Raw genomic sequence first — 56,730 nt, 5'->3', positions numbered from 1 at the left:
CTACCAGGAGTCGGCGAAGCGGGCGGGCATCCGGATCCGCGTCAAGACGGCGTCGGCGGACTCGTACTACACACAGATCTGGATGAAGCAGCCGCTGATGGCCACCTACTGGTACACCGGCCGGCCCGTCGACCAGCTCTTCAACCAGGTCTTCCGCAGCGGCTCCTCGTACAACGAGACCGCCTGGTCCGACAAGGGCTTCGACGCCCTGCTCGACCGGGCGCGTGCCGAGACCGACGACGCGAGGCGCCGTGACCTCTACGGCGAGGCGCAGACCTGGGTGATCGACAAGGGCGGTGCGATGACCCCGATGTTCGCCGACCGGCTCGTGGGCATCTCGCGCAAGGTGCGCGGCTACGCCGAGCACGGCTTCGAGTTCGACTACCTCGGCATCGGCCTGAAGGGGGCCTGACCATGCTCTCCTTCGTCGCCCGCCGGACCGCGGCAGCGCTCGGCACGCTGCTGCTCTCCTCGCTGCTGGTCTTCCTCGCCGTCCAGGCCCTGCCCGGGGACGTCGCCACCCAGGTCCTCGGCAAGGACGCGACCCCGCAGGCGGTGGCCGAGCTGCGCGGCAGCCTCGGCCTTGACCGGCCCGCCTTCGAACGCTACGGCGACTGGATGTGGGGCGCCCTGCACGGCGACTTCGGCACGTCCCTCGTCTCGGGGACGGGGGTCGGTGGTGAAGTCACCCAGTATCTGGGCAACTCCATGCTCATCGCGGTCCTCACGATCCTGTTCGCGGTGACCGGCTCGCTGCTGCTGGGCATCCTCGCCGGGCTCTACCGCGACCGCTGGCCCGACCACCTCATCTCGACGGTCAGTCTCGTCGGCATGAGCGTCCCCGAGTTCGTCGTGGCCACCGTCCTCGTGCTGTGCTTCTCGGTCGCGCTGCCGTGGTTCCCCGCGGTCGTCCTCTACGGCCCCGACGCCACGGTCGGCCAGCTGCTGCCCGCCGTGTGGCTCCCGGCGCTCGCCCTCGCGGTGGTGATGGCCGCCTACATCGTCCGCATGGCCCGCACCTCGGTGATCGACGTGATGGCGAGCGAGTACGTCACCACCGCCCGCCTCAAGGGCCTGTCCACCTGGCGGGTCGTCACCCGGCACGCCCTGCCCAGCGCCCTGCTGCCCGTCCTGCACGTGATCGCGCTCAACGTGGCCTGGCTGCTGGGCGGCGTCGCCGTCGTGGAGAACGTCTTCAACTACCCGGGCATCGGCAAGCTGATGCTCTCCTCGGTGCAGAACCGGGACCTGCCCGTCATCCAGGCCATCGCCCTGATCAGCGCCGTCGTCTACGTCGTGTGCAATCTCGCCGCCGACCTCGGCGCCATGGCCCTCAACCCCAGGCTCCGCACCCGAGGGAGGACCCGATGACCACGCTCGACATCGTCCGGGCCGACGCCCCGGCCTCGCGCGCCGCCCGTGCGTGGCGCACCCTGCGCTCCTCGCGCGCGGCCGTCGTGGGGCTCGCGATCGTCGCCGTCCACGTCGTGATCGCGCTGCTGGCCCCTCTGCTCACCTCCTACGACCCGATCGCGGGCAACGCCTCGCAGGCCCTGCTCGGTCCGGGCGGGGAGCACTGGGCGGGCACGGACCAGTACGGCCGCGACGTCCTCGCGCGCGTCCTGTACGGCGGCCGGTACGCGCTCGGGGTGTCCGTCGCCGCCACCGTCGTGAGCGTCGCCCTCGGCACGGTCATCGGCTGTGCGACCGCCCTGCGCGGCGGCTGGTTCGACGACGTGATCGGGCGGGTGCTGGACGCCGTGCTGGCCATTCCGGCGGTGCTGGCGCTGCTCGTGGTCGTGACCGCGCTCGGCACCGGACCGGCCGTCATCGTCCTCGCCGTCGCGGTCGTCTTCGTCCCGCAGGTGGTGCGGGTGGTGCGCGGGGCCGCCCTGGCGGTGGTGCCCGCCGACTACGTGACCGCCGCCCGGGCCCGCGGGGAGGGCACCTGGTCGATCCTGCGCCGGGAGGTCCTGCCGAACATCGTCGACGTGGTGTGCGTCGAGTTCGCGATGCGTGCCTCCTGGGTCGTGCTGCTGATCTCCTCGCTGTCGTTCCTGGGCTTCGGCGCCGACCCGCCGACGCCGGACTGGGGCCTGATGGTCGCCGAGAACCGCACCGCCATCACCGTCGTGCCGATGGCGAGCGTCGCGCCGATCATCGCCCTGGCCACGCTCGTGATCGGACTCAACCTCGCGGCCGACGGCCTCTCCAAGGCCTGGGGCGTCGACCGGATCAGGGAGGGCCTGTGATGACCCCGCTCGTCTCCGTCGACTCCCTGTCCGTGGCGTACCGCTCCGGCGGTCGCCGGATACCCGTGGTGCACGAGGTGTCCGTCGAGGCCGCCGCGGGCCGGACACTCGCGCTGGTCGGCGAGTCCGGCAGCGGCAAGTCGACCCTCGCCGCGGCCCTGCTCGGGCATCTGCGGCACGGCTCCCACGTCACCGGCGGCTCGGTGACGGTGGACGGCCTGGACGTCTTCGCCCTGTCCGCGCCCGAGCTGCGGCGGCTGCGCGGCCGTACGGTCGCCATGGTCGCCCAGAACGCGGGCCAGGCGCTGACCCCCTCCATGCGCGTCGGCCGGCAGATCGCGGAGGCGGGCGGCGACATCCCCGTCACCGACCTGCTCGACCAGGTCCGGCTGCCGCGCCCCGCCGAGCTGGCCCGCCGCTATCCGCACGAGCTGTCCGGCGGCCAGCAGCAGCGCGTCGCCCTCGCCATGGCCATCGCGGCCCGCCCCAAGGTGCTGGTCCTCGACGAGCCCACGACCGGCCTGGACGTCGTCACACAGCGGGGCGTGCTGGACCTGATCGCCGCCCTGCGTGACGAACTGGGCCTGGCGGCCGTGCTGGTGAGCCATGACCTGGGCGTCGTCGCGCACCTGACCGACGAGGTGTGTGTGCTGAAGTCGGGCCGGGTGGTGGAGTCGGCGCCCACCCGGCAGCTGTTCGCGACGCCCCGGGAGGCGTACACGAAGCGGCTGCTGGCGAGCGTGCCGCGGCTGGACGACGCCGGTCTGGCTCTCGTACGGGAGTCGGGCGAGCGCGAGATCCGCCCGAGGGCCACCGTGCCCGAGGACGCGCCGGTCGCCGTCTCGGCCCGTGACGTCACCGTCGACTACGGCAGCTCCCGTGCCGTGGACGGGGTCTCCTTCCAGGTCCGGCGCGGTGAGGTCCTGGCCCTGGTCGGCGAGTCGGGCAGCGGCAAGTCCACGCTGGCCTGGACCCTCGCGGGGCTGCGCACCCCGTCCGGCGGCGCCATGACCCACGAGTCGGGCGATCTGGCCCGGCCCGCGCAGCGGCGGCCGATGTCCCTGCGGCGGCGGGTGCAGCTGGTCTTCCAGAACGCGGACACCTCGCTCAACCCCCGGCGTTCGGTGGGCGACGCCATCCGGCGTCCGCTGCGGTTCTTCGGCACGGCCGGCGGCCGGGCGGAGTCGGCCGAGCGCGCCCGGCGGCTCATCGCCGACGTACGCCTGGACCCGGCTTTCGCGGACCGGCTGCCCGCCCAGCTCTCGGGCGGCCAGCGGCAGCGCATCGGCATCGCACGGGCGCTGGCGGGCGAGCCGGACGTCCTCATCGCCGACGAGATCACCACCGCGCTGGACGTCTCCGTCCAGGCAGACGTGCTGCGCCTGGTCGACGACCTGCGCCGGGAACGCGACCTGGCCTGTCTGTTCATCAGCCATGATCTGGCCGTCGTCCGGGGCATCGCGGACCGCGTCGTCGTCCTGCGCGGCGGTGTCGTGGTCGAGGAGGGCCCGACGGAGGCCGTCTTCTCGGACCCCCGGCACCCCTACACACGGCAGCTGATGGCGGCCGCCCTAGAACCCGACCCGGACGGACAACCACCGGTGGAGGCGGCCCCCGCCTGGACCGACGCGGCGCAGGAGGGCGAGGTGTGGACCGACCACGGCGACGGCCACCGCGTGCGCCGCTGGCGGCCCGCCGGCGCCCCCGACGACAACCCGACCTCTCCCGTCGCAGAAGGAGTTTCGTGAAGTACCGCGACCGGTTCGAACGCCAGGTCGTCCGCGAGGACGTGTGGATCCCCACCCGGGACGGCAGAACCCGCCTGCACGCCCGGATCTGGCGCCCGGCCGACGCCGAGTCGGACCCCGTCCCCGCACTGCTCGAGTACCTGCCGTACCGCAAGAGCGACTGGACCGCCCCGCGCGACGCCCAGCGCCACCCCTGGTACGCCGGTCACGGCTACGCCTCCGTCCGGGTCGACGTCCGAGGCCACGGCGACAGCGAGGGCACGCCCGGCGACGAGTACGACGCCCAGGAACTCGCGGACGGCGTGGACGTCGTCAACTGGCTCGCCGCACAGCCCTGGTGCACCGGCAAGGTCGGCATGTTCGGCATCTCCTGGGGCGGCTTCAACTCCCTCCAGATCGCCGCCCTCGCCCCCGAACCGCTCAAGGCGGTCGTGACGGTCTGCTCCACCGACGACCGCTACGACAACGACGTGCACTACACGGGCGGTGCCGTCCTCGGCATCGACATGCTCGCCTGGGCCGGCACCATGCTCGCCTTCACCGCACGCCCGCCGGACCCCGCGAACGTGGGCGCGGACCGCTGGCTGCCCCTGTGGCGCGAGCGCCTGGCCGCACTCGAACCCTTCCTGCACACCTGGCTGGAGCACCAGCAGCGGGACGACTACTGGCGGCACGGCAGCGTCTGCGAGGACTACACGGCGATCGACGCGGCCGTGCTCGCGGTCGGCGGCTGGAACGACCCGTACCGGGACACCGTGCTGCGGCTCGTGGAACACCTCCCCGGCGATCAGGTGCGGGGCATCGTCGGCCCCTGGTCGCACCAGTACCCCGACCGCGGACTGCCGCCCGGCCCGGCCATCGGGTTCCTCCAGGAGACCCTGCGCTGGTGGGACCAGCACCTCAAGGGCGTCGACACGGGCGTCATGGCCGAGCCGCTGCTGCGCGCCTGGCTGAACGACCCCGTGCCGCCCTCCCCGTCGCACGAGGAGATGCCCGGCCGCTGGGTGAGCGACGCCGACTGGCCGAGCCCCGACGTCACCTGGGACACCCGTCCGCTCGGCGAGAGCCGCGACCCGGTCCTCGTGCGCTCTCCGCTGCACACCGGCCTGGACGCGGGCCGCTTCTTCCCGTTCGGCAACGCCGCCGACCTGCCGCCCGACCAGCGGGAGGAGGACGGGCGGTCCGTCTGCTTCGACTCCGCGCCCCTGGACCGGCGCGTGGAGATCCTCGGCCGGCCGCGTGTCCGGCTCCGCCTCGACAGCGACACCCCGCGGGCCCATGTCATCGCCCGCGTGTGCGACGTCGCTCCCGACGGCTCGTCCACGCTCGTCACCCGGGGCGTGCTCAACCTGCTCAGCAGGAAGGGCCGTGAACACGCCGTCGAGTGGACTCCGGGGACGTACGAGGACGTCGAGTTCGAGCTCAACGGCATCGGCTACGCCTTCCCGCCCGGCCACCGCGTCCGTGTCGCCGTCTCCGACGCGTACTGGCCCTGGGTGTGGCCGCACGGCGAACGCGGGGCGCTGCACGTCGTCCCGGCCGGCAGCGCGGTCCTGCTACCGGTGCGCGAGGCCGCCGACGAGGTCGCCGTCCGCTTCGAGGAACCGGAGCAGGCGGTACCGATGGCGGTCACCTATGACACTCCCCCGGGCCCCCGCCCCGAGCGGCTGGTCACGCACGACGTGGCCAAGGGCGAGTGGACGCTGGAGGTCGACCCCGGATACGGGGGGTCGCGGACGTACCCGGACGGATTGCGTTACGAGGAGAGCGCCAGCGAGACGTACACCATCCGCACGGATGATCCGCTGTCGGCGCGAGCCGTCTCCGAGTGGCGCATCCGGCTGCGGCGCGGGGACGACTGGGACGCTGAGATCATGGCCCGGACGGAGCTGCGCGCCACGGCCGCGGAGTTCATCATGGACAGCCGTATCGAGGCGCGGGGGAACGGAGAGACAGTGGCCGAGCGCGCATGGCACCGCACCACCCCGAGGACGTCGGGATGACGGCCGCCGAGCAGCCGCGGCAGGGCGGGAAGGGCCCGCGCCGTGCCGTCGCCGCCCGGGACCGGACCCGGCAGCCCACCGAGGTGCGGCGGCGTCTCATCGTCGACGCGGCCGTACCGCTGATCGCGGAGCGCGGTTACAAGTCGGTCGGCGTGCGCGACGTGGCAGCCGCGGCCGGAGTGTCCGTCGGCACGGTCACCTACCACTTCGACAGTGTGCAGGAGGTCCTCTCCGAGGCCATGGTGCTGCACATCGAGCAGTACTACGCGGCGCTCAGCGAGGCCGCCGAGCACGCGACCAGCGGGGCCGAGGCGCTCAGGCTGCTCGTTGACGCGCTGTTCACGGAGGACACCGACCGGCACTGGCGGATGTGGTTCGACTTCTGGCACGCGGGCGAGCAGAGCACGGACGAGACCTTCGCACGGGGGCAGGCCGACCGGTACGCGGCCTGGCACCGGCAGATCCGCGCCCTGGCCGAACGGGGCGTCGCGGACGGCGAGTTCACCGGCGACGACCTCGACGGCTTCACAGCCCGTTTCGCCGCCCTCGCCGACGGCCTCGCCCTGCAACGCCTGCGCCAGGCACCTCCCCTGACCACTCAGCAGGCACGGCACCACCTCAACCGGTTGATCGAACGGGAACTCGTTCCGCGATCACCCGCGTGAGGGTGCTCCCAGCCGTGGCGCCACAGCCCGGTACCTCACCTCGTCGAAGTCCGCGGGGTGCCCGCCCCCGGTGAGATCCCAGGCCCACAGGCCGACGAACGCGCCGGTGAAGCCGAGGGCGCGGATCTGGCCGTCCTCGATGTGCTCGGCGTGCTCGTCGGACAGGACCGTGGCGTCCAGGGCGGGTCCGAAGGGCTCCCAGCCCCGGCCGGTGTCGTACCGGAAGCGCAGGTCGGCCCCGTCGAAGTCGAGGCCGAGCCGCAGTCGCGTGGTATCGCCGAGGCGTGCCTGACCGGTTTCGTCGACGCTCAGTACACCCCGGTCGCAGCTCGCGACGCGCAGGACCGGCTGACCCGCGTCGTCCACGGTGACGTACAGGTAGTACCAGTTGCGGGTGTTGTAGTACGCGGTGATCCCGGCCAGGTGCTGGAACGCCTCCGGCCGGTACTCCATCGTCGCCTCGAACGAGCAGCGCGCCGATGTGACGCGGCGGGCCACCAGGCTGGGTTCGACCAGGCTCTGCGGTGAACGGCCGCCCCGGAGCCGAAGGTGGGAGGGGCGTTCGATGAGCGAGACCCAGTCGGGGGCCGGGGGGCGGCGGAGTGTCGACCACTGGGGCCCCAGGGCCGGGCCGTCGAATCCGTCGGTGTCGTCCACGTCCGCGTGGTCCGTGCCCGCCCTGGAGGTGCCGACCGGCACTTCCAGGGCGGGCAGGCCGGTCTCGACGCGCGGCCAGCCGTCGGAGGTCCAGGTGACGGGCGCCAGTGCCGTCTCCCGGCCCAGGACGCACGGTCCTCGCCGCCCGAGGGGCCGGGCCACGAGGTAGGCCAGGTACCAGTCGCCGTCCCCGGTCTCCACCAGGCTGCCGTGCCCGGCCTTCTGCAGCGGCAGGTCGGGGTGGTCGCGGGCGGTGAGCAGCGGGCCGTTCGGGTCGCGTGCGTAGGGGCCCGTCAGGGTGCGCGAGCGGGAGACGGTGACCTGGTGGTCGTAGCCCGTGCCGCCGTCCGCGGTGAGCAGGTAGTACCAGTCGCCACGGCGGTAGAGGTTCGGGCCTTCGATCCAGCCGGCCTGCGGCGGCAGCTCGATCCGCACGGGGTCGCCGGTCAGGCGGCGCTCGGCACGGTCGTAGCGCCGGGCCTCCAGGCCCGCCGAACCGCCGTGGCCGGGTCGCCAGTCGTGGACCAGGTTCAGCAGCCGGCTGTCGGGGCCGTCGTGGAAGAGGGAGGCGTCGAAACCCCGGGAGTGCAGCGGTACCGGCTCGGACCAGGGGCCCTCGATGGAGGGGGCGGTGATCAGGTGGTTGGGGCAGTCGGTGAAGCCGCCGACGTACGTGGAGACGTTGCTGTAGACGAGGTGGAACAGGCCGTCGGTGTGGGTGAGGCTGGGCGCCCACACGCCGCCCGAGTCCGGGCAGCCGGTCAGGTCGAGCAGGCGGGTGCCGTCGAGGGCGCCGCCGACGGGGCGCCAGTGCACCAGGTCCGTGGAGTGGTGCAGGCGCACGCCCGGGTACCACTCGAACGTCGACGTGGCCAGGTAGAAGTCCGGCCCCACCCGCAGGATCGACGGGTCCGGGTGGGACCCGGGCAGCACCGGGTTGCGGATGACGCCTGCCGGCCGGTTTCGCATGCGATGTCCCCTCGTGACGCCCGCTCCGGCGTGCGCCGGGTGATCACCGCAGGACCGTAATGTCGAATACGTTCGCGAGCAACGCCGGCCTGAAAGGTTTTCCGGGGCCCCGACCGCGCCGTTTACTCACTCTCCGAACGCACCCCCTCGCCCGGCCGACCAACTCCGTTATCACGCACCTCTCTTGACACCTCATCAGCTCCCTCTTACGTTGCGAAAACCTTTTAGGTCGTTTCCGTGCTCTGCAGGTCCGGACAGGGAGCTCCGATGAGAAGACCGCAGATCCTCCTGGCCGCACTGGTACTCGCCGTCTGTTGCGTCGTCCCCACCACCCCGGCCGCGGCGGCGCAGACCATAGGTTTCCCCAGCTTCGGCGGCCCCGCGATCCCGGCCCCGCCCGTCGCCCACGCGTCGGGCGACATGATGCGGGCGATCTACGACGCGGAGAGTTCGGGGACCGACTTCTGGATGGACCGTCTGCTCGCCCGCTCGGGCAACGATCCGGCCGGTCCCTGGCTGATGAGCCGGGGACGTGCGCTGTTCATGAAAGAGCACGACCCGGCCCGGTTCGGCTTCGGCGGCAAGGCCGCCTACTGGGAGAACATCAACGGCGACAACGCCTACACCGTCGCGGTCACCCCGGGGACCTTCACCGAACAGGTCGCGCAACGCCGGCAGACGCCCAGCCACTGGAAGAGCGTGCACACCAGCGGCTCGGTCACGGTCGACCAGACGAAGTTCATCACGGACAACAACGTGGCCGTGACGAACCTGTCGATCAAGAACAACGGCTCGTCCGCCACCACACTCCAGTTGCGGGCGACATCGCCCTACGCCACGTCTGGCAGCGGCAGCGAGCTGACCGGACAGGTCAACGCCTACAACAACCTCACGACCCTCCGCCCCCGGCTGACCGGTGACGGGTTCGCCGTCGCCGGCGGCGGCCTCAACCGGTCCGTGACGGTCGCGGCCGGTGCCACGGTGACCGCGAAGGTAGTGATGGGTTTCGTCACCGACGAGATCCCCGAGTCGCGGAGCGAGTACGACGCCTACGCGGGCTACTCGGCCGCGACCGCCTTCGCCACCCACGTCAGGGCCTACAACCGGTGGTGGGCGCAGAACGTGCCGTACATCGACGTGCCCGAGCCCGCGATCAAGAAGAACATCTACTACCGCTGGTGGCTGATGCGCTTCAACCATCTGGACGCCGACATCCCCGGGCAGACCTTCCAGTTCCCGACCTCGACCGAGGGTGTCCTCGGCTACAACAACGCCATCGCGCTCACCCAGCCGATGCACATCGACGACCTGAAGTATCTGCGCGACCCGTCGTACGCCTACGGGGACTGGCTGAGCGTCGGCCAGACCTCCAAGGGCGGCCGCTTCCTTGACAACCCGGGGGACCCGGAGAACTGGTCCAACAGCTACACCCAGTACATCGCCGAGGCGGCGTGGAAGAGCTACCAGATCCACGGCGGCCAGCCGGGCATCGCCGCGAGCCTCGCCCGCTACGCGGAGGGCGATGTCAAGGGCCAGCTCGCGCACTACGACCGCGACAACAACAAGCTCATCGAGTACGACTGGGGCGCCCTGACGGGCAACGACGCCGACGCGGTCTCCTTCCACTGGAAGCCCGGAAACATGGACCGCGCCGAGTCCGCCTACCAGTACAGCGGCGCCCTCGCCGCCGCGCAGGCCTACGAGGCGACCGGCAACACGGCCAAGGCGAGCGAGATGCGCACGCTGGCGAACCAGATCAAGGACGCCATCGTCAACGTCCTGTGGAACCCCAACCGGCAGCTGTTCGAGCACCGGCTGAAGTCGACCAACGAGTGGGTGCCCTGGAAGGAGATCAACAACTACTACCCCTTCTCGGTCGGCGCCGTCCCCGACACGGCGACCTTCAAGCAGGCCCTGCGGCTGTTCGACGACCCGGCGCAGTACCCGATCTTCCCCTTCTACACGGCCAACCAGGTCGACAAGAAGGCGGCGGCCGAGGCCGGGGAGCCGGGCTCCAACAACTTCTCCACCATCAACTCCACCGTCCAGTTCCGGCTGTACTCCTCGGTGCTGCGCAACTACTCCAACTCCTGGATGAACGCCACCGACTACAAGAAGCTCCTCTACTGGAACACCTGGGCGCAGTACGTCGGCGGCAACACCCAGTGGCCGGACGCGAACGAGTTCTGGGCCGACTGGAACGGCAGCGCCGTCAACTACCGCTCCTGGATCCACCACAACATCCTGGGCAGCAGCAACTGGACGGTGATCGAGGACGTGGCGGGGCTGCGGCCGCGCAGCGACGCCAAGGTGGAGCTCTCCCCCATCGACATCGGCTGGTCCCACTTCACGGTCAACAACCTGCGCTACCGGGGCGCCGACCTGTCCGTCGTCTGGGACGACCCGGCCGACGGCGTGGTGCGCTACCCCGGCATCCCGGAGGGCTACTCGATCTACGTCAACGGCACCCGGGCCGCCACCGTGAGCTCCCTGGTGCCCTTCACCTGGGACCCGGCCACCGGTGAGGTCACCACGAAGGGCACGGTCACCCACCGCACCGCCGTCCCCGGGCTCAAGGCCCCCAACCAGGTCGTGCAGGACAGTCCCCGCATGGTCGACATGCTCGCCAAGGCCGGTGTCGACCTGACCGGCGACCCGGCCGACCTCGCCTCCGGGGCGACCGCGTCCGCCTCCCACACCGGGTCGGGCAGCAGCGTCTCGGGCGCGGTCGACGGGCTTCCCACCAACGAGCCGTTCTGGGGCGCGGGCGGCTCCTCGAACAGCCAGGACTGGTACGAGCTGAACTTCGGCACCACCCGGACGCTCAACGAGGTGCGCCTGCACTTCAAGGACAGCCGCCCCGCCAGTACGACCTACCGGGCGCCGTCCTCGTACACGATCCAGTACCACAACGGCACTTCCTGGGTGAACGCCGACGGCCAGACCAAGAGCCCGGCCGCGCCCCGCGCCAACTACAACCTGGTGCGGTTCCCGGCGATCAGCGCTCAGCGCATCAGGGTCCTGGCGACCAACGCCTCCGGGGCGAAGACGGGTCTCACCGAGATCAAGGTCCACCACCGGGGCGGCGCCCAGCCACCCGCCAATCTGGCGACGTCCGCGACGGCGTCCGCCTCGTACACCTCCTCCTGGGAGAGCGTCACCGCGATCAACGACGGGGTCGACCCGCCCTCGTCCAACGACACCGTCAATCCGCGCTGGGGCACCTGGCCGGAGACCGGACAGCAGTGGGCCGAGCTGACCTGGCCGTCGGCGAAGAGCGTCGACCGGGCCGAGGTGTACTTCTTCGACGACGACCAGGGCATCGACATGCCCGCCTCGTGGAAGCTCCAGTACTGGAACGGCAGCGCCTATGCCGACGTGCCCGGCGCGAGCGGCTACCCGGTGGCGAAGAACAAGTACAACGCGGTCACGTTCACCGCGACGAACACCACACGACTGCGTGTGCAGCTCACCAGCAACGGCAGCAGCTCCGTCGGCCTCCTCGAAGCGAAGGTGTACGGCCCGTGACTCGTTTCAGATGTCTGTCCGCGCTCATCGGCGTCCTCACCATGATGGTCGCCTTCCTGGCGGCACCGCAGCCCGCTGCCGCCGCCGTCGCGTTCACGTCGACGGGGGTGAACTCGCACGGTGGCAACTGCCTGGATCTGCCGGGTGGTTCGTCGACGAACGGGACGCAGTTGCGTGCCTTCTCCTGCGGTTCGGGCGCGAACCAGAGTTTCCGCTTCGCCCCGGTCTCCGGCTCGGGTGACACGTACACGATCGCCACCCAGTCCGGGCAGTGCGTCGATGTCTCCGGCGCGTCCACCGCGGACAACGCCACCGTCATCCAGTGGCCCTGCCACGGCGCCACCAATCAGCAGTGGCGGCTGGTGCCGGTGAGCGGCACCGACAAGGCCTTCAACCTGGTCTCCACGGCGTCGGGCAAGTGCGTGACGCCGAGCGGCGGTTCGTCGGCGTCGGACACCGGCCTGGTGCAGCTGCCGTGCTCCGCCGCGAACGGCAGGGTGTGGCGCCTGTCCGGCTTCACCGGCGGCGGCACCAGCCCGAACACCTTCACCAACCCGATCGCCCAGCGCGGCCCCGACCCCTGGCTGACCTACCACGACGGTTACTACTACCTCGCCACCACGACCTGGAACTCGACGGTCACCATGCGCAAGTCCCGCACCCTGGGCGGCCTCGCCACGGCCGCCGAACAGGTGATCTTCAATCTGACCAGGCCCAATGGCGCCGGCACGATGTGGGCCCCGGAGTTCCATCTGCTCGACGGCCCGAACGGCAAGCGGTGGTACTTCTACTACACGGCCGGGCGGGAGCCGTTCGACCTGGGCACCCAGCGGATCCACGTCCTGGAGAGCGCCGGCCAGGACCCGATGGGCCCCTACACCTTCAAGGCCGATCTGCTCGACCCGTCCCAGGACAACACCTGGGAGCTGGACCCGGGCATCCTCCAGCTGAACGGCAAGCTGTATCTGCTCGGCACCTTCTACAACGGCTCGCAGCCGATGTTCATCCGGCCGCTGTCCAACCCGTGGACCGCGAGCGGCACCCGCCGGATCCTCTCCACCCCCACCCACAGCTGGGAGACGGTGGGCGGCGCGGTCAACGAGGGCGCCGAGGTCCTGCAGCGGAACGGGAAGACCTTCATCGTCTACTCCGCCAGCCACTGCTCCACACCCGACTACAAGCTGGGCATGCTCACCTACAACGGCGGCGACCCGCTCAGCTCCTCCTCCTGGACCAAGTCACCGAACCCGGTGTTCCAGCGGTCCAACGCCAACGGGGTGTACGGCCCCGGCCACAACGGCTTCTTCAAGTCACCGGACGGCACGGAGGACTGGATGGTGTACCACGCCAACAGCTCCGCGGGCGGCGGCTGCGACATGAACCGCTCCACCAGAGCACAGAAGTTCACCTGGAACGCCGACGGGACGCCGAACTTCGGCACCCCGGTGGGCCTGGGCGTCCCGCTGACCGCACCCTCGGGAGAGTAGCCCGGAAGCGGACGAGGGCCGCGAAACGCCGCAGTGGTCCTTCTCGGCCCTCGTCCGAACGGCGAGCATGCCATGTCATGGACATCTTGCTTGTCGCCAGCGCGTTCAACAGCCTGTCCCAGCGTGTGTACGCGGAACTTTCGGACGAGGGGCACCGGGTGGACGTCGTCCTCGCCTCGCACGGCGCCGACGCGGTCCGGGCCGCCGTACAGGAGGTGCGCCCGGACCTGGTCGTCGCCCCGATGCTGAAGACGGCCCTGCCGGAGGACGTGTGGCAGCAGCACACCTGTCTGATCGTGCACCCCGGGCCACCCGGCGACCGGGGGCCGTCCTCCCTGGACTGGGCGATCGCCCAGGAGGCGCCGGAGTGGGGCGTGACGGTGCTTCAGGCCGAGGCGGCGATGGACGCGGGCGACGTGTGGGCGGACGAGTCCTTCCCGGTGCCGCCGGCGGGCAAGAGCAGCGTGTACCGCAACGAGGCCGCCGACGCCGCGACAGCCGCGGTCCTCCAGGCCGTGCGGCGCTACGCCGACGGCTCGTACAAACCGCGCCCGCAGAGCGAGCCCGGGATCCAGGTGGTGTGGCGGGACTTCTTCCGCCAGGAGCAGCGGCGGATCGACTGGGAACGGGACACCACCCGGACGGTGCTGCGCAAGCTCCGCGGGGCCGACTCACAGCCCGGCGTCCGGGACGAGATCTGCGGCCGGGAGGTGTTCCTGCACGGCGGACACCCCGAGGACCGGCTGCGGGGTGAGCCCGGGGAGCTGCTCGCGACCCGGTCCGGCGCGGTCTGCCGGGCCACCCGGGACGGCGCGGTGTGGATCCCGGAGCTGCGCCCCCGCAAGAGCTCCGGCGACCCGGCGCCGTTCCGCCGCCCGGCGGCCTCGGTCCTGGCCGGTTTCCCGGCCCCGCCCGGATCCCACGGCATGCCGACCTCGAGCGACCGCCCGCACTGGCTGCCCGAGATCGCCGCGCCGCTCGAACTGCCCCCGGACCGCGCCACCTGGACCGACATCCGCTACCGGCAGCACGGTCAGGTCGGCTTCGTGACCTTCTCGTTCCCCGGCGGGGCGATGAGCACCACCCACTGCCGCAGGCTGCTCGCCGCCTACCGGTACGCGCTCAGCCGCCCCACCTCGGTGCTGGTGCTCGGCGGCGCCCGCGACTTCTTCTCCAACGGCATCCATCTCAACGTGATCGAGGCGTCGAGCGACCCGGCGGGCGAGTCCTGGTCCAACCTCAACGCCATGAACGACGTGGTCGAGGCCGTGCTGCGCACCACCGACCGGCTGGTGGTCTCGGCGCTCGGCGGCAACGCGGCGGCCGGCGGCGTCATGCTCGCCCTGGCCGCGGACGAGGTCTGGTGCCGCACGGGCAGCGTCCTCAACCCGCACTACCGCACCATGGGCCTGTACGGCTCGGAGTACTGGACGTACTCGCTGCCGCGCCGTGTGGGAACCGAGACGGCCGAGCGGCTGACGAGCGAGGCGCTGCCGGTGAGCGCCGCGACGGCCGCACGGATCGGGCTGGTGGATCGTCTGGTGCCCGGCCCTGCGGGGGAGTTCACGACCGAGATCGAGCGACTGGCTGCCGCAGTCGCCGGCGACCCGGACCTCCCAGGCCGGATCACCGCCAAGACCACGGCACGTCACGCGGACGAGCTCCAGCGCCCCCTCGCCGAATACCGGCGGACCGAACTCGCCCGCATGCGCACGATCTTCTTCGACCGTCAGGCCCCGTACCACGCGCTGCGGTCCGCCTTCGTCCGCAAGCTCCCGACCGGCTCCCCGAGGCCCCTGGGAGGTGCGCGATGAGTACGCGGCTGCTCGTCGCCGGTGTCGGCAACATCTTCCTCGCGGACGACGCCTTCGGTCCCGAGGTGATCCGCGCCCTGGACCGGAACCCGCTGCCGCCCGAGGTGCGGGTGCGGGACTTCGGCATCCGCGGGATGGATCTGGCGTACGAACTGCTCGACGGCTACGACACGGCAGTCCTGGTCGACGCGGCGGTACGGGGACACGAGCCGGGCACCCTGTCGCTGGTCGAGCCGGACCTGCCCGACGGACCCTCGGGGGGCGCCCCGCCCGAGGCACACGGCATGGACCCGGCGAAGGTCCTCGCCCTGGCCGCCCACCTGGGCGACGAGCCGCTGCCGCGTGTCCTCGTCCTCGCCTGCGAGCCCGAGCTACGGGCACCCGCCGACGAGGACATCGCGCCGGGCATCAGCGCGACGGTGCGCGAGGCGGTCGGGCGGGCGGTCGCGGCGCTGCACACCATGGTCCCGGTGCTGCTCGCCGACCCGGCTGCCACGCCTCCGTTGAGCCGCCCGGACGAATCCGCCGCCCTGTCGTCGGCCGGGCTGCCGGGCACCGCGACCGGCGGCGCGGAGGATCGGTAGCGGACTGATTTCCCTACCGAACGCGAGGAGCGGCGCCCATGTGCGATTCCATGGAAGAGGTCACTCAGGCCGTCCTGGCGAAGAACGACTCTCTGGCCGCGGGGCTGCGCGACGAGCTGGCCCGGCGGGACGTCAGCGTGGTCAACCTGCTGTCCAGCCCGGGCAGCGGCAAGACGGAACTGCTCGGGCGGGTGCTGGCCAGGGCGGTGGAGCGGGGCCTTCCGGTGGCCGCGCTCACCGCCGATCTGGCCACCGAGAACGACGCCCACCGGCTCGCCCGCTCGGGAGCCCCGGTGAAGCAGTTGCTGACGGACGGTCTGTGCCACCTGGAGGCGCGGCAACTGCGCGGTCATGTGGAGAGCTGGCTGCCCGAGGGCACCTCGCTGCTGTTCGTCGAGAACGTCGGCAACCTCGTCTGCCCGGCCTCCTACGACCTGGGCGAGAGCCTGCGGATCGTGCTCATGGCGGTGACGGAGGGCGAGGACAAGCCGCTGAAGTACCCCACGGCCTTCGGGTCCGCCCATCTGGTGGTGCTCACCAAGGTGGATCTGGCCGGGCCCGCCGGGTTCGACCAGGCCGCCTTCGCCGCCCATGTCCAGCGGGTCAACCCCGGGGTGGAGCTCCTGTTCTCCTGCGCCCGGACCGACGACGGTGTCGACACCCTCCTGGAGCGGGTGCTCGCCGTACGGGACGGTGCCCCTGTCCACCGGCCTCCTCTGGCGCCCCGTCCGCACACCCACTCCCACTCCCACGAGGGCGCCGAAGCCGGCCTCGTCTCGTGACGGCGCCCGCCACCCAGGCGGTGCGCCGCCGCGTCACCGTGCGCGGCACGGTGCAGGGCGTGGGGTTCCGCCCCTTCGTGCACCGCCTGGCCACCGATCTCGCGCTCGCCGGGTTCGTGAGCAACACGGCGAGCGGGGTCCTCATCGAGGTGGAGGGACCGCCGGAGGGCATCGCCGACTTCTGCGACCGGCTGGCCCAGGAGCCGCCGCCGTTGGCCACGGTCACCGGCGTCGGGTTCGAGGAGCTGCCCGTCAGCGGCGCCGACGACACCTTCAGCATCCGTTCCACCGACCGCTCCCCCGGCCGCACCCTCCTCCCGCCCGACACGGCGACCTGCCCCGACTGCCTGCGGGAACTGGCCGATCCGGCCGACCGGCGTCACCGGCACCCGTTCGTCACGTGCACCCACTGCGGGCCCCGCTTCACCATCGCCGCGGGCATGCCGTACGACCGGGCGGTCACGACCATGGCCGGTTTCCCGATGTGTGCCGAATGCGGCCGGGAGTACGGCGATCCCGTCGACCGGCGCTTCCACGCCCAGCCCGTGGCCTGCCCCGGCTGCGGCCCCCGGCTGCGTCTGGTGCCCGCCTCCGGCAGCGATGTCCGCCCGGCGCGGGACGCCGACGCCCTGGCCAGGGCACGGGCGCTGCTGGCCGCCGGGCGGATCGTCGCCGTCAAGGGCCTCGGCGGCTACCACCTGGCGTGTGACGCCACCGACGCACGGGCCGTCGAGACGCTGCGCACCCGCAAGGCGCGCGGCGGCAAACCGTTCGCCGTGATGTGCGCGGACCTCGACGCCGTACGGCGGATCGCCGACCCCTCCACGGCTGAACAGGCCGCCCTCACCAGCGCCCGGCGCCCCATCGTCCTGCTGCGGCGGCGAGCGGAGCGGGCAGTCCTCGCGCCGGGTGTCTGTCCCGGCAGCCCGCACCTCGGCGTCCTGCTGCCCTACACGCCCGTACACACCCTGCTGTTCGGCCTGCCCGGCGATCCGCCGGGCCCGCGCATGCTGGTCATGACGAGCGGCAACCGCTCCGGCGAACCGATCGTCACGGAGGACGACGAGGCACTGACCCGGCTGGCCGGTCTGGCCGACGCCTGGCTCGCCCATGACCGGCCCATCTCCTCGCCCTGCGACGACTCGCTGCTGCGGGTACGCTCCGACGGCACCGAGCAGGTGCTGCGCCGGTCCCGGGGGTACGTGCCCCGCCCGCTGCGGCTGCCGGTCCCGGTGCGGCCGACGCTCGCCGTGGGCGGGGATCTGAAGAACGCCCTGTGCCTCGGCGAGGGCGACCACGCCTGGTTCGGCCCGCACATCGGCGACATGGGCGATCTGACCACCCTGGAGGCGGCCCGGCGGGCCGAGGCGCACATGCGGTCCCTGACCGGTGTCACCCCCGAACTCGTCGCCGCCGACCGGCATCCGGGATACCACTCCGCGCGGTGGGCACGTCGGCGAGCCCACGGGATCGCGCCCGTCTTCGTCCAGCACCACCACGCGCACATCGCCTCGGCGATGGCCCAGCACGGCCTCGACGGCACCGCACCCGTGATCGGCATCGCCTTCGACGGCACCGGCTACGGCGACGACGGGACCGTCTGGGGCGGCGAGATCCTGCTCGCCGGCTACACCGGCTACCGGCGCTTCGCCCATCTGGCCCCCGCCCCGCTGCCCGGAGGGGACGCGGGCGTGGCCAACCCGTGCCGCCTGGCCCTGGCCCGGCTGTGGGCGGCGGGCCTGGCGTGGGACGCGGATCTGCCCAGTGTGACCGCCTGCGCGGCCGATGAACTGGCCGTTGTGCAGCAGCAGGTGACGCGAGGGGTGGCCTGTGCGGCGACCTCCAGCATGGGCCGGCTCTTCGACGCCGTGTCCTCCCTGGTGGGCGTGTGCCATCGCGCGGGGTACGAGGCGCAGGCCGCCCTGGAGCTGGAGGCCGCCGCCGCTTCGGCCTGGGGCGAGGGCACCTCGGCCTACGACTTCGGCTTCACCGCCGGTACGTACGACCCGGCGCCCGTACTGAACGCGCTCGTCGCCGATCTGCGGCGCGGCACTCCGGCCCCCGTGCTCGCCGCCCGCTTCCACCGTGCGGTGGCGAGGGCCGTCGCGGAGATCTGCCGGCGTGCGCGTCAGGACACCGGCCTGGCCACCGTCGCTCTCAGCGGCGGGGTCTTCGCCAACGCGCTGCTGGAGGAGGAGTGCGCGCGACTGCTGTCCGAAGACGGCTTCGCGGTGCTCCGCCACGGCGAAGTCCCGCCGAACGACGGCGGGTTGGCCCTCGGCCAGCTGGTGGTCGCGGCGCACCTACGACAGGAGGAGTGACCCATGTGTTTGGCAGTGCCCGGCAAGGTCGTGGCCATCGACGACAGCGCGGATCCGCTCACCGGACTGATCGATTTCGGTGGAGTGCAGAAGCAGGCGTGCCTGGAGTACGTGTCCGATGTGCGGGTGGGCGAGTACGTCATCGTGCACGTCGGCTTCGCGCTCCAGCGTCTTGACGAGGAGTCGGCCCTGGCCTCGCTGAAGCTCTTCGAGGAACTGGGGCTGCTGGAGGAGGAGTTCGGAGACGCCTGGGAGCAGGCGGCGAAGGAGGCGGGAACAGCGTGAAGTACATCGACGAGTTCAACGACCCCGATCTGGCCCGGCGGCTGCTGGAGGAGATCCGCGCCACCGCCACCCGGCCGTGGGCCCTGATGGAGGTGTGCGGCGGACAGACCCACTCGATCATCCGGCACGGCATCGACCAACTGCTGCCCGAGCAGGTGGAGTTGATCCACGGGCCCGGCTGCCCCGTCTGTGTCACACCGCTGGAGGTCATCGACAAGGCGCTGGAGATCGCCTCGCGGCCCGGCGTGATCTTCTGCTCGTTCGGGGACATGCTCCGCGTGCCGGGCACCGACCGCGACCTGTTCCGGGTCAAGGGCGAGGGCGGCGACGTACGGGTGGTCTACTCGCCGCTCGACGCCCTGGAGCTGGCCCGCCGCCACCCGGACCGGGAGGTGGTGTTCTTCGCGATCGGCTTCGAGACCACGGCCCCCGCCAACGCGATGGCCGTGCACCAGGCGAGACGCCTCGGCCTGACCAACTTCAGCCTTCTGGTCTCGCATGTGCGGGTCCCCCCGGCCGTCGAGGCGATCATGACGGCGCCCGCCTGCCGGGTGCAGGGCTTTCTGGCCGCCGGGCACGTGTGCAGCGTGATGGGCATGGCGGAGTACCCGGAACTGGCCGAGCGGTTCCGCGTGCCGATGGTGGTGACCGGCTTCGAGCCGCTGGACATCCTGGAGGGCATCCGTCTGGCGGTCCGGCAGCTGGAGCGCGGTGAGCACCGGGTGGAGAACGCGTATCCGCGTGCCGTGCGCGAGGAGGGCAATCCGGCCGCGGTGCGCATGATCGAGGAGGTGTTCGAGGTCACCGACCGGAACTGGCGCGGCATCGGGCCGATCCCGTTGAGCGGCTGGCGGCTGACCGACGCCTTTCGCCCGTACGACGCCGAGCACCGCTTCGACGTCACCGGCATCCGCACCGAGGAGCCCGCCGAGTGCCGCAGCGGCGAGGTGCTCCAGGGGCTGATCAAGCCGACCGAGTGCGAGGCGTTCGGCACCACCTGCACCCCGCGCACCCCGCTCGGAGCCACCATGGTCTCCAGCGAGGGCGCCTGCGCGGCCTACTACCTGTACCGCCGGATGAACGCCGCGACACCGCAGGCCGAGCCGGCCGCGCGGGAGGAGATGAACCCAGTTGCCTGAACAACTCGCCGACACCGTCGACCCGGCGAACTGGACCTGTCCCGCTCCCCTGCGCGACCAGCCGGTCGTGGTGATGGGGCACGGCGGCGGAGGCGCGCTGTCGGCGGAGCTGATGGAGCAGGTCTTCGTCCCCGCCTACGGCAACGCCACCCTGGCCGGTCTCGCCGACTCCGCCGTCCTCGAACTGGGCGGCGCGCGGCTGGCCTTCTCCACCGACTCCTACGTGGTCAGGCCGCTGTTCTTCCCCGGCGGCAGCCTGGGTGACCTCGCGGTCAACGGCACGGTCAACGATCTCGCGATGAGCGGCGCCAGGCCGGCCTACCTCTCCGCCGCCTTCGTCCTGGAGGAGGGCGTGGAGCTGAGCGTCGTCGGGCGGATCGCGCGCGCCATGGGTGCGGCGGCGAAGGCGTCCGGGGTCACGATCGCCACGGGTGACACCAAGGTCGTCGAGTCCGGGCACGGCGACGGGGTGTACGTCACCACCGCCGGGGTGGGGCTCGTGCCCGATGGCGTGGACATCCGGCCTCAGCGTGCGCGGCCCGGTGACGCCGTGATCGTCAGCGGGCCGATCGGTCTGCACGGGGTGGCGATCATGAGTGTGCGGGAGGGGCTGGAGTTCGGGGTCGAGATCGCCAGTGACACCGCACCGCTGGCGGATCTGGTGGCGGCGATGCTGGCCGTCACCCCGGACATCCATGTGCTGCGCGACCCCACCCGGGGTGGCCTGGCGGCATCCCTCAACGAGATCGCCCGCGCTTCCGGGACCGGCGTCCGGCTTCAGGAGCGGGCCGTTCCGGTGCCGGACGCCGTGGCGAACGCCTGCGGCTTCCTCGGGCTCGACCCCCTGTACGTCGCCAACGAGGGCCGGCTCGTCGCCTTCGTGCCCCCGTCGGCGGCGGACGAGGTGCTCGCGGCGATGCGTGCCCATCCGCAGGGTGCCGGGGCCACGCTGATCGGCGAGTGCGTCGCCGAGCACCCCGGGATGGTGGTCGTCGCCACCGGTCTGGGCGGCACGCGGGTGGTGGATCTGCCGCTCGGCGAGCAGTTGCCGCGCATCTGCTGACCGGGCATGTGAGTGGGCCCCGCCGAAGGTGTCGGCGGGGCCCTCTCGCGCTATGCGGAGGCCGGTAGCGGCTCGATACCCGTGATCTCCAGCTCCCGGCCGCTGCGCAGATCGTTGGAGGGCTGGTCGCAGCGCGGGCACCAGAAGAACGGAGGCATGCCCACCGGGAACTCCTCGGCGCACGGGCCGCACCAGGCCTGCCCGGGGATCTGCTCGACCACGAGCCTGGCCCCGGCGAGGGCGGTGCCGTCGCGGGCCACCTCGAAGGCGAAACCGAGGGCGTCGGGGACGACGCCCGCCAGCTCGCCGACCCGGACGGTCACCGTCGAGACGGCGTCCGTGCCGTCCGCCCGGGCCAGCTCGTCGGCCCGCTCGATGATCGCGGTCGCGATCGACAGCTCGTGCACGGCCGGATCACGGATACCGGTTGCCCGCGCGGAAACCGCCGGACATCCGCCAGATCCGCATCTCCCGCCTCAGACTGGGCCACTCCCAGCACAGCGCGGCCAGGGCCACACCGCCCACCAGGACGGCCTCGGCCTTCAGCACCCGCTGTCCGCTCATCCCGCCGCGCCTGCGCGCGACGGGTCTGCGTGCTCGTTTGACCTTCATTGCGGCGACTCCCTGCTCTTTCTCCTGCCGGATCATGCCGGCGAGATGTTCGGCATGGTCTCCACAAGGGCGTCATGCCGCTTCCAGTGGATCCCCGTGGAGCGGCGCGCGTCGGCGGTGCCGTCCTCGTGGTGCCCCTTCTGCTGCGCGTACCGTCCCTTGTTGCCCTGGTGCAGGCCGGCGACGTGCCCGGGGGTGTCGGGCCTGGCCTGGGGCCGGCCCACTCTGATGCTGCCCATGGGGTGCTCTCCTTCCTCGCCTCCGACCAGCGGAGGGCGTGCTCATGACCGCTCGGTGAGGTCCTCGAAGAACCGTTCGACGGCGGGCCAGACCCGTCCGCCGCCGGACAGGCCACGCCACTCCCGGCGTACGACCGCGACCATCCGGTAGCAGTCGTCGACCGGCACGATCCAGTGGTGATCGAGACCGTGGACGGTGTTCACCAGCAGGGCCTCCACCTCGGGTTCCACGGTGGCGAGCTGCGGAACCGTACCGGCCAGTTCCTGCCAGGCCGCCGCCTCCACCTCCCACCGCATGGCCCCGGCCGGGCTCGGGCCCTGCGCGGTGACGGTGCCGTCCGCCCGGGGCACGAAGAAGACCAGACCGACCGGTACGCCCAGCACCGCCGTGTCGATGTGCGGCAGCCGGACCCGGCGCCGGGGCACGAGCCGGTACTGGCCGTCCCCCGCCCCGGCCTCGGCGAACAGCACCGAGCAGGGGCGGCAGGCGCAGCGCACCTCCTCCTGCCCGCTGTCGTGGAGATGGGCGTGCTCCTCGGCGAGCGGCGCGGCGCACAGGTCGCACACCTCCCTCTCGGCCGCCGCCGTACGGTCGGCCGAGGTCCGGATGAGGCGGGCCAGTGCCCCGTCGGTGGTCACCGTGCGTCCCTGTGCGTCAGGGTGGTCAGCGGTACGAACGCGGGGGCCGGCGTGCTCGGCAGTGGTTCCACCGCCGTCAGCTCGGGAGCCACGGCGAGGACCGCCGCACGGACCGCGTCGGTGACCTCGGATGTTCCGCCACCGCCACCGCCACCGCTCCCGCAACCGGAGCCGCACCCGCCGCCCGCCGTCAGGCGCACCCGGGCGACCTGCCCTTCCACCCCGGCCCACTCCACGTCGCCGCCGCGCTCCTGGACGGCGGGCCGCAGCCGCTCGACCGCGCGGGCCGCACGGCGCTCGGCGGGCTCGGGGTGGATGTCGTGCAGGACCAGCAGATGGCCCAGCAGCTCGTCGCCGGCCAGGTTCTCGGCCAGCGGCCCGTCCGCGTGGTCCATGACGCGGGCCAGTGCCTCGCCGTAGACCTCGGTCAGGAGCGCGACCGCCTCGGTGGCGGAGCGGGTGGTGGGGCCGGGCGCGGACTCCAGGCCTTCCAGCAGGCCGTCGAGCCGGGCGAGCCGGGCCTCGACGTCCGGGTCGGCCAGTCGTACGCCGGCGGCCTCAGCCATGGTTCGCCCCGTACGTCGGCGAGTGCAGGGTGGTGAGCGTCTTGCCCTTGCCGACGTACATGTGCACACCGCACGGCAGACAGGGGTCGAAGCTGCGGACGGTGCGCATGATGTCGACGCCCTTGAAGTCGTCCGGCCCGTTCTCCTCGAAGATGGGCTGGCCCTGGACGGCGTCCTCGTACGGACCGGGGGTGCCGTAGATGTCGCGGGGGCTGGCGTTCCACGGGGTGGGCGGGTACGGGTGGTAGTTGGCGATCTTCTTGTCCTTGATCACCAGGTGGTGGGAGAGGACGCCGCGCACCGCCTCGTGGAAGCCGCAGCCGATCGCCTCGTCGGGCACCTCGTAGTTCTCGAACACCTTGGTCTCGCCCGCGCGCACCATCCCCATGGCCTCTTCGATGAACTGCAGGGCCATGGCGGCCGCGTAGGCGACGAAGTACGGCCGGGCGCGGTCGCGTTCGATGGTGTTGCTCCACTGCGGGATGCGCCACTCCAGGGTGGTCTCCGGCAGGGACTCGCCCTTGGGCAGCGAGATGCGCACGCTGTGGCCGGTGGCCTTGACGTACGGGGTGTCGACGATGCCGCTCAGCGCGGTCGACCACAGCCGGGCGAGCGGGCCGCCGCCGGTGTCGAGGGCGAGGTGCGCGTCGGTCCGCTTGTCGTACCAGCGCGGGCTCATCACCCAGCTGTACTTGTCGTCGAAGTCGCGCTTCTGCGGTACCGGGACGGTGGTCTGGTTCCACGGGTGGCGCATGTCGACGGGGTTGCCGAGCGGGTCGTGCGTGACGAAGGGCGATTCGTTCACCCAGTCCTCGTAGTACGAGCTGCCCAGCATGATCCGCAGGCCGAGGTTGATGTCGACGAGGTTGTTGGTGACCAGCTCGCCGTCGACGATGATGCCGGGGGTGACATACATGTCCTTGCCCCAGGAGTTCATCGTCTCGTAGCGGTAGTCGACGGTCTGGGGGTTCTGGAAGGCGCCCCAGCAGCCCAGCAGGACACGGCGGCGGCCGACCTCCTCGTAGCCGGGCAGGGCCTCGTAGAAGAAGTCGAAGACGTCGTCGTTCATGGCGACGGCCTTCTTCACGAAGTCGATGACCCGCATGAGCCGGCTGAGGTAGTCGGTGAAGACGGTCGGCTGCGGCATCGTGCCGACACCGCCCGGGTACAGCGTGGAAGGGTGGACGTGCCGCCCCTCCATCAGGCAGAACATCTCGCGGGTGACCCGGCTGACCTTCAGGGCCTCCTTGTAGACCTCGCCCTCGAAGGGGTTGAAGGCCTTCATGATGTCGGCGATGGTGCGGTAGCCGTGGATCTCGCCGCGGGGCGCGTCGGTGCGTTCGGCGCGGGCCAGCAGGCCGGGGTTGGTGGCCTTGACCATCGCCTCGCAGAAGTCCACGAACACCAGGTTGTCCTGGAAGATCGTGTGGTCGAACATGTACTCGGCCGCTTCGCCGAGGTTGACGATGTGCTCGGCCAGCGGGGGCGGCTTGACGCCGTAGGCCATCTGCTGGGCGTAGTCGGAGCAGGTGGTGTGGTTGTCGCCGCAGATGCCGCAGATCCGGGACGTGATGAACCCGGCGTCGCGCGGGTCCTTGCCCTTCATGAACACCGAGTAGCCGCGGAACAGCGACGAGGTGCTGTGGCATTCGACGACTTCCCGGTTGGCGAAGTCGATCTTCGTGTAGATGCCCAGGTTCCCGATGATCCGGGTGATCGGATCCCAGGACATGTCCACGAGTTGTGGGGGCTTGCGCTCCGTGGGCCGGGCCTCGGTGGTGGTCATCTGCGGTACTGCCCCTCGCTGTAGGTGGTCCGGTGGGTGGTGGTGGCGTGCGCGCCCGAGCGCGCGGCGCGGGTCACGAGGGCCGCCAGCGCGGGTCGTAGCCGCTGGTCAGGTTGCGCTTGTTGTGGCGCCACCTGGGCTCGTGGTTGACCAGTTCGTTCGTCACGCCGCGCAGTCGGCGGATGACGGCCCCGTAGGGCTTGATGGCCAGGGACGACAGGGTTCCGCCCGGGGGCTCGTCCATGAACGGCATGAACGCGTCGGGGAAGCCGGGCATCGTGCACCCGATGCAGATGCCGCCGACGTTCGGGCAGCCGCCGATGCCGGCCATCCAGCCGCGCTTGGGCACGTTGCAGTTGACGACCGGACCCCAACAACCCGTTTTGACCAGGCACTTGGGCGAGTTGTAGTCCTTGGCGAAGCTGGCCTGCTCGTAGTACGAGCCGCGGTCGCAGCCCTCGTGGACCGTCTTCCCGAACAGCCACTGCGGGCGCAGCATGTGGTCCAGCGGCGGCGGGGGCGCGGAACCGGCCGCGTGGTAGAGGACCCAGATCAGGGTCTCCATGAAGTTCTCGGGCTGGATGGGGCAGCCGGGCACGTTGACGATGGGCAGCCCGCCCTGCGAGGTGTAGTCCCAGCCCAGGTAGTCGGCGAGGCCCATGCAGCCGGTGGGGTTGCCGGACATGGCGTGGATGCCGCCGAAGGTGGCGCAGGTGCCTGCGGCCACCACCGCCCAGGCTTTGGGGGCCAGTTGGTCGATCCACCAGTTCAGGGGTTGCGGCTCGCCGGTCTCCGGGTCGTTGCCGAAGGACGTCCAGTAGCCGTCGCCCTCGATGATGTTCTGGTTGGGGACCGAGCCCTCGATGACGAGGATGAACGGGGCCAGTTCGCCGCGTACGGCGGCCCGGTAGGGAGCGAGGAAGTCCTCGCCGCCCAGGCTCGGGGAGAGCACCTTGTTGACCAGGTTCACCTTCGGCAGGCCCGGGATCAGACCGAGCACCAGGTCCTCGATGGAGGGCTGGTCGGCGGCGGTCAGCGAGACGGTGTCGCCGTCGCAGCTCATGCCCTCGGAGATCCAGAGGATGGTGATCTCGTCGAAGCCCTGACGGTCCTCGGCGCGATCGGGTTCCTTGCTGACCTCGGCTGTACTGCTGTTCGTTGTCATGTCACTCGGCCTCCGCTGCGGGGGTCTCGGAGTCGGTCGTGTGCGGCCCCTTGGCCGCGACGGGAGCCGGTGCCGACGGCTCGTCCGGGGTTCCGGCGGGCTCGAGCGGTTCGAGCTCGTCGGGCCGGAAGTAGTGGAAGCGTCCGTACCAGGTGTGCAGTTCGGACGCGGGGTCGTCGTCGAGGGTGACGGCGAGGTGCACGCTGCCGTCCACGTCGTGGAAGACGGCGGCGACCTCGGCGGTCCGGCCGGCCAGGAACATGTCCTGGGCGTCGGCGCCTCGTCCGCGGGGACGGAGCCGGACGCGGCTGCCGCCGCCGAGGGGCACGCCGTCGACGAGCACGGTGTCGGTGGTCGGCGAGAGACCGCCGTCGGCGCCCTCCTGCCACCAGGCGGGGCGTTCGGCGGTTGCCGGAGCGGTCGCCGGGGCGACCGGTGCCAGGGAGCGGACGGCGCCGTGGAGCCGCTCGAAGACCTCCTGCGGCATGGTGTCGACCCGGTCGAGGATCGCGGCGGCCCTGGGGTCGGTGGCCCGCGCCTCGCGCTTCTCCTCGTCGGTCAGCAGCATCGTGCGCAGGGTGAGGATCTCGTCGATCTCGGCGGCGTCGTGCAGGTCGCCCGGGCTCTCGGGGGCGACCTGGGGGTGGTCGGGCAGGATGATCGGCGCGGACAGCAGGAGGTGCCCGGCGTCCTCGGCTTCGCCGCCGAGGACGGGGAAGGTGAACTCGTTGCGGCACGAGCGCGCGGGGGCTGCCAGGTCCGTCGGCGGATCGGTCAGCGAGACGAATTCCACCCCGTCCCCGCCGATGAGGGTGTGGGTGGCGATGAGGGCCCGGCGCAGGGCCTCGTCACGCGCGGTCCGTCCTTCCGGTGCGGGCCCGGTGTTGGCCGTCCGCACGCGAAGCCGGCAGAGGTCGTCGGTGAGGCGCTCGGCGGTGACGATGGTCTCGGCCCGTACCTCGTCGCGGTGCCGTACCACCCGCCCGGCGCCCCCGGGCAGCGGCTCGACGTCCACGCCGGCCGCCGCGCCCACGGGAACGGTGCGTCCCGTGGCGAGGAGTTCGTCGAGGGGGACCACGACCTCGCATGCGCGCGGTACCGCCTCGTCGAAGGTCAGATGCACCGTTCCGTCGTCGGTGCGCAGCGACGCGACGGGCTGGTGGCCGCTGTCCTCCACCTGTTTGCGCTGCGCCTGGAGGTAGCGGATCCGCACACGGACGGAGGCATTGCCGGGCCGCCGGATCCGCAGGAGGCACTCGGTCTGCTGGTACCAGGAGTCGGCGGAGCCCGACACGCCGGGGACAACGGGGCCGTCCGACTCCACCCAGTCCCGGGGGAACAGCACCCCGAACTGCCATCGGACGCGGTTCTTGGCCGAGGACCGGCGGTAGGGGTAGAGGAGGTAGCCCTCGTAGAGGACGGCGTCGGCGACGGCGCTCAGCTGCTCGAAGACGCCCAGGGACCGTTCCGGCGGCTGTTCCGCCAAGCCCGTCGTGGCAGCGCACTCCCTGCCGCCCTCGACCAGTCCCTCCGCCATCGCGCCTCCTCGTCCGTGTGTGCACGCATCCCTTCCACCACGGTCACACCGCTCATCCACCTCCGCCTCCTCCGGCTCATTCGGTTGGGCCGTTCGGGGTGGGGAAGTCGTCACCTCATGGACCAGCCCATGAATCACCACCCCCGCACGACCACGAGCCCCGCCGTCACGACCCTGGCCGACCCGCTGGTCAACAAGGGCACCGCCTTCAGCCGGCACGAGCGCGCGGAGCTAGGGCTCGACGGGCTGCTGCCGCCCGCCGTGGAGACCCTGGACGAGCAGGTCGCCCGCGCCTACGAGGCGTTCCACGGCTACGACAAGCCCCTCAACCGGCACATCTATCTCCGGCAGTTGCAGGACACCAACGAGGTGCTCTTCTACCGTCTGGTCACCGAGTACCTGGAGGAGCTGCTGCCCGTCGTCTACACGCCGACGGTGGGTGAGGCCTGTCAGCGTTTCAGCGAGATCTACCGGCGGCCGCGCGGGCTGTTCCTGAGCTGGGAGGACCGGCACCGCTTCCGGGACATCCTGCGCAACCGCCCGTACCCGGACCACGACGTGGACGTCATCGTCGTCACCGACGGACAGCGCATCCTGGGACTGGGCGACCAGGGCGTGGGCGGCATGGGCATCCCGATCGGCAAGCTCAGCCTGTACACGGCGATCGGCGGCATCCACCCCGCCCGTACGCTGCCGATCCTGCTGGACGTCGGCACGGACAACGAGGCGCTGCTGGACAACCCGCGCTACCTGGGCCGGCGTGACCGCAGGCTGACCGGCGCCGAGTACGACGAGATGATCGAGGCCTTCGTGTCGGCGGTCGAGGCGGAGCTGCCCGGGACGCTGCTCCAGTGGGAGGACTTCGCCACCGCCCACGCCCACCCGATCCTCGCCCGCTACCGCGACCGGCTGCTCACGTTCAACGACGACATCCAGGGCACCGCTGCCGTCGCGCTCGGCGCCCTGTCCACCGCGGCGGACGTGGCCGGCACCCCGCTGCCCGACCAGCGGCTGGTGATCCTCGGCGCGGGCTCGGCGGCCATCGGCGTCGCCGACATGATCCGTACGGCGATGGTCGACGAGGGGCTGTCGGAGGACGAGGCCACGGCGCGGTTCTGGATCCTCGACGTGGACGGCCTGCTGGTGTCCTCGCGCTCCGAACTGACTCCGCAGCAGCGGATGTTCGCGCGCGACGACAGCGAGGTGGCCGACTGGGACGGCACCGGCCTCGCCGAGGTGGTGCGCCGCGTCGAGCCGACGGCGCTGATCGGGCTGTCGACGGCTCACGGCGCGTTCACCGAGGAGATCGTGCGGCAGATGGCCTCGACGTGCGAACGGCCCGTCGTCTTCCCGCTCTCCAACCCCACCTCCCACTCCGAGGCCGAGCCCGCCGACCTCACCCGCTGGACCGACGGCCGGGCGCTGATCGCCACCGGCTCGCCCTTCCCGCCGCTGACGGTGGACGGGCACGAGGTGCCGGTGGCGCAGTCCAACAACGTGTACGTCTTCCCGGCCATGGGGCTCGCGGTGACCGCGAGCCGCGCCACCCGCGTCACCGACCGCATGCTCGTGGCCGCCGCCCGCGCCGTCGCCGAGTGCGCGGTGCGGGCGGCGGACGGCGAGGACGGGCCCGTGCCGCTGCTGCCGCCCCTGACCGGGATGCGGGACTCCGCCCGCGAGATCGCCCTGGCCGCGGCCCTCGCCGCCGTCGAGGACGGGGTGGCCCCGCGGGCGACGGAGGAGGAGCTGCGCAAGGCGGTCGCACAGGCGCAGTGGACACCCCGCTACGAGGCCTAGGAACTCATCCGGGCGCTCCGGGGGGACGTACTGTCGGACACACGACGGTCGACCCCGGAGGCATCGGCAGCATGGACCAGCGGCAGCCCCTCGACGACCACGCGCTGGACGCGGCGGCGGACGCCTTCGAGCGCTTGCGTCCCAGGCTGTTCGGTATCGCCTACCGCGTCCTGGGCAGTGTGTCCGAGGCCGAGGACGTGGTGCAGGACGTGTGGGTGCGCTGGCAGGGCGCCGACCGCGGCGCGGTGCTCGATCACGGGGCGTTCCTGGCGACGATCACCACCCGTCTGGCGATCAACGTGGCCCGGTCGGCACGGGTGCGCCGGGAGGCCTATGTCGGGCCGTGGCTGCCGGAGCCCGTGGACACGAGCGTCGATCCGCAGGTCGGCGCGGAGCGCGGCGAGGCGCTGGAGCTGGCCGTGCTGCTGGTTCTGGAGCGGTTGAATCCCGTGGAGCGGGCGGCGTACGTGCTGCGAGAGGCGTTCGACTACGCGTACGACGAGATCGCGGGCATGCTGGAGCTGAGCCAGGCCAACACGCGGCAGATCGTCAGCCGGGCCCGCAAGCGGCTGTCCGCCGAGCGCCGGGAACCGGTCGACACGGCGCAGCACCGGCGCCTGCTCGACGCCTTCGTGGCCGCCGCGCGGCACGGTGACGTGGCCGCGCTGGAGACCGTGCTGTCGGCGGACGTCGTCGCCTGTGCGGACGGCAACGGCATGCGCGGCGTAGCGCGGCTGGAGATCGTGGGGGCCAGGCGTGTGGCCAAGGTGACGGCCTTCGCCCAGAAGTTCTTCCCCGGGGCCGACTACGGCATGGTCCAGGCCAACGGACAGCCCAGTTTGCTGCTCGCCCAGGACGGGGTGGCTGTCGCGCTGGTGAGCGCCACCGTGGGGCCGGACGGCATCGACGGGCTCTACTGGGTGCTGACGCCGGACAAGCTGAGGGCGTACGAGCGGTCGGCCCGCAGGCTCACCGACCGCCCGTAGCCTCCTGGCCTCAGTGCTGCTCGAGCCACTCCTCGTAGCGGGTGGCCGAGAGGTGCGCGGTCTCGTCGCCGGTGAGCACGTCGGGCATCCCCGCGAACAGGCCGGCGGTCTCGTCCGTGACGACGGTGCGGCCGTCCGGCTTCGCCGCCAGGGTGATCTCACCGAACCGGTCGAGGCCGTGTGTCTCGGGTCCGGCGATGTTGCGGATGCCGTTCGACGGTTCGCCCTGCGCCGCCTCGGCGACGGCTGCGGCCACTTCGGCGGAGGCGATCGGACGCAGCCGCAGGGACGGCAGGCGCACCTCGCCGCCCTCGGTGGACATGTCCATCACCGGGGCGATGAACTCGAAGAACTGGGTGGCGCGCACGAGGCTGTAGGGCACGCCGCTGTCGCGCACGGCGTTCTCCTGGGCGACCTTGGCCTCGTAGTAGCCGTAGCCGGGCACCTGGTCGACACCGACGATGGACAGTCCGACATGGTGCCGGACGCCCGCCTCCTTCTCGGCGGCGAACAGGTTCCGCGCCGAGCGGGTGAAGAAGTCCAAAGCCGGTTCGGTGTCGAAGGACGGCGAGTTCGACACGTCCACGACCACGTCCGCTCCCTTGAGGGCCTCGGCCAGTCCCTCGCCGGTGAGGGTGTCGACGCCCGTGGTGGGGGCGGCGGCCACGGCCTCGTGTCCCCTGTCGCGCAGCAGCGTCACCACCTGCGAGCCGATGAGGCCCGTACCGCCGACGACCACGATGTTCATCACTGTCTCCGTTCGCTGGTTGGCTGACTCACCAGAGAGACAGGGCGGCGTCCGGGTCTGTGACAGCCGGCGGGGATTCACTCAGTCGGGACGGTGTCCGGCAGGCCGAGTGCGGTGGAGACGTGGCGCCAGACGGAGGTGAGCGCCGTGTCGAGGGTGACCGTCGGGTCGCGCAGCATCAGGCGGATGCCGTAGCCGTCGCTCAGGGACAGCACGAGCGTGCTGAGGTCGTCGACATCGGTCGGCGTGAACTCGCCGGAGTCGATGCCGCGCCGTACCGCGTCCCCCACCCAGGCGTGCAGCTGCGCGTACAGGTCCACGGCGAAGACCCGGGTGGCCTCGTCGCGCAGCGCCCTGACCCACAGTTCCTGCCAGAGCCGCCAGTCCTGGTGGAGCTGGGGATCGGCCGGCAGCAGGTTGCGCAGGATGCGGGCCAGGAAGACCGCCGCCGAAGCCGTTTCCGCGTCACGTTCGAGGCCGCCGGCCGTGTGGGCGAACGAGTGGGTCATCGCCTCGGTGAACAGCTTCTCGCGTGTGTCGAAGTGGTAGTGGAGCAGCGCCGTCGACACTCCGGCACGCTCGGCGACCATGCGCATGCGGATCTTCTCGAACCCGATGTCGGCGATGACGTCGCACGCCGCGGTCAGGATGCGCTCGCGCGTGTCTGCCGTGCGCACCTTGGTGGACACCCTGCGGCTCCCCTCGTTCGGTGGTCGTACGCCATGACCATCTTTCCTCACGGCCGCCTCGACGGTACCGGGGCCTCACGCCCCGGTCTTCGTCGTACGTGTGGCTCACTCACCGGTCTGCTCGACTACACGCAGGTCAAGCACGTCATGCTGTGACCGAGGAGAGATCGATCGCCCGGTCCACGTCCTGCGGCCGCAGGACCCGCAGGATGCCCTCCAGCAGGTAGTAGTCGGCGTACGGGAGAGAGATCTCGATGCCGTCCTCGTTCGGGCGGTGGCGGGTACAGCGGGACACCACCGCTTCCGCCCGTGCCGAGTTCCGCGTCAGGCAGGTCTCCGAGAGGGCGGTGAGCAGCCGTAACGCCACCTCGCGATAGGCCTGTTTGCCGGTGGCGGCGGACAGGTCGAGGAGGCCGCAGGCCGTGATCGCGCCGGCCGACGCGTCCTTGATGTCGTGGGGCTGCTGCGGCGCCCGGTAGTCCCACACCGGGACGTGGTCCGGGGGCAGTGCTCCGACCGCGAAATCCGCGAGCTCGCGGGCCGTGGCCAGGAAGTCCCGGTTCCCGGTCCTCCGGTACATCGTGGTGAATCCGTACAGGCCCCACGCCTGCCCGCGCGACCAGCACGACGTGGGGCTGTACCCCTGCACGGTGTTCGGGCCGACCGGGGCGCCGCTGTCCGGGTCGAAGTCGTAGACATGCGGGGTCGATCCGTCCGCGCGCGGGAAGACCCGCCGGGTCGTCTTCGCATGCTCGACGGCGATGTCCAGGTACTTCGGGTCGCCGGTCCGGCCGCTCGCGAACGCCAGCAGGTCGAGGTTCATCATCGTGTCGATGATGACCCGGCCGGCGTTCTTCTCGTCGTTCAGCGCGCCCCACGCTCTGATGAAGCGCCCGCGCGGGTTGTACCTCTGGATCAGGGAGTCGGCCGCCTGTAAGGCGCCCGCCCGCCATGCTTCGTCGCCCGTCAGCCGCCAGGCGGTGACCCAGGACGGGTAGAAGAGGAAGCCGAGGTCGTGGGTGCCGGTGTCGTACTGCCGCGGGGCCAGCTTCCGCGCCGAGGTGAGTGCCTGTGTGCGGAAGACCTCGTCCTTGCTGTAGAGCCATGCCATCCACAGCGTGCCGGGCCAGAACCCGCCGACCCAGTCGCCGTTCTGCGAGTAGACCCATTTCTCGAACTTCGTGCCGACGGGGAAGGCGGTCACGGTCGGTGCGACGGCGTGGAGCTTCTCGACGGCGTAGTCGGCGGCCGCGCGGAGCTTCCGCAGGGTCGGTGCCGGGGTTGTGCCGGCGGCCACGGCCGCGGCCGGTGTCGGGGAAGCACCGGTGGCCACGGCACCGGCCGCCGTGACCAGCACCGTACGTCGGGAAACACTCATGCTTCTCCTCCAGAAGGCTCAGCGGTAACAACTGGTCAGGCCCGGGCGCCAGGCGCACGCGATTCCGGCGAAGCCCCCGTTGGCCACGACATCCACGGCGAGCCTGTCGCCGCCGCGCAGTACCTGCCGCCTCTGGACGAGACCGCCGGTATCGTCCTCGATCGTCTCGACCAGCCACCGTCCCGGGCCGAGGGTCAGCGGCACCTCGGCCCGGCGGGCGGCACCGGCGTACACCCCGCCCAGGAACCAGCGGTCGCCGCTGCGGCGGGCGAGCACGGCTTCCTGGCCGGGGCGCCCGGCGAGCAGCCGGGTGTCGTCCCAGGCCGCGGGGACCTGGTCGAAGTAGTCCCGGGCGAGCGGCCGGGCGTCGTACGACTCGGGGGTACCGGCGAACATCTGCAGGCCCGACTCGTAGGCGACGGCGAGCCCGGCCTCGGCGGCGTCGGAGTTGGGGCGCAGGCCGACGCGCTGGAAGGCGCCGGGGGTGAAGTCCATGGAGCCGATGACGTTGCGGGTGAAGGGCAGGGTGGTGAGGTGAGCGGCGGTGTTGGTGCGCTTCTCCTCGCCGGCGACGCCCTCCAGGGTCATGACGTGCGGCCAGGTGCGCTGGACGCCCTTGGGGATCGTGGAGCCGTGGAAGTTGACCAGGAGGTGGTGGGCGGCGGTCTCCGGGAGGATCGCGTCGTACCACCGGAGTGTGGACTGCGCCTCCGAGTCCATGAAGTCGATCTTGACGCCCTTGACGCCCCAGCGTTCCAGGGTGGGCAGCCACCGGGCGCGTTCCTCGGCCGTGTCGAGGTCGCGCTGGTGGATCCAGACGATGATGCCGACGCCCTTGGCGCGCGCGTGGTCGACGAGTTCGGGCATCCAGCTGTTGGTCTGCCAGTCCGGGTCGGTGGTGTCCCAGGCGTCAGCCTTGAAGTACCAGCCCGCGTCGACAGCCTCGTAGGGCCAGCCGCGTTCGGCGGCGTAGTCGACGTAGGCCTTCTGCGCGGCGAGGCTCTGCCCGGCCGGGCGGCCGCCGGCGAGCCAGGTCCACAGGGCGGTGCCGGGTTTGATCCAGGAGGTGTCGCCGGCCTTGGAGGCGGGGGCGAGGTCGTCGGTGAAGGTGGAGCGGGTGACGGTGGCGAGGTCGCCGGTGACCATGGCCCGCCAGGGGGTGGCGAGGGGGCCGTCGGTGCGGACCCGGTCGTCGGCGAGCTTGACGCGGTAGGCGCCGGTGCCCTGGTCGTGTGCGAGCCGGGCACCGGAGTAGGCGCCGGTGAGGTCGGACTCGGCGAGCAGGGTGTAGCCGCCGTCGGTCGCGAACAGCGCCTGGGCCGAGTACGCGCCGGTGGGCGCGGTGGCGGCCGTGTACTGGACGAACTGGCCCTCGTTGTCGGCCCGGTAGGTGCCCAGCCACGCGCTCGCGTCCGCCGGCAGGTGGAAGGCGGAGGTCTCGCCGAGCACATCGCCGGACGCGGCGGGCAGGACGTACCGGTAGGCGACGCCGTCGGCCGAGGCGCGGACGACGAGGTCGAGCCGGGCGCCCGTCGGGGTGGCGAACGACAGACGGGTCTCGTTCATGCGGACCCGGCGGTCCAGTCGTTTGCCGGACTTCGTGCGGTACCGCTCGTCGATCGTCCGGTTCTTCCGGTGCAGGAAGCGCAAGTCCCTCGAGAGATCGGCCTGTTCGGTGACGATGCCGACGGGCGACGGCTCGATGACCGTACGGCCGGCGCGGGTCACGGACAGGCTGAGCGTGCCGGTGCCGTCGTCCAGGGAGATCCGTGCGCGGGGTGCGTGTGCGGAGGCGGACACCGCCCAGGTGTGGTCCTGCTTCTCGGCCCGGGCGGGGGCGGTCGTGAGGAGTGTGGCCGCGAGGCAGGTGCACAGCGCGGCGACCGCGGTTCTGATCGCAAGAGCCATGGAACCCTCCGAGGAGTGTGGGCTTTACGGCAGTCCCCAGGCGGGGCCCGGTTCGCCGGCGGTGACCGGCGCGATGACGAGATCGGGGCGGGAGCCGGAGTGGACGAGCACCTCGCGACCCTTGGGCAGGTCGATGGAGAGCACCCCGTCGCCCAGGTCGCGGGTGCGGGCGGGGCGGCCGTCGTCGAGGAGCACGGTGAGCCGGCCACCGAGCCCGTGCTTCAGCTTGAGCGGCTCGCCCGCCAGGCTTCTGATCCGGATGAACCGGGTCTTCCCGGCCGCGCGGACGGCGCTGACCAGGAAGGCGCCCTGGGTGCGGAAGTCGTGCAGGGTGAGGTCCGCCCACGCGGTGGGGACGGCCGGGAAGACGCGGATCACGCCGCCCCAGCTCTGGCAGAACATGTCGTGCAGGGACTGCGAGGCGGACAGCGGCGTCTCGATGACCGGACCGGCCTCGGTGTAGTGGGTGTTGGCCTGACAGGGGTAGCGGGTGGAGGTGTCGAAGAACTTCCGCAGATAGGTGATGGCGGTGTCGCCGTCCCCGGTCATCGCGTACATCGAGGCGGCACCGGTGTAGCTGTATCCGCGGTGGGCGCCGGTCAGAGCGTGCCAGTGCTCGATCGACCTGGTGATCAGGTCGCGGTTCTCGGGCTGGTCCCAGTTGACGAGGTACAGCGGGTACACCATCAGCAGGTGCGAGTAGTGGCGGTGGGACTGGGCGTACGGGGTGCCGGCACCGATCATGTAGCCGTTGCCGTCGACCGGGTAGGGGGTGAGTTTGGCCAGCACCTCGTGCCAGCGCGGGGCCGACTCGTCGTCGATGCCGAGGAGTTCGGCGGACTCGATGAGGGTCCGGCAGGCCCAGCGGATCAGGGCCAGGTCGTAGGTGGTGTCCTGCGGCGGTACGACGGGGTACTCGGGCGAGAGCGTGCTCGGCAGGTGAAGCTTGCCGTCGCTGCCCGGAGTGAGGAAGTGCAGGTAGTAGGCGACGGCCCGGCGGAGCAGCGGGAAGACCGTGTCGCGCAGGAGGGCCGTGTCCATGGAGTGCCGGTAGGACAGCCACACGTTGTGCAGCGCCCAGGTGAGGTTGCCGACCTCGGAGCCGGAGCCGGGCCTGCCGACCTCCCGGTTGGCGAACATGTCGGAGCTGCGTCCGACGCCGGAGCTGTCGGCGCGGTAGGCGGCGGGCACGTTGGCGATGAGCTGTTCCTGGTTGCGGCGCAGGGTGGTGGCGAGCGCGTCGAGTTCCAGGTGGTTGGAGCCGTGGACGAGCCAGTACTCCAGCTGGATGTTGAGGTTCCACCAGACCGCGGGCCAGGGGGTGGGCTCCAGCCACGGCCCGCAGGTGGCCATCACGGGGCCGTCGGCGCGGCTGGCGGAGGCGACCTTGTAGAGCTGGATCCAGTGGAAGCTCTGCAGCCGCTGGTCGGGGAACGAGACGAAGCTCTTCTTGTAGAAGGCGTGCCACCAGCGGGTGTGCCGTCGCCTGAGGGTGCCGTACGAGGTCGCTCGCCGCAGGTTGCGGAGCGAGTCGGCCTCGGCGGCGGTGGTGGAAGGGGAGCTGTGCCCGACGCTGAGCAGCAGTTCGTCGCCGTCACGCCGGTGGGCGGTGGCGGTCTGGCCGCCGGAGAGGGTCTGGAGCACCTGCTCGGTGCCGTCGGCGGCGGTCCGGGTGGTCCAGGGCGGGTTGGGGGTGTAGCCGGCGGGCGGGGCCTCCTGGATCTTGCGGGGGCTGATGGCCTCCTCGGGGTGGAAGGTCCAGACGGTGCGCTCGCCGCCGGAGGCACGGACCCGGACGGCGAGCACCTCGTCGTGGACGAGGGCGGCGAGGGTGAGCGTGCCGGCGGTGGTGGTGACGGTGCCGGTGAGTTCGGCGTTCCACAGGCTCAGCCGCCAGTCGACGGCGGTGATGGTGCCGACCGGGTCGAGCGTCAGATGCCCCACCGGCAGACGGCAGGTGCCCCAGCCGCTGCCGAACTCGGGGCGGTGGTCCTGGACCCGGCCGTGCTGGACGGTGAAGCGGATGCGGTTGGCCTCGGGCTCCCGGTAGATCATGCTGCCGAGCAGCCCGTCGCCGAGGAACGGGCCCTCGTACCATCGGGTCGGCAGCCTGGTCCACAGCAGGTCCTGGCCACGCAGGAACGTCGCCCAGGCACCGTCGGTGGTCATGGTGTCGCGGAGTCTCCAGGGGCGTCTGCCGTCCCCGTCAACGGCGGACGGCACCGTCTGTTCGGGCTCCCCCGCGTGGGCTGTTCCAGGCAGGGCGGCTGCCGCCGCGCCCGAGAGGGCGGTGCCGAGTACGGCTCTGCGGGCCACCTTCGAATGGCGCTCCGGCTGTGAGGTCATGTGTCCTCCAGAGCTGACGGATCATCAATACATCGGGTGTATCGCGGAACCTAGCAGCACTCGTGGACCTGTCAATGACCTCAGTGACATGACTCATCCGATGTATCGCCAGTGGGACGTCAGCCACGCAGCCACGGCACGAGCATCCCGCCCCGCTTCAGAGATCCGGGGACCACCGACACATCCACGGACGCCGCCTCGCCCAGCCACGGGGAGCGCGTCACGAAGTCGTGGAGGGCCGCCTCGTCCGGAAAGGCGGTCAGGGCGAGCAGTTGACGTTCGCCGGTGACGAAGCTGTTTCTGGTGTCCTCGCTGCGGCCGCGGCTGTCGGCGGGCGATGGGGTCACCGTGCTGGCCCTGGTCGGCGGGGTGGGCGGCACGGCCGGGGTGGCCTCGTACAGCTACTGGCTGCGGGAGAAGGGCTGGCACCGGAGCTGGCTGCCCGTCATGCGGGCCGACTCGGCGGTGAGCTACGGGGTCACGTTCCTGTTCGTGGTGTGCACCTCGATCGTGGGCACCGGCCTGCTGTACGGCAGCGGCCGGACGATCACCGGAGACGACGGGCTGGCCACGCTGGCCGAACCGCTCGGCGCGGACCTCGGGTCGGTGGCACGGGTGCTGTTTCTGGGCACCTTCTTCCTCGTGACCCTGAGTGCCCTGGTCGGCGGCATCAACGCCCTGTGCTGTCTGCTGGCCGATTCGCCGCGCGCCCTGCGCGGGGTGCCGGACGCCGAGGCCGAGCGGCACATGGGCCGGCGCAGCCGTCCGTTCCGCCTGTTCGTGCTGTACTGCGCGGTCACGTCCGTGGCGGTGACCTTCGTGGGGCGGCCGGTCCCGCTGGTACTCGCCTACGCCGCCGTGGGCTCTCTCGTCCTGTCCCTGCTGTCCGGGGCGCTGCTGGTGCCGCTCAACCGGCGCGGCCTGCGGCCGCCGTACCGCGACAAGACCGTCTCGAACGTGCTGCGCTCGAGCTCCTTCGTCCTGTTCGGGGTGCTCGCCGTAGTCCAGATCAAGGAAACCCTGGGAGGACTGTGAACCCCGCCGACCTGTGCTTCACCCCCGCCACCGAGCTCGCCGCCGCCCTGCGCCGGCGTGAGGTGTCCGCGCGTGAGGTCGTCACCGCCCACCTCGAACGCGTCGACCGGGTCAATCCGTCGGTGAACGCGATCGTCACGCTCGTCGCCGACCGGGCGCTCCAGGAGGCGGCGGAGGCGGACGAGCGGCTCGCCTCGGGGGCGCAGGTCGGCCCTCTGCACGGGCTTCCCGTAGCGCACAAGGACCTCCACGACACGGCGGGCATCCGCACGACGTACGGCTCACCCGTCTTCGCGGACCACGTCCCCGCCCGGGACCATCTGGTCGTCGAACGCCTCAAGGGTGCCGGGGCCATCACGCTCGGCAAGACCAACGTGCCCGAACTCGGCATGGGTTCCCACACCGTCAACCCCGTCTTCGGCGCGACCCGCAACCCCTACGACCTCTCGCGCAGCGCGGGCGGCAGCAGCGGCGGCGCCGGGGCGGCCCTGGCCTGCGGCATGCTGTCGCTCGCCGACGGCAGCGACACCGGCGGCTCCCTGCGCAACCCGGCGTCCTTCAACAACGTCGTCGGGCTGCGCCCCTCCCCCGGCCGGGTCCCGTCCTGGCCCGACAAGGCGCCCTGGGGGCAGTTGTCGGTGAAGGGCCCCATGGCACGGACGGTGCGGGACGTCGCGCTGATGCTGTCCGTCCTGGCCGGGCCTGATCCGCGCAGCCCGCTCGCCCTCGACACTCCGGGTTCCGCCTTCGCCGGCCCGCTCGACGGCGACATCCGTGGCCTGCGGGTCGCCTGGTCGCCCGACCTCGGGGGGAGCGTGCCCGTCGACCCGGAGGTCCGGGACGTGGTGCGGGGCGCGGTGGAGGTGTTCGGCGCGCTGGGGTGCGAGGTCGAGGAGGTCTGCCCCGACCTGTCCGGCGCCGACGAGGCCTTTCTCGTCCAGCGCGCGTGGCAGATGGAACTCGCCTACGGGCCCCTGCTGGACGAGCACCGGCATCGCATGGCCCCGGACGTCGTGTGGAACATCGAGGAGGGCCGCAAGCTCACGGGGCCGGACCTGGGCCGCGCCCAGGTGCTGCAGGCCGCGCTCTTCCACCGGGTGCGCGCGTTCTTCGAGTCGTACGACGTCCTGCTGCTGCCGGTCAGCCAGGTCGCGCCCTTCGACGTCGGTCTCTCCTACCCCGCGTCCGTGGACGGCACCGGCATGGAGACGTATCTGGACTGGATGCGCTCGGCCTATCTGATCACGATGACGGGCTGCCCGGCCCTGTCGGTCCCGGCCGGCTTCACCCCGGCCGGGCTGCCGGTCGGGCTCCAGGTGGTGGGGCCGCACCGGGGAGACGCGGCCGTGCTGAGGGCGGGCCACGCCTTCGAGCAGGCGACGCGGGTGGGGGAACGGCGGCCCTCCTCAGCGGCAAGCTGCTGACCGAGAGTCGAGCGGTACGCCTGTGTGGTGCTCCAGGGCTTGGATGAGGCGAGCCTGGAACTCCTCGTCCTGCGCGGCGGGGTGAGGTGTCTGTAGCTGCTGGTGGTACCAGTAGCCGCCGGTGCTCGGGGTCACGTCGGGGTGCGTGGCGAGCCGGACCTGGGTCTGATGCCCGGCGGTGAGGTCGTCCGGGGCGCCGCGACCGCCCATGCGGGTGGGGACCCATCCCGGGTCGACCGCATGGCTGGACGTTCCTTCCCAGCGGGACGCGAAGGCGAGCGCGAGTGTGGTGACCCAGAGCTTGGTGTCGTCGTAGGTAGCGGTGCCGGAGGTCAGCTGTCGCAGGTCGGTGGAGCCGGTCCGGTGCATGGAGCTGCTGAGGTGGACGAGCCTGGCCGGCTTCTCCATCAGGGCCGTCAGCAGGTAGGGCGCGACGGTGTTGACGGTGACATCCTCCGGGCGGTTCATGACGCCGGCGTTGTGGATGACGGCGTCGAAACGGCCGAACCCGGAGGCCTGCCGGGCGACACCGCGGATCTCGTCCGGCTCGGCGAGGTCCCCGGTGACGACGCCCTTCCACCGGGCCGTGTCACCCACCTCGGTGAGACGGGCCGGGTTGCGGATGTGAATGACCACCTCGTGCCCGTCATCGGCCAGCGCGTTCGCCGTGTCGCGGCCGAGTCCGGCAGCTGCGCCGGTCACCAGGACCAGTGCCATGTCGGTCAACTCCCTTGTGTCTGTGGGCCGGCGCGGAGCATGGCCTGGTAGAGGGCGTCGTGCTCGGGCGAGTCGGGCAGGGGGCCGCGGGCGGGGGCCTCCAGGGACTGGATCAGCAGGGCGACGACACGTCGCCAGGCGTCCGGGGCCGCCTCGCCGGTGGCGTTGACGACACCGGCGTTGGCCATGTGGATCAGCACCAGGTCAGAGGGGTCGAAGTCCTCGCGCAGCCGGCCGGTGGCCTTGGCGCGGCCGATGAGCTCGACCATGGACGCGTACGCCTCGTCGCGGCGCCGCTCCAGCGCCTTGGCGGTGGGGAAGGTCATGGTCAGGACGTCGGCGAAGCCGTAGTCGGCGGCCTGCATCGCGCAGGCCGTCTCGATGTAGCCGACGAAACCGGTCCAGGGATCCGGGTCCTCCAGGGCGACCGCGACCGCGTCGGCGTAGGCGTCCATGCGATCGGAGAAGACGGCGGCGACCAGCTCCTCCTTCGTCGGGAAGCGCCGGAACATCGTGGCGATCCCGACCCCCGCCTCACGGGCCACGGACGCCATGGAGGCGGTGAGGCCGTCCCGCGCGAACACCAGGCGCGCGGCGGCGACGATCCGCTCCCGGTTGCGCTCGGCGTCGCTGCGCAGCGGCTGTGCGGCGGGGCCATCGGACTGCTGGGCGCGGCGGGTCATACCGGCCAGTCTAACTACCGGTATGACCTATCCATTTCTAGGCGGGCAGCACGGCCTGGGCGTCCGGCAGGGGTGCCCGCCCGGTGAGGTTGTCCGGGCGCAGGATCGTTTCCAGCTCCTCGGCGGTGAGCAGACCCGCTTCCGCGGCCAGATCCTTGATGCCGCGGCCCGTGGCGAGGGCTCGGCGGGCCAGCGCGGTGGCGGCGGCGTAGCCGATGTGCGGGGCGAGGGCGGTCACGAGACCGATGGAGCGGTGGACCGTGTCGCGGAGGTGCTCGCGGTTGGCGGTGATGCCGGGGACGCAGCGGACGGCGAGCGTGTCGCAGGCGGCGCGCAGATGGGTCAGGGAGCGCAGCAGGCTGTAGGCGATGACGGGTTCGAACGCGTTGAGCTGGAGCTGTCCGGCTTCGGCGGCCATGGTGACGGTCAGGTCGTTGCCGATGACCTCGAAGGCGACCTGGTTGACGACCTCGGGGATCACCGGGTTGACCTTGCCGGGCATGATGGAGGAACCGGCCTGCACCGGCGGCAGGTTGATCTCGCCGAGCCCGGCGGTGGGGCCGGAGGACATCAGGCGCAGGTCGTTGCACGTCTTGGAGAGCTTCACCCCGACGCGCTTGAGGACGCCGGAGAGCTGGACGAAGGCACCGCAGTCCTGGGTGGCTTCGATGAAGTCGCCCGCGGGCCGGACGGGTTCGCCGCTGATCTCCGCGAGGTACGCGCAGGCGAGTTCGGCGTAGCGGGGGTGGCCGTTGATGCCGGTGCCGATCGCGGTGCCGCCGAGGTGGGACTCCAGCAGCAGGGCGGCGGCCTCGGTGAGCCGCAGGCGGTCCTCCTCGATCATGACGGCGTAGGTGGTGAACTCCTGACCCAGCGTCATGGGGACCGCGTCCTGGAGCTGGGTGCGGCCCATCTTCAGTACGTCGCCGAAGTCCGTCGCCTTGTCGGTGAAGGCCATGGCGAGCGCCCCCAGGGAGTCGCCGAGGCGGCGCAGTGAGGCGACCAGGGCCAGCCGTACGGCGGTGGGGTAGACGTCGTTGGTGCTCTGCCCGACGTTGACGTGGTCGAGCGGGTGGATCACGTCGTAGAGGCCGCGCGGGTGGCCGAGGATCTCCAGGGCCCGGTTGGCGATGACCTCGTTGGCGTTCATGTTCGTCGACGTGCCGGCCCCGCCCTGGACGGGGTCGACGACGAACTGCTCGTGCAGCCGTCCGGCGCGGATCTCCTCGCACGCAGCGATGATCGCTCCGGCGATGTCCGGGGGCAGCAGGCCGAGATCACGGTTGGCCTGCGCGGCGGCCTGTTTGACGGCGGCCAGCGCGGCGATCAGGTCGGGGAACCGGGCGATGGTCGAGCCGGTGATCGCGAAGTTCTCCACGGCCCGCACGGTGTGCACGCCGTAGTAGGCGTCGGCGGGGACCTCCTTGTCTCCCACCAGGTCGTGTTCGATGCGTGTGCTCCGCGCCATCTGATGCTCCTCGTCCGTGCGGGCCCCTTGACAGGCCCCCGCTTCCGGCCTCAGTGTTACCCGCCAACACGCAGAACGCAATATATTGCATATGGCAGGAGGTCTCATGGGCACCGATCACCCCCGTCCCACCAGCACAGACACCCCACCGGCCCGGCGCGCAGGGTTCTGGCGGCGCTGCCTGAAGATGCCGATCGGCATCCAGTCGATCATCGCCGTCGGCCTCGGAGCCCTCATCGGGTCTCTCGCCCCCTCGGCCGGCGAGCAGATGAAGATCCTCGGGGAGGTGTTCCTGAACCTGGTGCAGGTCGTGGTCCTGCCGCTGGTCTTCCCGCTCATCGTGCTGGGCATCGCCCGCATGGAGTCGGTCAAGAAGGTCGGCCGGATCGCCGGCAAGGCCATCCTCTACTTCGAGATCGTCACCACGGTCATCCTGCTGATCGCGGTGGGCCTGGCGAAGTTCACGGGCATCGGCAAGGGCGCCCCCGTCCAGGGGGCCGACGCCGAGGACCTGGACGGCATGAGCCAGGGCATCGACTTCCACGAACTGGTCCTGCACGCCTTCCCGAAGAACATCTTCGCCGCGTTCGGCGAGGGCAATCTGCTCGGCGCGATCGTCTTCGCCCTGCTCGTGGGCGTCGCCATGGCCGCGATCGGGGAGAAGTCCGAGCCCTTCGCCGCCGTCCTGGAATCCGTCGCCTCGGTGATGTTCAAGGTCGTCGGCTACGTCATCCGCATCGCGCCCCTGGGCGTGCTCGGCTTCATCTCCTACGACGTCGCCCACTACGGCTTCGGCAACCTGCGCAGCCTGCTGGGCTTCATCGCCGTGGTCTACGCGGGCCTCGCCATCGTCATCGGCGTGCTGTTCCCGCTCATCGCCGCGTTCTACCGCATCCGCTACGTCGAACTGATGAAGTCGATCGCCGGGCTGGCCGGAATCGCCTTCGTCACCCGCAGCTCCGAATCGGTGCTGGCCCCGCTGATGGGCAAGCTCGAGGCGTTCGGCCTCAGCCGGTCGACGACCTCGTTCGTCGTCCCTCTCGGGTACTCCTTCAACACCGACGGCTCGGTCCTCTACCAGGCCGCCGCCCTGGTCTTCCTCGCCAACGCCTACGGCGCCGACACCTCGCTGCCCGCCCTGCTCCTCATGGTCGGCGTGCTGGTGATCCTCTCCAAGGGCATGGCCGGTGTCGCCTCCGCCTCCATCGTCGTGCTCATCGCCGCCGGCAACTCCATCGGCCTGCCCGCCGAAGGCGTCGCCCTGCTCCTCGGCGTCGACTTCATCGTCGACATGGCCCGCACCGGCGTGAACGTCATCGGGAACTCACTCGCCGCCGCCGTCGTCGACAGCTCCGAGAAACGGCGCGAGGCCAAGCGCGGCGCCGACGACCTCCCCCGCACCCCGGCCGAGACCGAGGCCACGGCCCTCCAGAAGGAACCCGTCCAGTGACCGCCTCCCCCTCGGAGATCATCGGCATCCTCGGCGGCATGGGCCCGGCCGCCACCGCCGACTTCTACGCCAAGCTGGTGTCGATGACCCCGGGCAGCAGCGACCAGGACCACCTCAGGACGGTCATCTGGTCCGACCCCACCATCCCCGACCGCACCGCGGCCCTGATCGGGGACGGCCCCGACCCGACCCCCTGGCTCCTCCACGGCGGGCGTGTCCTGCGCGAGGCGGGCGCCACCGTCATCGCCATCCCCTGCAACACCGCCCACGCGTTCGTCCCCCGCATCGCCGGCCATGTGGGCCTGCCCATCGTCCACATGATCGGCGAGGTCGCACGGCACCTGTCCGCCCTGCGGCCCCCTGTGCACACCGCCGGGCTGCTCGCCACGACCGGAACGGTCCGTGCGGGTCTCTACCAGGAGTGGCTGGACCGCTTCGGAATCAGCCTCGTGCTGCCCGGCCCCGACAGCCAGCGGGACGAGGTCATGGCCGCCATCCACGCGGTGAAGGCCGGCCGGCGGGACGCCACGGCCACCGAACCGCTGGCGCGTGCCGCGCGCGGACTCATGGACCGGGGAGCGCAAGTGATCATCGCGGGCTGCACGGAGATCCCTCTCGGGCTGTCCGCCGGAACGGTCGAGGTCCCTCTCATCGATCCGGCCGCCGTCCTGGCTCAGGCCCTGGTCCGCCGGATGCGCACGGCATGAGGACGAAGGCGGGTGAGCGGGAATGCCGAGCGGCGGCCGATGTACTGTACGCAATATGTCACTCGACAGCCCTGTCTCCCGCCGTCTCCTCAGCGACGAGGTCTTCCACCGTCTGCGCGACTCCATCGTGCGCGGAGAACTCGCTCCAGGGGAAAAGGTCAAGGACGGCGAACTCGCCGAGCGTCTCGGTCTCAGCCGCACCCCGGTGCGCGAGGCGCTCGCCCGCCTCGCCGACATCGGTCTGGTCGAGGCCAAGCCCGGCGTCTACACCCGGATCACCACCCTCAACCGCCGCGACGTGGAGAAGACCCTCGCCGTCCTGCGCTCCCTCGACCAGCTCGCCATCGAGACGGCCGTGCCGGTGATGACCGAGCAGGACCGGGAGCGCATGCGCCAGGCCAACCGGGACTTCGAACGGGCCGTCGCCGCCAACGACACCGACGCCGCCCTCGCCGCCGACGACCGCTTCCACGCCGTTCCCATCGCGGCGGCGGACAACCCCGTCCTCAGCCGGATCGTCGAGCAGCTCCACCCGCAGATCCACCGCATCCTCTACCGCAAGTTCTCCACGCTCCTCGGCGGCCGCAACACCATCGAGCACCACGGCCAGCTCATCGACGTCTGCGCGGGAGGCGACGCCCGCGCCGCCGCCGAACTCTCCGGACAGCACTGGTCGGAGCTCGGCGGCCACATCAACCAGCTCTTCGACACCAACCAGTTCACGGAAGCCGCGCCCGCCTGACAGGGCGGCCGCCGCCCTCAGCTCCGGCCCCGCCAGGAGCAGGCCGCGGTTGCCCTCGCCTGCACGGGGACACTGAGCACCGCGCCGGAGGCCGGGGTCGGGCTCGCGACCCCGTACCGGGCCGTGGTGACGAAGAGGCGGGTGCCGCCGGGGTGCAGGCAGACCGAGGTGGGGTGCGGGGCGGGCACCGTCAGGGTCTGGAGCAGACGGCCGTCCGGGTGGTACCGGCGGACCGTGCCGGCGCCCCACATCGCGACCCACAGGCAGCCCTCGCCGTCGACGGTCATTCCGTCGGGGCCGCCCTCGGCCTCGCTCAGACGGGCAAAGGTCTCCGGGTCGCCCCCAAGGTCGCCCGAGACCAGGTCGATCCGGCAGCGGAGGATCGTTCCCGCGGCCGTGTCGGCGAGGTACAGGGTCGTGCCGTCGGCGGTGAAGGCCGGACCGTTGGCGATGGTCAGGCCGTCGAGGACGCGTACGACCGTGCCGTCGGGGTCCGTTCGGTAGAGCGAGCCCGCGCCATGGGTGCCGTCGTAGGCCATGCTGCCGGCCCAGAAGCGCCCGGCGGGGTCCGCGACGCCGTCGTTCATCCGGCTGGGGAGCGGAGTGCGGTCCTCGGGGCGGTCCAGCCATTCCAGCGCGCCGTCGGGGGTGAGCAGCGCCATGCCGGTGCCCGCGGCGGCGATCCAGGTGCCCGGCCGGTCGGCCACGGGCGCGACGGCGCCCAGCGGTACGTCGAGTCGGGCCAGTTGGCGCGCGGCCGGGCCGTCGCCGTCGCGCACCTCGAAGAGCCGGCCGCTGAGGATGTCGACGTACACGTACCGGCCGTCGACCCAGCGGCCGCCCTCGGCGAGTTCGTATCCCCCGTCCACCAGAACCGCCGTGGGCGCTGCCGTGGATGTCATGTTCTGCCTCCTGGGTCAGCGGATGGTCGTGCCGTCGGGCTGGTCGAACAGGCCGAGTTCGTCCTGTGTCGGCAGGCCTTCCCAGTCGCCCCGGGTGGCGACGGCGAAGGCCGCGGTGGTGACGGCCCGGTGCAGACGGGCGGGGACGTCCGCGCCGTCGAGGAGTGCGGACAGGTATCCGGCCACGAAGGCGTCGCCCGCGCCGACCAGATCGACGGCGTCGACCCGGCGAGCGGCGCGGTCGGTCGCCCCTTCGGCGGTGAAGCCGGTCGCGCCGCGTGCGCCGCGTTTGACGACCACCTCATCGACACCTGCGGACAGGAGGCTGTGCACGGCCTCCGACTCCGCCACGGCGGACCGTTCCAGCACCAGCGGCAGCTCGTCCTCGGAGGCTATGAGCAGGTCGGTGTGGGCCAGCAGCGGCCTGAGGGCGGCGCGGGCCCGGTCGTGGGACCACAGCCGGGAGCGGTAGTTGACGTCGAGGCAGACGGTGATGCCGGCGTCGTGAGCGGCCGCGGCCGCGGCCTGGACCGCCTCGGCCGCCGACGGGCCGAGGGCCGGGGTGATGCCGGTCAGATGCAGGACGCGGGTGCCGGGGGCCAGTGCGGGCAGGACGTCGGCCGGTGAGACGGCCGAACCCGCCGAACCGGCGCGGTAATAGCTGACACGTGTGAGTGTGCCCAGGCGGGGTTCGGTCAGCAGCAGTCCTGTGGGCCGGCCGGTGTCGTCGACGGCCGCGTGCTCGGTGTCGACGCCCTCGGCGCGCAGCGTGCGCAGCACCAGTGCGCCGATTTCGTCCGCACCGACCCGGCCGGCCCAGCGCACCCGGTGCCCGAGCCGGGCGAGGCCGATGGCGACGTTGGACTCGGCTCCCGCCACGGACAGTCCGAGACTGCCGCCCAGCCGCAGCGCGCCCTGGGCCCGGAGCGCCGCCATCGTCTCGCCGAAGGTCACCACTTCCGGTGCGGCCGATGCCGTCACGCCCCCTCCCCCGCGACCACCCTGCGGAACTCGGCCGCACGGGCACGGAGTCGACCTACGTCACCGCCGTCGGCCGCGTCCCCGACGAGCGGTGAGCCGACGCCGACGGCGATGGCGCCCCGGTCCAGGTACGCGCGGGCGGCCGACGCGTCCACACCCCCGACAGGGACGAAGGGCACCTCGGGGAACGGGTCGCGCAAGGCCCGCAGATAGCCCGGTCCGCCGAGGGAGCCGGGGAAGAGTTTGATCGCGTCGGCTCCTCGCGCGAGGGCGACCTCGATCTCGCTCGGTGTCAGGGCGCCCATCAGCACGGGTACCCCGTACGGCTCCAGCCCGTCGACCAGCGCCGGGGTGACGAGGTAGGAGGCACCGGCGTCGACGGCGCGGGCGGCGTCCGCGGCCGAGCGCACGGTGCCGGCGCCGAGCAGGGCGTCCGGGCCCAGGTCGGTGCGCGCCTGCCTGATCACGGTCAGGGCGTCGGCGGTGGTCAGTGAGACCTCGACGGCGGCGACGCCTTCCTCGGTGAGGGTGCGTACGGTGCGCAGGGCCGCGGCGGGATCCTTGCCGCGGACGATCGCCAGCAGGCGGTGGGCTCGGAGCGATTCCACCAGGTTCATGGGAGCGGGCTCTCCTTGTGCGTGGGGTGCGGCAGATTCGACGGTGTCACCACTCGGTGAACGCCCCGTCGGCTCCCCGCCATACGGGGTTGCGCCAGCGGTGTCCGGTCTCGGCGGCGCGGCGTACGGCCTTCTCGTCGATCTCGACACCGAGACCGGGGCGGGATCCGCGGACGGCGTAGCCGCTCTCGAAGCGGAAGGGTTCGGGGTCCATCACGTACTCCAGCAGGTCGCACTGCTGGTTGTAGTGGATGCCCATGCTCTGTTCCTGGATGAGGAAGTTCGGCACGGAGAAGGCGATCTGCAGGCTGGCGGCCAGGGCGATCGGGCCGAGGGGGCAGTGGGGAGCCATGGCGACGTCGTGTGTCTCGGCCATGGCCGCGATGCGGCGGACCTCGGAGATGCCGCCGGCGTGCGACAGGTCGGGCTGGGCGACGGCGATGCCGCTGGCCAGCACCTCGCGGAAGTCCCAGCGGGAGTAGAGACGTTCGCCGGTCGCGAGCGGGATGTTCGTGGACTCGACCAGGCTGCGCAGGTGGCCCGAGTGTTCCGGCAGGACGGGTTCCTCGACGAACAGCGGGTGCAGTGGTTCGAGGAGGGGCAGCAGGCGGCGCGACATGGCGGTGGAGACGCGGCCGTGGAAGTCGACGGCGATGTCCCGCTCGTCGCCGAGCACCTCGCGGACGGCCGCGACGCGTTCGACGACCTCGGCGGTGCGTGCCGGGGTGTCGATCGGGGCGAGTTCGGCCGAGGCGTTCATCTTCACGGCGGTGAAGCCGGCCTTCATCTGTTCCTCGGCGAGCTCCGCCACGTCGCTCGGCCGGTCGCCGCCGATCCAGGCGTACATCCGGACGCGGTCCCGCACCGGGCCGCCGAGGAGGCGGTGCACGGGGGCGCCGTAGGTCTTGCCGGCGATGTCCCACAGTGCCTGGTCGATTCCGGCGACGGCGCTGGAGAGGATGGGGCCGCCGCGGTAGAAGCCGCCCTTGGTGAGGACCTGCCAGTGGTCCTCGATGCGCAGCGGGTCGCGGCCGACGAGGTAGTCGGCCAGTTCGTGGACGGCGGCGCGCACGGTGTCGGCGCGTCCCTCGACCACGGGCTCGCCCCAGCCGGTGATGCCCTCGTCGGTGGCGATGCGCAGGAACAGCCAGCGCGGAGCCACCAGGAATGTCTCAAGTCCGGTTATCTTCAAGGAGTTTCCTTCGGCAGCGTGTCGGTCGCGGCGTCGTCGTGGTCTTCTCCTGCCCGTACGGCCGCCAGGTCGTCGGAGGCCTGGGCCAGGAGTGACGCGACGGCGGCCACGGCGGCGTCCGGGTCGCCCGCTTCGACCGCGTCCAGCAGTTCCCGGTGCACGGGTATGGAGTCGGAGAAGTGCCGGGCGCCGTGCACGATCCGGTCGCGGACCCGCAGCCCGGCCTCGATGACGACCTCCATGCGGCTCAGCAGTTCGTTGTGGGCGGCGTCCAGCAGGGCACGGTGGAAGGCCAGGTCCGCCTCGACCATGGCGTCCGCGTCCGTCCCCGCCGCCGCCATCGCCTCCAGCGCCTGCCGCATCGCGTCCAGGTCGGACGGCGTGCGGCGGGCCGCGGCGAGCCGGGCTCCGGCGGGCTCGACTATCGCGCGCACCTCGGCAAGGTCCTCCAGGAAGCCGTCGGTCGGAGCGCTGCTGCCCTGCCAGCGCAGCAGGTCGCTGTCGAGCAGGTTCCAGTCGGCCCGGGGCCGGATGGTCGTGCCGCGCTTCTGCTTCGACTCGAGCAGGCCCTTGGACGCCAGCACGCGCATCGCCTCGCGGACCACGGTCTTGCTGACCCCGAGCTCCGTCTCGAACCTGACCGGGTCCACCACGGAGCCCGGAGGGTAGTCGCCGCGGATGATGCGCCGGCCCAGCTCCTCCACGGCCTGACCGTGCAGCCCCTTACCGGGATGGGTCACCACGTTCTCCGTTTCCGCTCCGGTCCTTGTCGCTGATACCGCGCACCGTACGCGCCGCTCACGAGGACTCCTTCATGACGCTCCATCCTCCATCGACCACCAGAGCGGCCCCGGTCACGAAGGAGGCGTCCGCCGACGCCAGGAAGGCGACCGCGGCGGCCACCTCCTCCGGCCGCCCGAACCGCTTGGCCGCCGTGGCCGCAACGCTGCGCGCCCGGTCGGGCTCCGGGATCCCCTCCCAGGCGGCGGTGAGGATGGGGCCGGGCAGCACGGTGTTGACCCGGATGTCCGGCCCGTACTCGACGGCCAGTTGACGGCCCAGCGCGCACAGGGCGCCCTTCGCCGCGGCGTAGGCGGCGTGGCCCGGCAGGCCGATGACCGCGTGCACCGAGGAGGTGAGGACGACCGACCCCGAGGACTGCCTCAGCAGCGCCGCGAAGGTCTTCATCGCCCGCCAGGCCGGTTTGAGCAGCACGGCCATCTGGCCGTCCCACTCGGCCTCGCTCAGTTCGTGGGCGGGCTTGTTCAGCTGGGCGAAGGCGTTGCTGTGCAGCACGTCCAGCCGTTTGTGGCGCTCCTCGACATGGCGGCCCAGGTGCTCCCAGTCGGCCGCCGAGGTCACGTCACAGCGCAGGTACTCCGCGCGTCCCCCGCCGGCCTCGATGTCCGCGACGACCGTCTTGCCGGCGGTGTCGTCCACGTCCGTGACCACGACCGTAGCGCCCTCGGCCGCGAGTCTGCGCGCCGTGGCCGCGCCGATCCCGTGCGCCGCGCCGGTGATCACCGCCACGCGCCCCGCCATCCTGCGGCATTCCGCCATCGTGCGCCTCTCCCCTTGTACTCCTGCACCCGTCTGCTGCCTGCACCTGTCCCGGTGCTCGCACCATCATAGCTGTTTCAATTAATAATGGATATATCTTGACGGGGCGGCGATGACGCTCCAAGACTGACCGCCATGCGACAGACAGACTCAGTGGCGATCGACGCCCGGCGGCGCCTGCGCCCGGCCGGCATCGCCTTCGGCGGCGACTACAACCCCGAGCAGTGGCCCGAGGAGGTGTGGGCGGAGGACGTCGCGCTGATGAAGGAGGCGGGCGTCTCCCTGGTGACGGCCGGGATCTTCTCCTGGGCCAAGGTGGAGCCGAGGCCCGGTGCATACGACTTCGACTGGTTCGACCGGGTGATGGACAACCTCGCCGGCGCGGGCGTGGCCGTGTGCCTGGCCACGATGACGGCGTCCCCGCCGCCCTGGCTGTCCCGGCTGCACCCCGAGATCCTCCCCGAGACCGCCGACGGCCGCCGGATGTGGCCCGGCGGACGCCAGCACTACTGCCCTTCCAGCCGCGTCTACCGCGAGCACGCCGTCCGCCTGGTCGAGCGACTGGCCGCCCGGTACGCCGACCACCCCGCGCTGGAGATGTGGCACATCGGCAACGAGTACGGCTGCCACACCCCGATGTGCTGGTGCGACGAGTCGGCGGCCGACTTCCGGCGCTGGCTGTCCGAGCGGTACGGCGACGTCGACGCCCTCAACGACGCCTGGTCCACGGCCTTCTGGGCACAGCGCTACGAGAGCTTCGACGAGGTGCTGCCGCCCCGGCTCGCGCCGACCTTCCCCAACCCCGCCCAGCAGCTGGACTTCGCCCGGTTCTCCGACGACGCGCTGCTGCAGTGCTACCTGGCGGAGAAGGAGGTCCTGCGGCGGATCACCCCGGACGTGCCGGTCACGACGAACTTCATCGGTGTGCACAAGCCCGTCGACGCCTTCCGGTGGGCCGCCGAGGAGGACGCCGTATCGGTCGACGTCTACCAGGACCCGCACGACGAGAACACGCATGTCTCGGCGGGTTTCATCTTCGACGTCACGCGGTCCGCCCGGGCCGGTCAGCCGTGGATGCTGCTGGAACAGGCCCCCAGCGCGGTCAACTGGCGCGACCGCAACGGGCCCAAGCCGCCGGGGCGGATGCGGCTGTGGAGCTGGCAGGCGGTCGCCCAGGGCGCCGACGCGGTGCTGTACTTCCAGTGGCGCCAGTCCCGGGGCGGCGCCGAGAAGTACCACTCGGCGATGGTCCCGCACGGCGGCACCGGCACCCGCACCTTCCGTGAAGTGAGCGAGCTGGGCCACGAGTTGGCATCCGTGCCGCGGATCGCCGGCACCCGGTCCACCGCGGACGTCGCCCTGGTGCTGGACTGGAACAGCTGGTGGGCGCTGGAACTGGACTCGCACCCGTCCACGGCACTGAACCAGATGGAGATCGCGCTCGCCCATTACCGGCCGCTGTTCGAAGCCGGCGTCAACTGCGACGTCGTACCACCCGACCGCGACCTGTCCGGCTACCGCCTGGTCATCGCACCCAACCTGTACCTGCTCAAGGAGCGGGACGCCGAACGCCTCACCGATTTCGTACGCGGCGGCGGCCATCTGCTGGTGTCGTTCTTCTCCGGCATCGTCGACGACTGCGACCGGGTGCACTTGGGGGGATACCCCGCGCCCCTGCGCGAGGTGCTGGGCCTGCGCGTCGAGGAGTTCTGGCCGCTGGCGGAGCAGGACACGGTCGACGTCCGGCACCCGGACGGCACGGTCAGCCGCGCCGACCTGTGGTCGGAGGCCGTCGTGCCCGAAGGGGCGCGGGCGGTGGCCGAGTTCGGCTCCGGCCCGCTGGCGGGGCAGCCGGCCGTCACGCGCCACTCCTTCGGCGAGGGACAGGCGTGGTACGTCGCGACGCGCCTCGCACCGGAGGCCATGCGCGCCCTGACCGACGACGTGTGCCGTACGGCGTCCGTAAGCCCCGTGCTCCCCGGACTTCCCGAGCACGTCCAGGCGACCGCGCGCGAGGGCGACGGCGGACGATTCGTCTTCCTGCTCAACCACGGTCGGGAAGCAGCCGAGATCCAGCTGCCCGAGCCGATGACCGACGCCCTGGCCCCGGGGGCGGTCCCCGCCGACCGCCTCACGCTGCCGGCAGCCGGAGTAGCCGTACTGAGCAAGCCATGAACACCTGCCGAGCCGCACTGGGCACACCGTAGAGCCAAAGGGACACACATGGACACCTCAACACCATCAAGGAGAGCCGTTCTCCGGTGGGGCGCCGGGACGGCCGCGGCACTCACCGCCGCCCCCGTTCTGACCGCCTGCGGCCAGACCGTAGGAGCCGCCCGCACCACCGCACAGGCACCCACGCGCCGTGGCCAGAAGGTCAAGCTCGTCTTCTGGACCTGGGTGCCGATGCAGAAGACCGTCGACCTGTGGAACCGCACGCACCCCGACATCCAGGTCGAGATGCAGACCATCCCCCAGAACGTGACGGGCGGCTACCAGAAGATGCACGCCTCGCTGACGGCCGGGAACCCTCCCGACCTGGCGCAGGTCGAGTACCACGAGCTTCCCAGCTTCATGCTGGTCAACGGCCTGACGAACCTGAGCGAGTACGGTGCCGACGAACTGCGCGACAGCTACGTGCCGTGGCAGTGGCAGCAGGGCGTCTTCGACGGCAGGGTGTACACCGTTCCTCAGGCGTCCGGCCCGATGGGACTCTTCTACCGCCGGGACCTCTTCGCGAAGTGGGGCATCGAAACGCCCGCCACCTGGGCCGAGTTCGAACAGGCCGCCCGCGTGGTCAAGGCCCGCGGCAACGGGGCCAGGCTGTGCGCCTTCGCGCCCAACCAGCCCACCTGGTTCGCCGCGATGTGCTGGCAGCGTGGCGCCCGGTGGGTGCGTACCGAGGGCGACACCTGGGTCGTCGACATGGACGACGCGCACTCCCACGAGGTCGCGGAGTACTGGGAGAGGATGGTCCGCGACGGCCTCGTCTTCGTCGAACCCGACATGTCCAACGCCTGGTACAAGCACGTCCAGACCGGACAGATCTCCGCCTGGATCGGTCCGCAGTGGGGCGACGCTCTGCTGCGCGGCAACGCACCGGGCACCGCCGGAAAGTGGCGGGTCGCCCTGCTGCCCCAGTGGAAAGCGGGACAGAAGGCCTCCGCCAACTGGGGCGGATCGTCCACCGCGATCCTCCAGGGCACCCGGCACCCGCGCGAGGCGCTGGAGTTCGCGCACTGGATCAACACCGACCGCCGGGCCGTCGACCTGAACATCTCCGTCGGCTACGGCTGGCCCGCGGCAGCCGGCGTCTTCCGCGGATCGGCGCTCGACAAGCCCGACCCCTTCTTCGGCGGGCAGCGGTACAACGACGTGTTCACGGTGTCCGACCGGGCGATCGACACCTCCTGGAAGTGGTCCCCCACCACGGATGCCGACTTCGCCCAGGTCCAGGACGCCTTCGGCGCCGCCATCGGCGGAGAGGGCAGCCTCACCGGTGCTCTGGCCGACGCCCAGAAAAGCACCGTGGACAACCTGCGGGCGAAGGGCCTGAAGGCAAGGAGCGCGCGATGAGCACCACGATCAACCGCACGAGGAAGTCCGTACCGGGCAACCGGCGCTCCGCCCGCCCCGACCGGGCGGCATGGGGTTTCCTGCTTCCCTTCGTCGCCCTCTTCCTGTTCACCTTCGTCCTTCCCCTCGGCTACGCGGTCTACCAGAGTCTGCTCACACCGGTCCGTTCCGGCCCGCTGGGCCTGGGCCCGGCCACCCTCGGCTTCGCCGGACCGGACAACTACGCCCTCGCCCTTCAGCAGTCGGCCTTCCTGGAGAGCTTCGCGCGGGTGCTGCTCTTCGGCGTGGTGCAGATCCCGGTGATGCTGCTGCTGTCCACCGCGCTGGCACTGGCACTCGACACCCTCTCCCACCGCTGGGCGGGCATCCTGCGTGCCGCCTACTTCCTGCCGTACGGCGTCCCCGGCGTCATCGCCTCGATCCTGTGGGGCTTCCTGTACGTGCCCGGCGTGAGCCCGATCACCGACCTGCTCGGCAGGGTCGGGCTCACGCCCGACTTCCTCGGCTACGACACCGCGCTGTGGTCCATCGCCAACATCGTGATCTGGGAGTTCGCCGGCTACAACATGCTGGTGATCGTCGCCCAGCTCAAGGCGATCCCTCAGGAGCTCTACGAGGCCGCCCGCATCGACGGGGCCGGTGCGTGGCAGACGGCGATGCGGATCAAGCTGCCGCTCGCCCGGCCGGCCCTGGTGCTCACCGGCGTGTTCTCCATCATCGGAACGCTCCAGCTGTTCGCCGAACCGCTGGTCATCAAACCGCTGACCCCGGCAGTCACCACCTCGTACACACCGAACCTGAGCGCGTACAACGAGGCGTTCGCCAACAACAACATCTACCTCGCCGCTGCCGAGTCGGTGATCCTCGCACTGGTGGCGAGCGTGCTGTCCTTCGGCTTCCTCAGCCTGGTGAACCGCAGGGAAGGAAGGGATGCACGGTGAGCGTGTCCACACCCCGTACCAAGGAGCCGACAGCCGCCTCCGCCCACGTTCCACAGCCGGCCGGTCGAGGCCGTGACAACGGTCCGCGCCGTGGCCTGAAGCCGTCGCGGATCCTGCTGGTCGCCCTGCTGACCGTCGCGGCGCTCTACTTCCTGCTGCCCGTCTACTGGCTGGTGGTGGCCTCCACAAAGAGCAGTGCCGACCTCTTCGGCACCTTCGGACTGTGGTTCTCCGACCCGCGGTGGCTGGACAACCTGTCGAAGGTCTTCTCCTACGGCGACGGCATCTTCTGGAGCTGGACCTGGAACAGCGTCCTGTACGCGGGGGTGGGCGGTGCGCTGGCCACCCTGCTCGCGGGCGCCGCCGGCTACGCCCTTGCCGTGTACCGGTTCCGCGGCCGGGAGGCGGTCTTCAAGGTCGTACTCGCCGGTGTGCTGCTCCCCAGCACCGCGCTCGCGCTGCCGCTGTACCTGCTGTTCAGCAAGGTGGGCCTGGCCAACACCTACTGGGCGGTGCTGATTCCCAGCATCGTCAGCCCGTTCGGGGTGTATCTGTGCCGGATCTACGCGGAGGCCGCGGTGCCGGCCGAGATGCTGGAGGCGGCCCGCGTCGACGGCGCCGGCGAGTGGCGGATCTTCGGCACCCTCGTGCTGCGCACCATGACACCCGCGCTCGTGACCGTCTTCCTCTTCCAGTTCGTCGGCATCTGGAACAACTACTTCCTGCCGCTGGTCATGCTCTCGGACGACCGCAAGTACCCGATCACCCTGGGCCTGACGACCTGGCAGGCGGCGGCCAACCGCATTCCCGAGCTCAACCAGCTCACGGTGGGCGGAGCGTTCCTCTCGATCCTTCCGCTGGCCGCGGCGATGCTCGTCCTGCAGCGTTACTGGCGGTCGGGCCTGACCCAGGGCAGCGTCAAGGGCTGACACACACCGTGGCCCGGGGGGGGGGGGGGCCCCCCCCAACAAAATGAAAAGCGGGGTGTGGGCAACCCAACCTGGAGAAGACACACCCCTGAAAGAAACATCGAAAAGACGGG

Annotated in this window: 50 protein-coding genes (1 of these 50 cut by a window edge); 26 read left to right on the top strand and 24 right to left on the bottom strand. The window is 71.4% G+C overall.

Translation table 11 applies throughout. The features are described 5' to 3' along the window. The 6 genes in view from ACZ58V_RS21610 to ACZ58V_RS21585 are tightly spaced (at most 2 nt apart) and all read left to right on the top strand, a layout consistent with a single transcriptional unit that may run on beyond the window. Positions 1-412: the end of an ABC transporter substrate-binding protein gene (locus tag ACZ58V_RS21610; RefSeq protein WP_471291476.1), read on the top strand. The gene continues 1,172 nt to the left of window position 1, outside the view; 412 of the gene's 1,584 nt are visible here — the last part of the coding sequence; its start codon lies beyond the left edge, outside the window; it ends in the stop codon at positions 410-412. A gap of 2 nt (positions 413-414) precedes the next feature. Next, positions 415-1,371 carry an ABC transporter permease gene (locus ACZ58V_RS21605; protein WP_468196419.1) on the top strand — a complete coding sequence of 319 codons (957 nt, stop codon included), beginning with the start codon at positions 415-417 and terminating at the stop codon, positions 1,369-1,371. Then, positions 1,368-2,252, top strand: a complete 885-nt coding sequence (locus ACZ58V_RS21600) for an ABC transporter permease (protein ID WP_468196417.1) — start codon at positions 1,368-1,370, stop codon at positions 2,250-2,252. The genes ACZ58V_RS21605 and ACZ58V_RS21600 overlap by 4 nt, the downstream gene beginning before the upstream one ends. Next, positions 2,252-4,000, top strand: a complete 1,749-nt coding sequence (locus tag ACZ58V_RS21595; RefSeq protein ID WP_471291474.1) for a dipeptide ABC transporter ATP-binding protein — start codon at positions 2,252-2,254, stop codon at positions 3,998-4,000. Before ACZ58V_RS21600 ends, ACZ58V_RS21595 begins: the two co-directional genes overlap by 1 nt. Continuing rightward, positions 3,997-6,003 (top strand): CocE/NonD family hydrolase, encoded by a 2,007-nt coding sequence (locus ACZ58V_RS21590; protein WP_471291472.1) that lies wholly within the window; start codon positions 3,997-3,999, stop codon positions 6,001-6,003. Before ACZ58V_RS21595 ends, ACZ58V_RS21590 begins: the two co-directional genes overlap by 4 nt. Further along, the gene (locus ACZ58V_RS21585; RefSeq protein ID WP_468196409.1) at positions 5,970-6,668 is read left to right on the top strand and encodes a TetR/AcrR family transcriptional regulator; all 699 of its coding nucleotides are present in this window, start codon (positions 5,970-5,972) and stop codon (positions 6,666-6,668) included. Before ACZ58V_RS21590 ends, ACZ58V_RS21585 begins: the two co-directional genes overlap by 34 nt. Here ACZ58V_RS21585 and ACZ58V_RS21580 read toward each other — a convergent pair. Continuing rightward, positions 6,657-8,294 (bottom strand): glycoside hydrolase family 43 protein, encoded by a 1,638-nt coding sequence (locus ACZ58V_RS21580; protein WP_471291470.1) that lies wholly within the window; start codon positions 8,292-8,294, stop codon positions 6,657-6,659. The genes ACZ58V_RS21585 and ACZ58V_RS21580 overlap by 12 nt on opposite strands. Positions 8,295-8,561: 267 nt before the next feature. Between ACZ58V_RS21580 and ACZ58V_RS21575 the strand changes: the two genes are divergently transcribed. The 9 genes from ACZ58V_RS21575 (at position 8,562) to hypE (ending at position 21,297) form a co-directional block, all read left to right on the top strand. Beyond that, positions 8,562-11,822 (top strand): discoidin domain-containing protein, encoded by a 3,261-nt coding sequence (locus ACZ58V_RS21575; RefSeq protein WP_471291468.1) that lies wholly within the window; start codon positions 8,562-8,564, stop codon positions 11,820-11,822. Beyond that, entirely contained in the window at positions 11,819-13,309 is a 1,491-nt protein-coding gene (locus ACZ58V_RS21570) for a family 43 glycosylhydrolase (protein WP_468196402.1), read from the top strand. Before ACZ58V_RS21575 ends, ACZ58V_RS21570 begins: the two co-directional genes overlap by 4 nt. Positions 13,310-13,386: 77 nt before the next feature. Continuing rightward, positions 13,387-15,123, top strand: a complete 1,737-nt coding sequence (locus tag ACZ58V_RS21565) for a hydrogenase maturation protein (protein WP_468196399.1) — start codon at positions 13,387-13,389, stop codon at positions 15,121-15,123. After that, positions 15,120-15,707, top strand: a complete 588-nt coding sequence (locus ACZ58V_RS21560) for a hydrogenase maturation protease (RefSeq protein WP_471291466.1) — start codon at positions 15,120-15,122, stop codon at positions 15,705-15,707. Before ACZ58V_RS21565 ends, ACZ58V_RS21560 begins: the two co-directional genes overlap by 4 nt. Before the next feature lie 38 nt (positions 15,708-15,745). Then, positions 15,746-16,489, top strand: coding sequence for a hydrogenase nickel incorporation protein HypB (hypB, locus tag ACZ58V_RS21555; protein WP_471291465.1), 744 nt, complete (start codon positions 15,746-15,748; stop codon positions 16,487-16,489). Next, positions 16,486-18,810, top strand: coding sequence for a carbamoyltransferase HypF (gene hypF, locus ACZ58V_RS21550; protein WP_471291463.1), 2,325 nt, complete (start codon positions 16,486-16,488; stop codon positions 18,808-18,810). The genes hypB and hypF overlap by 4 nt, the downstream gene beginning before the upstream one ends. Positions 18,811-18,813: 3 nt before the next feature. Continuing rightward, positions 18,814-19,095 carry a HypC/HybG/HupF family hydrogenase formation chaperone gene (locus tag ACZ58V_RS21545; protein WP_184595505.1) on the top strand — a complete coding sequence of 94 codons (282 nt, stop codon included), beginning with the start codon at positions 18,814-18,816 and terminating at the stop codon, positions 19,093-19,095. Next, positions 19,092-20,234 carry a hydrogenase formation protein HypD gene (gene hypD, locus ACZ58V_RS21540; RefSeq protein WP_471291461.1) on the top strand — a complete coding sequence of 381 codons (1,143 nt, stop codon included), beginning with the start codon at positions 19,092-19,094 and terminating at the stop codon, positions 20,232-20,234. The genes ACZ58V_RS21545 and hypD overlap by 4 nt, the downstream gene beginning before the upstream one ends. Continuing rightward, positions 20,227-21,297 carry a hydrogenase expression/formation protein HypE gene (gene hypE / locus ACZ58V_RS21535; protein ID WP_471291459.1) on the top strand — a complete coding sequence of 357 codons (1,071 nt, stop codon included), beginning with the start codon at positions 20,227-20,229 and terminating at the stop codon, positions 21,295-21,297. Before hypD ends, hypE begins: the two co-directional genes overlap by 8 nt. Positions 21,298-21,347: 50 nt before the next feature. On the opposite strand, the gene hypA is transcribed toward hypE, so the two are convergent. From hypA to ACZ58V_RS21495, 8 genes are all read right to left on the bottom strand, one after another. After that, on the bottom strand, positions 21,348-21,704 hold the full coding sequence (hypA, locus tag ACZ58V_RS21530) for a hydrogenase maturation nickel metallochaperone HypA (RefSeq protein WP_471291457.1): 357 nt from the start codon (positions 21,702-21,704) through the stop codon (positions 21,348-21,350). A gap of 7 nt (positions 21,705-21,711) precedes the next feature. Further along, positions 21,712-21,909: a hypothetical protein gene (locus ACZ58V_RS21525; protein ID WP_189725486.1), complete on the bottom strand. Its 198-nt coding sequence runs from the start codon at positions 21,907-21,909 to the stop codon at positions 21,712-21,714. A 32-nt stretch (positions 21,910-21,941) separates the two neighbouring features. After that, a complete protein-coding gene (locus tag ACZ58V_RS21520) occupies positions 21,942-22,148 on the bottom strand; it encodes a hypothetical protein (RefSeq protein WP_189725120.1) in 207 nt (68 codons plus the stop codon). 42 nt (positions 22,149-22,190) lie between these two features. Then, a complete protein-coding gene (locus ACZ58V_RS21515; protein WP_468196383.1) occupies positions 22,191-22,787 on the bottom strand; it encodes a DUF5947 family protein in 597 nt (198 codons plus the stop codon). Then, the gene (locus tag ACZ58V_RS21510; protein WP_471291455.1) at positions 22,784-23,353 is read right to left on the bottom strand and encodes a NifU family protein; all 570 of its coding nucleotides are present in this window, start codon (positions 23,351-23,353) and stop codon (positions 22,784-22,786) included. The genes ACZ58V_RS21515 and ACZ58V_RS21510 overlap by 4 nt, the downstream gene beginning before the upstream one ends. Further along, positions 23,346-25,139 (bottom strand): nickel-dependent hydrogenase large subunit, encoded by a 1,794-nt coding sequence (locus ACZ58V_RS21505; RefSeq protein WP_189725117.1) that lies wholly within the window; start codon positions 25,137-25,139, stop codon positions 23,346-23,348. Before ACZ58V_RS21505 ends, ACZ58V_RS21510 begins: the two co-directional genes overlap by 8 nt. Before the next feature lie 73 nt (positions 25,140-25,212). After that, on the bottom strand, positions 25,213-26,304 hold the full coding sequence (locus ACZ58V_RS21500) for an NADH-quinone oxidoreductase subunit B family protein (RefSeq protein ID WP_468196377.1): 1,092 nt from the start codon (positions 26,302-26,304) through the stop codon (positions 25,213-25,215). A 1-nt stretch (position 26,305) separates the two neighbouring features. Beyond that, positions 26,306-27,841: a hypothetical protein gene (locus ACZ58V_RS21495; RefSeq protein WP_468196374.1), complete on the bottom strand. Its 1,536-nt coding sequence runs from the start codon at positions 27,839-27,841 to the stop codon at positions 26,306-26,308. Positions 27,842-27,958: 117 nt separating this feature from the next. On the opposite strand from ACZ58V_RS21495, the gene ACZ58V_RS21490 reads away from it, so the two are divergent. Then, positions 27,959-29,638, top strand: a complete 1,680-nt coding sequence (locus ACZ58V_RS21490) for an NAD-dependent malic enzyme (protein ID WP_471291453.1) — start codon at positions 27,959-27,961, stop codon at positions 29,636-29,638. A 71-nt stretch (positions 29,639-29,709) separates the two neighbouring features. Next, a complete protein-coding gene (gene sigJ, locus ACZ58V_RS21485; RefSeq protein ID WP_471291451.1) occupies positions 29,710-30,624 on the top strand; it encodes an RNA polymerase sigma factor SigJ in 915 nt (304 codons plus the stop codon). 10 nt (positions 30,625-30,634) lie between these two features. Here sigJ and ACZ58V_RS21480 read toward each other — a convergent pair whose 3' ends face one another. The 6 genes from ACZ58V_RS21480 to ACZ58V_RS21455 form a co-directional block, all read right to left on the bottom strand. Continuing rightward, on the bottom strand, positions 30,635-31,372 hold the full coding sequence (locus tag ACZ58V_RS21480; RefSeq protein ID WP_471291449.1) for an SDR family oxidoreductase: 738 nt from the start codon (positions 31,370-31,372) through the stop codon (positions 30,635-30,637). A gap of 77 nt (positions 31,373-31,449) precedes the next feature. Next, the gene (locus tag ACZ58V_RS21475; protein WP_471291448.1) at positions 31,450-32,061 is read right to left on the bottom strand and encodes a TetR/AcrR family transcriptional regulator; all 612 of its coding nucleotides are present in this window, start codon (positions 32,059-32,061) and stop codon (positions 31,450-31,452) included. Positions 32,062-32,206: 145 nt separating this feature from the next. Next, complete coding sequence (locus tag ACZ58V_RS21470; protein ID WP_471291446.1) at positions 32,207-33,439, bottom strand: glycoside hydrolase family 88 protein; 1,233 nt, start codon at positions 33,437-33,439, stop codon at positions 32,207-32,209. Positions 33,440-33,457: 18 nt separating this feature from the next. After that, positions 33,458-35,347 (bottom strand): glycoside hydrolase family 97 protein, encoded by a 1,890-nt coding sequence (locus ACZ58V_RS21465; protein ID WP_471291444.1) that lies wholly within the window; start codon positions 35,345-35,347, stop codon positions 33,458-33,460. A gap of 24 nt (positions 35,348-35,371) precedes the next feature. Next, a complete protein-coding gene (locus ACZ58V_RS21460) occupies positions 35,372-37,693 on the bottom strand; it encodes a glycosyl hydrolase family 95 catalytic domain-containing protein (RefSeq protein ID WP_471291442.1) in 2,322 nt (773 codons plus the stop codon). A 119-nt stretch (positions 37,694-37,812) separates the two neighbouring features. Then, positions 37,813-38,040 (bottom strand): hypothetical protein, encoded by a 228-nt coding sequence (locus ACZ58V_RS21455; protein ID WP_471291440.1) that lies wholly within the window; start codon positions 38,038-38,040, stop codon positions 37,813-37,815. Between the two features lies 1 nt (position 38,041). Between ACZ58V_RS21455 and ACZ58V_RS21450 the strand changes: the two genes are divergently transcribed. Together ACZ58V_RS21450 and ACZ58V_RS21445 are read left to right on the top strand one after the other, a co-directional pair. Continuing rightward, complete coding sequence (locus tag ACZ58V_RS21450; RefSeq protein ID WP_471291438.1) at positions 38,042-38,728, top strand: Nramp family divalent metal transporter; 687 nt, start codon at positions 38,042-38,044, stop codon at positions 38,726-38,728. After that, the gene (locus ACZ58V_RS21445) at positions 38,725-40,152 is read left to right on the top strand and encodes an amidase (RefSeq protein WP_468196350.1); all 1,428 of its coding nucleotides are present in this window, start codon (positions 38,725-38,727) and stop codon (positions 40,150-40,152) included. Before ACZ58V_RS21450 ends, ACZ58V_RS21445 begins: the two co-directional genes overlap by 4 nt. Here ACZ58V_RS21445 and ACZ58V_RS21440 read toward each other — a convergent pair. The 3 genes from ACZ58V_RS21440 to ACZ58V_RS21430 are packed head-to-tail and all read right to left on the bottom strand — an operon-like array spanning position 40,135 to position 43,020. Further along, positions 40,135-40,869 carry an SDR family NAD(P)-dependent oxidoreductase gene (locus ACZ58V_RS21440; protein ID WP_468196348.1) on the bottom strand — a complete coding sequence of 245 codons (735 nt, stop codon included), beginning with the start codon at positions 40,867-40,869 and terminating at the stop codon, positions 40,135-40,137. The genes ACZ58V_RS21445 and ACZ58V_RS21440 overlap by 18 nt on opposite strands. A 5-nt stretch (positions 40,870-40,874) precedes the next feature. Continuing rightward, complete coding sequence (locus ACZ58V_RS21435; RefSeq protein WP_471291436.1) at positions 40,875-41,552, bottom strand: TetR/AcrR family transcriptional regulator; 678 nt, start codon at positions 41,550-41,552, stop codon at positions 40,875-40,877. A gap of 37 nt (positions 41,553-41,589) precedes the next feature. Continuing rightward, positions 41,590-43,020, bottom strand: coding sequence for an aspartate ammonia-lyase (locus ACZ58V_RS21430; protein ID WP_471291434.1), 1,431 nt, complete (start codon positions 43,018-43,020; stop codon positions 41,590-41,592). Between the two features lie 106 nt (positions 43,021-43,126). Here ACZ58V_RS21430 and ACZ58V_RS21425 point away from each other — a divergent pair, with 106 nt between their 5' ends. Genes ACZ58V_RS21425 through ACZ58V_RS21415 form a run of 3 tightly spaced genes read left to right on the top strand, consistent with a single transcriptional unit; the run spans position 43,127 to position 45,919 of the window. Next, positions 43,127-44,470 (top strand): dicarboxylate/amino acid:cation symporter, encoded by a 1,344-nt coding sequence (locus ACZ58V_RS21425; protein ID WP_471291432.1) that lies wholly within the window; start codon positions 43,127-43,129, stop codon positions 44,468-44,470. Further along, positions 44,467-45,177 carry a cysteate racemase gene (gene cuyB, locus ACZ58V_RS21420; RefSeq protein WP_471291431.1) on the top strand — a complete coding sequence of 237 codons (711 nt, stop codon included), beginning with the start codon at positions 44,467-44,469 and terminating at the stop codon, positions 45,175-45,177. The genes ACZ58V_RS21425 and cuyB overlap by 4 nt, the downstream gene beginning before the upstream one ends. Before the next feature lie 55 nt (positions 45,178-45,232). After that, positions 45,233-45,919, top strand: a complete 687-nt coding sequence (locus tag ACZ58V_RS21415; protein WP_468196336.1) for a GntR family transcriptional regulator — start codon at positions 45,233-45,235, stop codon at positions 45,917-45,919. Between the two features lie 17 nt (positions 45,920-45,936). On the opposite strand, the gene ACZ58V_RS21410 is transcribed toward ACZ58V_RS21415, so the two are convergent. The 6 genes from ACZ58V_RS21410 to ACZ58V_RS21385 are packed head-to-tail and all read right to left on the bottom strand — an operon-like array spanning position 45,937 to position 51,153. Beyond that, complete coding sequence (locus tag ACZ58V_RS21410) at positions 45,937-46,821, bottom strand: SMP-30/gluconolactonase/LRE family protein (RefSeq protein WP_468196334.1); 885 nt, start codon at positions 46,819-46,821, stop codon at positions 45,937-45,939. Positions 46,822-46,836: 15 nt separating this feature from the next. Further along, entirely contained in the window at positions 46,837-47,757 is a 921-nt protein-coding gene (locus ACZ58V_RS21405) for a sugar kinase (RefSeq protein WP_468196618.1), read from the bottom strand. A 41-nt stretch (positions 47,758-47,798) separates the two neighbouring features. After that, positions 47,799-48,419, bottom strand: coding sequence for a bifunctional 4-hydroxy-2-oxoglutarate aldolase/2-dehydro-3-deoxy-phosphogluconate aldolase (locus tag ACZ58V_RS21400; protein WP_468196331.1), 621 nt, complete (start codon positions 48,417-48,419; stop codon positions 47,799-47,801). Between the two features lie 46 nt (positions 48,420-48,465). Continuing rightward, positions 48,466-49,611 carry a galactonate dehydratase gene (gene dgoD, locus ACZ58V_RS21395; protein ID WP_189725095.1) on the bottom strand — a complete coding sequence of 382 codons (1,146 nt, stop codon included), beginning with the start codon at positions 49,609-49,611 and terminating at the stop codon, positions 48,466-48,468. Next, positions 49,608-50,354 (bottom strand): FadR/GntR family transcriptional regulator, encoded by a 747-nt coding sequence (locus ACZ58V_RS21390; protein ID WP_468196327.1) that lies wholly within the window; start codon positions 50,352-50,354, stop codon positions 49,608-49,610. The genes dgoD and ACZ58V_RS21390 overlap by 4 nt, the downstream gene beginning before the upstream one ends. Before the next feature lie 55 nt (positions 50,355-50,409). Beyond that, on the bottom strand, positions 50,410-51,153 hold the full coding sequence (locus tag ACZ58V_RS21385; protein ID WP_468196616.1) for an SDR family NAD(P)-dependent oxidoreductase: 744 nt from the start codon (positions 51,151-51,153) through the stop codon (positions 50,410-50,412). A gap of 153 nt (positions 51,154-51,306) precedes the next feature. Here ACZ58V_RS21385 and ACZ58V_RS21380 point away from each other — a divergent pair, with 153 nt between their 5' ends. The 4 genes from ACZ58V_RS21380 to ACZ58V_RS21365 are packed head-to-tail and all read left to right on the top strand — an operon-like array spanning position 51,307 to position 56,617. Then, the gene (locus ACZ58V_RS21380; RefSeq protein WP_471291428.1) at positions 51,307-53,346 is read left to right on the top strand and encodes a beta-galactosidase; all 2,040 of its coding nucleotides are present in this window, start codon (positions 51,307-51,309) and stop codon (positions 53,344-53,346) included. Between the two features lie 48 nt (positions 53,347-53,394). Then, positions 53,395-54,747, top strand: coding sequence for an ABC transporter substrate-binding protein (locus tag ACZ58V_RS21375; RefSeq protein WP_471291426.1), 1,353 nt, complete (start codon positions 53,395-53,397; stop codon positions 54,745-54,747). Continuing rightward, positions 54,744-55,688 (top strand): carbohydrate ABC transporter permease, encoded by a 945-nt coding sequence (locus ACZ58V_RS21370; protein WP_468196319.1) that lies wholly within the window; start codon positions 54,744-54,746, stop codon positions 55,686-55,688. Before ACZ58V_RS21375 ends, ACZ58V_RS21370 begins: the two co-directional genes overlap by 4 nt. After that, the gene (locus ACZ58V_RS21365) at positions 55,685-56,617 is read left to right on the top strand and encodes a carbohydrate ABC transporter permease (RefSeq protein WP_468196317.1); all 933 of its coding nucleotides are present in this window, start codon (positions 55,685-55,687) and stop codon (positions 56,615-56,617) included. The genes ACZ58V_RS21370 and ACZ58V_RS21365 overlap by 4 nt, the downstream gene beginning before the upstream one ends. Positions 56,618-56,730: the final 113 nt, after the last annotated feature.

Source organism: Streptomyces sp. NPDC040589 (assembly GCF_055594445.1).
Note: the sequence above shows the minus strand (reverse complement) of the source record. Positions and strands in the feature narration are given on the sequence as shown.

Bases quoted from the DNA above. Each gene is read 5' to 3' on its own strand.
- ACZ58V_RS21605 (WP_468196419.1), top strand. From the start codon at position 415: ATGCTCTCCTTCGTCGCCCGCCGGACCGCGGCAGCGCTCGGCACGCTG.
- ACZ58V_RS21600 (WP_468196417.1), top strand. From the start codon at position 1,368: ATGACCACGCTCGACATCGTCCGGGCCGACGCCCCGGCCTCGCGCGCC.
- ACZ58V_RS21595 (WP_471291474.1), top strand. From the start codon at position 2,252: ATGACCCCGCTCGTCTCCGTCGACTCCCTGTCCGTGGCGTACCGCTCC.
- ACZ58V_RS21585 (WP_468196409.1), top strand. From the start codon at position 5,970: ATGGCACCGCACCACCCCGAGGACGTCGGGATGACGGCCGCCGAGCAG.
- ACZ58V_RS21580 (WP_471291470.1), bottom strand. From the start codon at position 8,294: ATGCGAAACCGGCCGGCAGGCGTCATCCGCAACCCGGTGCTGCCCGGG.
- ACZ58V_RS21575 (WP_471291468.1), top strand. From the start codon at position 8,562: ATGAGAAGACCGCAGATCCTCCTGGCCGCACTGGTACTCGCCGTCTGT.
- ACZ58V_RS21565 (WP_468196399.1), top strand. From the start codon at position 13,387: ATGGACATCTTGCTTGTCGCCAGCGCGTTCAACAGCCTGTCCCAGCGT.
- ACZ58V_RS21560 (WP_471291466.1), top strand. From the start codon at position 15,120: ATGAGTACGCGGCTGCTCGTCGCCGGTGTCGGCAACATCTTCCTCGCG.
- hypB (WP_471291465.1), top strand. From the start codon at position 15,746: ATGTGCGATTCCATGGAAGAGGTCACTCAGGCCGTCCTGGCGAAGAAC.
- ACZ58V_RS21545 (WP_184595505.1), top strand. From the start codon at position 18,814: ATGTGTTTGGCAGTGCCCGGCAAGGTCGTGGCCATCGACGACAGCGCG.
- ACZ58V_RS21525 (WP_189725486.1), bottom strand. From the start codon at position 21,909: ATGAAGGTCAAACGAGCACGCAGACCCGTCGCGCGCAGGCGCGGCGGG.
- ACZ58V_RS21520 (WP_189725120.1), bottom strand. From the start codon at position 22,148: ATGGGCAGCATCAGAGTGGGCCGGCCCCAGGCCAGGCCCGACACCCCC.
- ACZ58V_RS21510 (WP_471291455.1), bottom strand. From the start codon at position 23,353: ATGGCTGAGGCCGCCGGCGTACGACTGGCCGACCCGGACGTCGAGGCC.
- ACZ58V_RS21505 (WP_189725117.1), bottom strand. From the start codon at position 25,139: ATGACCACCACCGAGGCCCGGCCCACGGAGCGCAAGCCCCCACAACTC.
- ACZ58V_RS21500 (WP_468196377.1), bottom strand. From the start codon at position 26,304: ATGACAACGAACAGCAGTACAGCCGAGGTCAGCAAGGAACCCGATCGC.
- ACZ58V_RS21495 (WP_468196374.1), bottom strand. From the start codon at position 27,841: ATGGCGGAGGGACTGGTCGAGGGCGGCAGGGAGTGCGCTGCCACGACG.
- ACZ58V_RS21490 (WP_471291453.1), top strand. From the start codon at position 27,959: ATGGACCAGCCCATGAATCACCACCCCCGCACGACCACGAGCCCCGCC.
- sigJ (WP_471291451.1), top strand. From the start codon at position 29,710: ATGGACCAGCGGCAGCCCCTCGACGACCACGCGCTGGACGCGGCGGCG.
- ACZ58V_RS21480 (WP_471291449.1), bottom strand. From the start codon at position 31,372: ATGAACATCGTGGTCGTCGGCGGTACGGGCCTCATCGGCTCGCAGGTG.
- ACZ58V_RS21470 (WP_471291446.1), bottom strand. From the start codon at position 33,439: ATGAGTGTTTCCCGACGTACGGTGCTGGTCACGGCGGCCGGTGCCGTG.
- ACZ58V_RS21465 (WP_471291444.1), bottom strand. From the start codon at position 35,347: ATGGCTCTTGCGATCAGAACCGCGGTCGCCGCGCTGTGCACCTGCCTC.
- ACZ58V_RS21460 (WP_471291442.1), bottom strand. From the start codon at position 37,693: ATGACCTCACAGCCGGAGCGCCATTCGAAGGTGGCCCGCAGAGCCGTA.
- ACZ58V_RS21440 (WP_468196348.1), bottom strand. From the start codon at position 40,869: ATGGCACTGGTCCTGGTGACCGGCGCAGCTGCCGGACTCGGCCGCGAC.
- ACZ58V_RS21435 (WP_471291436.1), bottom strand. From the start codon at position 41,552: ATGACCCGCCGCGCCCAGCAGTCCGATGGCCCCGCCGCACAGCCGCTG.
- ACZ58V_RS21430 (WP_471291434.1), bottom strand. From the start codon at position 43,020: ATGGCGCGGAGCACACGCATCGAACACGACCTGGTGGGAGACAAGGAG.
- ACZ58V_RS21425 (WP_471291432.1), top strand. From the start codon at position 43,127: ATGGGCACCGATCACCCCCGTCCCACCAGCACAGACACCCCACCGGCC.
- ACZ58V_RS21415 (WP_468196336.1), top strand. From the start codon at position 45,233: ATGTCACTCGACAGCCCTGTCTCCCGCCGTCTCCTCAGCGACGAGGTC.
- ACZ58V_RS21410 (WP_468196334.1), bottom strand. From the start codon at position 46,821: ATGACATCCACGGCAGCGCCCACGGCGGTTCTGGTGGACGGGGGATAC.
- ACZ58V_RS21405 (WP_468196618.1), bottom strand. From the start codon at position 47,757: ATGGCGGCGCTCCGGGCCCAGGGCGCGCTGCGGCTGGGCGGCAGTCTC.
- ACZ58V_RS21400 (WP_468196331.1), bottom strand. From the start codon at position 48,419: ATGAACCTGGTGGAATCGCTCCGAGCCCACCGCCTGCTGGCGATCGTC.
- ACZ58V_RS21385 (WP_468196616.1), bottom strand. From the start codon at position 51,153: ATGGCGGGGCGCGTGGCGGTGATCACCGGCGCGGCGCACGGGATCGGC.
- ACZ58V_RS21380 (WP_471291428.1), top strand. From the start codon at position 51,307: ATGCGACAGACAGACTCAGTGGCGATCGACGCCCGGCGGCGCCTGCGC.
- ACZ58V_RS21375 (WP_471291426.1), top strand. From the start codon at position 53,395: ATGGACACCTCAACACCATCAAGGAGAGCCGTTCTCCGGTGGGGCGCC.
- ACZ58V_RS21370 (WP_468196319.1), top strand. From the start codon at position 54,744: ATGAGCACCACGATCAACCGCACGAGGAAGTCCGTACCGGGCAACCGG.